52 protein-coding genes, 1 riboswitch and 1 other annotated feature (1 of these 54 running past the window's edge) are annotated in these 57,671 nt (G+C 46.7%); of the genes, 28 read left to right on the top strand and 24 right to left on the bottom strand.

Going from position 1 to position 57,671, the window contains the following annotated elements:
- On the top strand, positions 1–461 hold the 3' portion of the coding sequence (locus AXG56_RS18280; RefSeq protein ID WP_026578856.1) for a DUF1189 family protein. It extends 28 nt beyond the left edge of the window; only the last 461 of its 489 coding nucleotides appear in the window; its start codon lies beyond the left edge, outside the window; it ends in the stop codon at positions 459–461.
- 102 nt (positions 462–563) lie between these two features.
- The gene (locus tag AXG56_RS18275) at positions 564–1,388 is read left to right on the top strand and encodes an aldo/keto reductase (RefSeq protein ID WP_026578857.1); all 825 of its coding nucleotides are present in this window, start codon (positions 564–566) and stop codon (positions 1,386–1,388) included.
- A gap of 41 nt (positions 1,389–1,429) precedes the next feature.
- On the opposite strand, the gene AXG56_RS18270 is transcribed toward AXG56_RS18275, so the two are convergent.
- Complete coding sequence (locus tag AXG56_RS18270) at positions 1,430–2,011, bottom strand: CDP-alcohol phosphatidyltransferase family protein (protein ID WP_026578858.1); 582 nt, start codon at positions 2,009–2,011, stop codon at positions 1,430–1,432.
- Between the two features lie 175 nt (positions 2,012–2,186).
- On the opposite strand from AXG56_RS18270, the gene AXG56_RS18265 reads away from it, so the two are divergent.
- Positions 2,187–2,768: a cell wall hydrolase gene (locus AXG56_RS18265; RefSeq protein ID WP_008634908.1), complete on the top strand. Its 582-nt coding sequence runs from the start codon at positions 2,187–2,189 to the stop codon at positions 2,766–2,768.
- Positions 2,769–2,816: 48 nt separating this feature from the next.
- On the opposite strand, the gene AXG56_RS18260 is transcribed toward AXG56_RS18265, so the two are convergent.
- On the bottom strand, positions 2,817–4,229 hold the full coding sequence (locus tag AXG56_RS18260) for a sodium:alanine symporter family protein (protein WP_008634907.1): 1,413 nt from the start codon (positions 4,227–4,229) through the stop codon (positions 2,817–2,819).
- Positions 4,230–4,374: 145 nt separating this feature from the next.
- Here AXG56_RS18260 and AXG56_RS18255 point away from each other — a divergent pair, with 145 nt between their 5' ends.
- The 5 genes from AXG56_RS18255 to AXG56_RS18235 all read left to right on the top strand — a co-directional run bounded on the left by AXG56_RS18255 (position 4,375) and on the right by AXG56_RS18235 (position 8,939).
- Positions 4,375–4,971, top strand: coding sequence for a flavin reductase family protein (locus tag AXG56_RS18255; protein ID WP_026578859.1), 597 nt, complete (start codon positions 4,375–4,377; stop codon positions 4,969–4,971).
- Positions 4,972–5,145: 174 nt separating this feature from the next.
- A complete protein-coding gene (locus AXG56_RS18250; protein WP_026578860.1) occupies positions 5,146–5,523 on the top strand; it encodes a GntR family transcriptional regulator in 378 nt (125 codons plus the stop codon).
- On the top strand, positions 5,516–6,415 hold the full coding sequence (locus tag AXG56_RS18245; protein ID WP_026578861.1) for an ABC transporter ATP-binding protein: 900 nt from the start codon (positions 5,516–5,518) through the stop codon (positions 6,413–6,415). The genes AXG56_RS18250 and AXG56_RS18245 overlap by 8 nt, the downstream gene beginning before the upstream one ends.
- Positions 6,390–8,405: a DUF6449 domain-containing protein gene (locus AXG56_RS18240; protein ID WP_062515786.1), complete on the top strand. Its 2,016-nt coding sequence runs from the start codon at positions 6,390–6,392 to the stop codon at positions 8,403–8,405. The genes AXG56_RS18245 and AXG56_RS18240 overlap by 26 nt, the downstream gene beginning before the upstream one ends.
- A gap of 15 nt (positions 8,406–8,420) precedes the next feature.
- Positions 8,421–8,939 (top strand): RNA polymerase sigma factor, encoded by a 519-nt coding sequence (locus AXG56_RS18235; RefSeq protein WP_062515785.1) that lies wholly within the window; start codon positions 8,421–8,423, stop codon positions 8,937–8,939.
- 102 nt (positions 8,940–9,041) lie between these two features.
- On the opposite strand, the gene AXG56_RS18230 is transcribed toward AXG56_RS18235, so the two are convergent.
- The 4 genes from AXG56_RS18230 to AXG56_RS18215 form a co-directional block, all read right to left on the bottom strand.
- Positions 9,042–9,539 carry a PCYCGC motif-containing (lipo)protein gene (locus AXG56_RS18230; protein ID WP_062515799.1) on the bottom strand — a complete coding sequence of 166 codons (498 nt, stop codon included), beginning with the start codon at positions 9,537–9,539 and terminating at the stop codon, positions 9,042–9,044.
- 85 nt (positions 9,540–9,624) lie between these two features.
- The gene (locus tag AXG56_RS18225; protein ID WP_062515784.1) at positions 9,625–11,262 is read right to left on the bottom strand and encodes a thiamine pyrophosphate-binding protein; all 1,638 of its coding nucleotides are present in this window, start codon (positions 11,260–11,262) and stop codon (positions 9,625–9,627) included.
- 1 nt (position 11,263) lies between these two features.
- Entirely contained in the window at positions 11,264–14,083 is a 2,820-nt protein-coding gene (locus tag AXG56_RS18220; RefSeq protein ID WP_062515783.1) for an EAL domain-containing protein, read from the bottom strand.
- Between the two features lie 204 nt (positions 14,084–14,287).
- On the bottom strand, positions 14,288–15,238 hold the full coding sequence (locus AXG56_RS18215; protein WP_062515782.1) for an iron-hydroxamate ABC transporter substrate-binding protein: 951 nt from the start codon (positions 15,236–15,238) through the stop codon (positions 14,288–14,290).
- 157 nt (positions 15,239–15,395) lie between these two features.
- On the opposite strand from AXG56_RS18215, the gene AXG56_RS18210 reads away from it, so the two are divergent.
- From AXG56_RS18210 to AXG56_RS18200, 3 genes are read left to right on the top strand one after another with little or no spacing between them, the layout of a single operon-like run.
- Positions 15,396–16,436, top strand: a complete 1,041-nt coding sequence (locus AXG56_RS18210; protein WP_008634880.1) for an iron ABC transporter permease — start codon at positions 15,396–15,398, stop codon at positions 16,434–16,436.
- Complete coding sequence (locus AXG56_RS18205; protein ID WP_062515781.1) at positions 16,436–17,440, top strand: iron ABC transporter permease; 1,005 nt, start codon at positions 16,436–16,438, stop codon at positions 17,438–17,440. Before AXG56_RS18210 ends, AXG56_RS18205 begins: the two co-directional genes overlap by 1 nt.
- A gap of 19 nt (positions 17,441–17,459) precedes the next feature.
- Positions 17,460–18,440, top strand: coding sequence for an NAD(P)/FAD-dependent oxidoreductase (locus tag AXG56_RS18200; protein ID WP_062515780.1), 981 nt, complete (start codon positions 17,460–17,462; stop codon positions 18,438–18,440).
- A 40-nt stretch (positions 18,441–18,480) separates the two neighbouring features.
- Here the strand turns inward: AXG56_RS18200 and metH are convergent, their stop codons facing one another.
- The 9 genes from metH to AXG56_RS18155 form a co-directional block, all read right to left on the bottom strand.
- Positions 18,481–21,936 (bottom strand): methionine synthase, encoded by a 3,456-nt coding sequence (metH, locus tag AXG56_RS18195; protein ID WP_026578867.1) that lies wholly within the window; start codon positions 21,934–21,936, stop codon positions 18,481–18,483.
- The gene (locus AXG56_RS18190) at positions 21,917–23,776 is read right to left on the bottom strand and encodes a bifunctional homocysteine S-methyltransferase/methylenetetrahydrofolate reductase (protein WP_062515779.1); all 1,860 of its coding nucleotides are present in this window, start codon (positions 23,774–23,776) and stop codon (positions 21,917–21,919) included. Before AXG56_RS18190 ends, metH begins: the two co-directional genes overlap by 20 nt.
- Positions 23,763–24,959 (bottom strand): cystathionine beta-lyase, encoded by a 1,197-nt coding sequence (gene metC, locus AXG56_RS18185; RefSeq protein WP_062515778.1) that lies wholly within the window; start codon positions 24,957–24,959, stop codon positions 23,763–23,765. Before metC ends, AXG56_RS18190 begins: the two co-directional genes overlap by 14 nt.
- Entirely contained in the window at positions 24,956–26,074 is a 1,119-nt protein-coding gene (locus AXG56_RS18180; protein ID WP_026578868.1) for a methionine biosynthesis PLP-dependent protein, read from the bottom strand. Before AXG56_RS18180 ends, metC begins: the two co-directional genes overlap by 4 nt.
- 84 nt (positions 26,075–26,158) lie before the next feature.
- Positions 26,159–26,269: riboswitch (SAM riboswitch) on the bottom strand.
- Between the two features lie 85 nt (positions 26,270–26,354).
- Positions 26,355–26,801 (bottom strand): DUF4385 domain-containing protein, encoded by a 447-nt coding sequence (locus AXG56_RS18175; protein WP_062515777.1) that lies wholly within the window; start codon positions 26,799–26,801, stop codon positions 26,355–26,357.
- Entirely contained in the window at positions 26,791–27,762 is a 972-nt protein-coding gene (glsA, locus tag AXG56_RS18170) for a glutaminase A (protein ID WP_026578870.1), read from the bottom strand. The genes AXG56_RS18175 and glsA overlap by 11 nt, the downstream gene beginning before the upstream one ends.
- 87 nt (positions 27,763–27,849) lie before the next feature.
- Positions 27,850–28,875: a cytochrome d ubiquinol oxidase subunit II gene (locus tag AXG56_RS18165; RefSeq protein ID WP_008634859.1), complete on the bottom strand. Its 1,026-nt coding sequence runs from the start codon at positions 28,873–28,875 to the stop codon at positions 27,850–27,852.
- An 18-nt stretch (positions 28,876–28,893) separates the two neighbouring features.
- A complete protein-coding gene (locus tag AXG56_RS18160) occupies positions 28,894–30,228 on the bottom strand; it encodes a cytochrome ubiquinol oxidase subunit I (RefSeq protein WP_062515776.1) in 1,335 nt (444 codons plus the stop codon).
- Positions 30,229–30,296: 68 nt separating this feature from the next.
- Positions 30,297–31,070 (bottom strand): class I SAM-dependent methyltransferase, encoded by a 774-nt coding sequence (locus AXG56_RS18155; protein ID WP_062515775.1) that lies wholly within the window; start codon positions 31,068–31,070, stop codon positions 30,297–30,299.
- A 201-nt stretch (positions 31,071–31,271) separates the two neighbouring features.
- Positions 31,272–31,496: a binding site (T-box leader), on the top strand.
- Positions 31,497–31,603: 107 nt separating this feature from the next.
- Between AXG56_RS18155 and ileS the strand changes: the two genes are divergently transcribed.
- The 4 genes from ileS (at position 31,604) to AXG56_RS18135 (ending at position 37,446) form a co-directional block, all read left to right on the top strand.
- Positions 31,604–34,693 (top strand): isoleucine--tRNA ligase, encoded by a 3,090-nt coding sequence (gene ileS / locus AXG56_RS18150; protein WP_062515774.1) that lies wholly within the window; start codon positions 31,604–31,606, stop codon positions 34,691–34,693.
- Between the two features lie 107 nt (positions 34,694–34,800).
- Positions 34,801–35,214, top strand: a complete 414-nt coding sequence (locus AXG56_RS18145; protein WP_008637621.1) for an Rrf2 family transcriptional regulator — start codon at positions 34,801–34,803, stop codon at positions 35,212–35,214.
- Between the two features lie 123 nt (positions 35,215–35,337).
- Positions 35,338–36,045, top strand: coding sequence for a nitroreductase family protein (locus AXG56_RS18140; protein WP_008637623.1), 708 nt, complete (start codon positions 35,338–35,340; stop codon positions 36,043–36,045).
- Positions 36,046–36,207: 162 nt separating this feature from the next.
- Complete coding sequence (locus AXG56_RS18135; RefSeq protein WP_051349007.1) at positions 36,208–37,446, top strand: multidrug effflux MFS transporter; 1,239 nt, start codon at positions 36,208–36,210, stop codon at positions 37,444–37,446.
- Between the two features lie 44 nt (positions 37,447–37,490).
- On the opposite strand, the gene AXG56_RS18130 is transcribed toward AXG56_RS18135, so the two are convergent.
- The 4 genes from AXG56_RS18130 to nadB form a co-directional block, all read right to left on the bottom strand.
- Positions 37,491–37,880 carry an RDD family protein gene (locus AXG56_RS18130; RefSeq protein WP_008637633.1) on the bottom strand — a complete coding sequence of 130 codons (390 nt, stop codon included), beginning with the start codon at positions 37,878–37,880 and terminating at the stop codon, positions 37,491–37,493.
- Between the two features lie 138 nt (positions 37,881–38,018).
- Entirely contained in the window at positions 38,019–39,125 is a 1,107-nt protein-coding gene (nadA, locus tag AXG56_RS18125; protein WP_026578873.1) for a quinolinate synthase NadA, read from the bottom strand.
- Positions 39,122–39,970, bottom strand: a complete 849-nt coding sequence (gene nadC, locus AXG56_RS18120; RefSeq protein WP_062515773.1) for a carboxylating nicotinate-nucleotide diphosphorylase — start codon at positions 39,968–39,970, stop codon at positions 39,122–39,124. Before nadC ends, nadA begins: the two co-directional genes overlap by 4 nt.
- Entirely contained in the window at positions 39,909–41,510 is a 1,602-nt protein-coding gene (nadB, locus tag AXG56_RS18115; RefSeq protein ID WP_062515772.1) for an L-aspartate oxidase, read from the bottom strand. Before nadB ends, nadC begins: the two co-directional genes overlap by 62 nt.
- Before the next feature lie 103 nt (positions 41,511–41,613).
- Here nadB and AXG56_RS18110 point away from each other — a divergent pair, with 103 nt between their 5' ends.
- Entirely contained in the window at positions 41,614–42,726 is a 1,113-nt protein-coding gene (locus AXG56_RS18110; protein WP_062515771.1) for an IscS subfamily cysteine desulfurase, read from the top strand.
- A 35-nt stretch (positions 42,727–42,761) separates the two neighbouring features.
- Here AXG56_RS18110 and AXG56_RS18105 read toward each other — a convergent pair whose 3' ends face one another.
- Complete coding sequence (locus AXG56_RS18105) at positions 42,762–44,081, bottom strand: TrkH family potassium uptake protein (protein WP_062515770.1); 1,320 nt, start codon at positions 44,079–44,081, stop codon at positions 42,762–42,764.
- 189 nt (positions 44,082–44,270) lie between these two features.
- On the opposite strand from AXG56_RS18105, the gene AXG56_RS18100 reads away from it, so the two are divergent.
- The 3 genes from AXG56_RS18100 to AXG56_RS18090 all read left to right on the top strand — a co-directional run bounded on the left by AXG56_RS18100 (position 44,271) and on the right by AXG56_RS18090 (position 46,947).
- A complete protein-coding gene (locus AXG56_RS18100) occupies positions 44,271–45,089 on the top strand; it encodes an ABC transporter ATP-binding protein (protein ID WP_062515769.1) in 819 nt (272 codons plus the stop codon).
- Between the two features lie 55 nt (positions 45,090–45,144).
- Positions 45,145–45,627: a large conductance mechanosensitive channel protein MscL gene (mscL, locus tag AXG56_RS18095; RefSeq protein ID WP_062515768.1), complete on the top strand. Its 483-nt coding sequence runs from the start codon at positions 45,145–45,147 to the stop codon at positions 45,625–45,627.
- Positions 45,628–45,720: 93 nt separating this feature from the next.
- Positions 45,721–46,947, top strand: coding sequence for an MFS transporter (locus tag AXG56_RS18090; RefSeq protein WP_062515767.1), 1,227 nt, complete (start codon positions 45,721–45,723; stop codon positions 46,945–46,947).
- Between the two features lie 49 nt (positions 46,948–46,996).
- Here the strand turns inward: AXG56_RS18090 and AXG56_RS18085 are convergent, their stop codons facing one another.
- Both AXG56_RS18085 and AXG56_RS18080 read right to left on the bottom strand, forming a co-directional pair.
- On the bottom strand, positions 46,997–47,425 hold the full coding sequence (locus tag AXG56_RS18085) for a BrxA/BrxB family bacilliredoxin (RefSeq protein WP_026578878.1): 429 nt from the start codon (positions 47,423–47,425) through the stop codon (positions 46,997–46,999).
- 12 nt (positions 47,426–47,437) lie between these two features.
- Positions 47,438–48,580 (bottom strand): conserved virulence factor C family protein, encoded by a 1,143-nt coding sequence (locus AXG56_RS18080; protein WP_062515766.1) that lies wholly within the window; start codon positions 48,578–48,580, stop codon positions 47,438–47,440.
- A 172-nt stretch (positions 48,581–48,752) separates the two neighbouring features.
- Here AXG56_RS18080 and AXG56_RS18075 point away from each other — a divergent pair, with 172 nt between their 5' ends.
- From AXG56_RS18075 to AXG56_RS18065, 3 genes are read left to right on the top strand one after another with little or no spacing between them, the layout of a single operon-like run.
- On the top strand, positions 48,753–49,673 hold the full coding sequence (locus AXG56_RS18075; RefSeq protein ID WP_026578880.1) for an ABC transporter ATP-binding protein: 921 nt from the start codon (positions 48,753–48,755) through the stop codon (positions 49,671–49,673).
- Positions 49,666–50,628, top strand: a complete 963-nt coding sequence (locus AXG56_RS18070; protein WP_026578881.1) for an ABC transporter permease — start codon at positions 49,666–49,668, stop codon at positions 50,626–50,628. Before AXG56_RS18075 ends, AXG56_RS18070 begins: the two co-directional genes overlap by 8 nt.
- Positions 50,629–50,647: 19 nt before the next feature.
- The gene (locus AXG56_RS18065; protein ID WP_369815278.1) at positions 50,648–51,094 is read left to right on the top strand and encodes a DUF4064 domain-containing protein; all 447 of its coding nucleotides are present in this window, start codon (positions 50,648–50,650) and stop codon (positions 51,092–51,094) included.
- Positions 51,095–51,137: 43 nt separating this feature from the next.
- On the opposite strand, the gene AXG56_RS19705 is transcribed toward AXG56_RS18065, so the two are convergent.
- A complete protein-coding gene (locus AXG56_RS19705; RefSeq protein ID WP_201029328.1) occupies positions 51,138–51,311 on the bottom strand; it encodes a hypothetical protein in 174 nt (57 codons plus the stop codon).
- 112 nt (positions 51,312–51,423) lie between these two features.
- Here AXG56_RS19705 and AXG56_RS18060 point away from each other — a divergent pair, with 112 nt between their 5' ends.
- Complete coding sequence (locus AXG56_RS18060; RefSeq protein WP_062515764.1) at positions 51,424–52,302, top strand: formate/nitrite transporter family protein; 879 nt, start codon at positions 51,424–51,426, stop codon at positions 52,300–52,302.
- 99 nt (positions 52,303–52,401) lie between these two features.
- On the opposite strand, the gene AXG56_RS18055 is transcribed toward AXG56_RS18060, so the two are convergent.
- On the bottom strand, positions 52,402–52,872 hold the full coding sequence (locus AXG56_RS18055) for a DinB family protein (RefSeq protein ID WP_026578884.1): 471 nt from the start codon (positions 52,870–52,872) through the stop codon (positions 52,402–52,404).
- A 152-nt stretch (positions 52,873–53,024) separates the two neighbouring features.
- Here AXG56_RS18055 and AXG56_RS18050 point away from each other — a divergent pair, with 152 nt between their 5' ends.
- The 5 genes from AXG56_RS18050 (at position 53,025) to AXG56_RS18035 (ending at position 57,251) form a co-directional block, all read left to right on the top strand.
- The gene (locus AXG56_RS18050) at positions 53,025–53,789 is read left to right on the top strand and encodes a MerR family transcriptional regulator (RefSeq protein ID WP_062515763.1); all 765 of its coding nucleotides are present in this window, start codon (positions 53,025–53,027) and stop codon (positions 53,787–53,789) included.
- A gap of 240 nt (positions 53,790–54,029) precedes the next feature.
- The gene (locus AXG56_RS18045; protein ID WP_008636260.1) at positions 54,030–54,824 is read left to right on the top strand and encodes a 3D domain-containing protein; all 795 of its coding nucleotides are present in this window, start codon (positions 54,030–54,032) and stop codon (positions 54,822–54,824) included.
- Between the two features lie 245 nt (positions 54,825–55,069).
- On the top strand, positions 55,070–55,222 hold the full coding sequence (locus tag AXG56_RS19700) for a hypothetical protein (RefSeq protein WP_008636261.1): 153 nt from the start codon (positions 55,070–55,072) through the stop codon (positions 55,220–55,222).
- A gap of 188 nt (positions 55,223–55,410) precedes the next feature.
- Entirely contained in the window at positions 55,411–56,211 is an 801-nt protein-coding gene (locus AXG56_RS18040; protein ID WP_062515762.1) for an SDR family NAD(P)-dependent oxidoreductase, read from the top strand.
- A 17-nt stretch (positions 56,212–56,228) separates the two neighbouring features.
- Entirely contained in the window at positions 56,229–57,251 is a 1,023-nt protein-coding gene (locus AXG56_RS18035; RefSeq protein ID WP_062515761.1) for a ThiF family adenylyltransferase, read from the top strand.
- The last annotated feature ends 420 nt before the right edge of the window (positions 57,252–57,671 follow it).

Here is a 57,671-nt window from a genome sequence, read left to right as displayed (position 1 = left end):
GTCTGCGTTTACCGAAGAAAGAAGCCATGTTCCGCTTGAATAGAAAAGGGATCACCCACACGATCGGCTATTTATTTATTCTTCTGGCCCTGTTGTTCCTGCCGGATATGGTTGCAACAATCGTTCATATGGAAACGAATTTGACGGAGATTTCCCGTGGGCGGTATGTGGTTCAGTTTTTAGTCTTTTACCCATTGTTGATCATTTTTATCATATTGGTCGGCATTTCCCTGCTGGCTGCTGCGAGTATGCTGCTCAGGAGAGTGCTTTCGAGAAAACTCATTTATCAGCAGCTTTGGAAATTGTCCGCTTATGCTGTCACGCTGCCATTGATTCTAAGCGTTGTTCTGAAATATATGGAGGTGCCTGATCGTTACAGTGCCCTGTTATTTCTGATTATTTTCGGTTTCTTTATGTACAAAATGATTATCGTCTATCCGAAAGTACCTGCCAAGGCGTGATCCTGCAGGTGCTTTTTTGTTTGAGCAGATTCATCTATGGGTACGGAACTAGTGTGCTACAATATTCGTGAATGAAACCCTGATCAGAAAAGGAGAATGACAATGAAAACAGTTACGTTACATAACACCATTGAAATGCCGCAGCTTGGCTTTGGTGTTTGGCAAGTAGAAGAGAATGACGCAGTACCTGCTGTTACGAAAGCGATCGAAACGGGTTACCGTTCCATCGATACAGCTGCCATTTATGGGAACGAGAAGCAAGTCGGCGAAGCGATTCGTCAAAGCGGCGTTTCCCGTGACGAGCTGTTCATTACAACCAAGGTCTGGAATACGGACCAAGGATATGACAATACGATTCAAGCACTGGAAACAAGCCTGGATAAACTCGGTCTTGATTACGTGGATCTTTATTTGATTCACTGGCCGACTCCGGAATTTGATGAATATGTAGAGACGTATAAAGCACTGGAACAACTGCAAAAAGACGGCAAAGTGAAAGCAATCGGCGTGTGTAACTTCGAAATCGAACATCTGCAGCGTCTGTTGGATGAATGTGAAGTGAAGCCTGCCGTCAACCAAGTGGAATGCCATCCTTACCTGGCACAGAACGAATTGAAAGACTTCTGCCGTCAACACGGCATTCACCTGGAAGCATGGAGTCCATTGATGCAGGGCGGAGAAATCCTGAAAAATGATTCCGTACAGGCCATTGCTGAGAAACACAGCAAGACTCCGGCGCAGGTTATTATCCGCTGGCACTTGCAGAACGATACGATCGTTATTCCAAAGTCCATTACACCTTCCCGAATTGAAGAGAACTTTGATGTTTTCGATTTCGAGCTGACTGCGGAAGATATGGACGCAATTAATAAATTGGACCGTGGTGAGCGTAAAGGTCCGAAACCTTCTGAAATGAACGTTCGATAAATATAAAAAAAGGAGCCGGCATTTCGAAGCCGGCTCCTTTCTTATTTTAAAATCCTTTTTGCCTCCATGAAGCGTTGACCGCCTGTGAACAGTTCGACGCCGATGAATAAGAGCGTCGACCAAAGAAGGAAGTCAGGGAAGAGGAGCATGAGACTGAAAAGGATGAAACCTTCCGTCCGCTCCGCCAAGCCTGCTTGATAGTAGAATGATTTAATCCCGGATCTATCCGATACCGCTCCAACTACGAGAAAGATAGTCATGGAGATAATGATCGAAACACTTAACAACAGGAGCGGCCATAGGACTTCAGGGTGAACGTATGCGATAGCCAGTATCATCCCGATTTCCACAATCCGGTCGAAGGTTACGTCCATCACTGTGCCGAATGGCGAACTACTCGTACTTCGAGCCATTGTTCCGTCTACGGCATCCAGAAACCCGGACAGCCATAAGAGAAGGACGGCAATGACCGGCTGCCCGAGGACATAAAGGACACTTGTCCCTACGCCTGCCACGAGTGCCGCAATGGTCACTTCATTGGGGGTTCGGCCCATATGTATGAGCTGCTCAGCTGTCTTCTTAATGACTGGTTCTACATATTTCCTTGCGTGAGTATCTAACATGACAACACCTACTTTTATCTAATCCATATTCTTTACCCAAAAGCATCCGTCCCTAGACTTCGACTGGAGTGTTCAACGGTTCACAAGGCTGGTAATCTTGGAAAGAATTAATAATGAATTCATCTGACCTCTATGTTACCTTGTAATAGATCAAATTCAAGGAGGTAGAAGGATAGTGTTTAAGAAAGTTTTGATGTCTGGAATCGCCGCTGTCGGCGTTCTTGCTTTGTCATTCCCACAGCTGAGTTCTGCCGAAGTGAAGATGCATAACGTAAAGCAGGGCGATTCTATTTATAAGATTGCCCAAAATTATGGAATTTCAGCCGATCAGTTGGCGGCTATGAATGATAAAAAGGGAGACGAAATCCATCCTGGAGAGCAGTTGAAGCTTCCTGTGATGCTCAACGAAGGGGAAAAAGACTTATTGGCCCGTCTTGTTGAAGCAGAAGCAAAAGGGGAGAGCTATGCTGGTAAGGTAGCTGTAGCTACGGTTGTTCTGAACCGGATCGAGAGCGATATTTTTCCGGATACGCTGTATAACGTCATCTATGATGGGTACCAGTTCTCTCCGGTATTGAACGGGACTATTGAGCAGCCTGCTGGTGAAGAATCCAAGCGTGCGGTGGAAGAGGCGTTGGATTACCAAGGTTATGACCGCGAATCCATCTTTTTCTATAACCCCGATAAAGCACAAAGTGATTACTTGAGTAAGAAAGAAGTAACGACAGTAATCGGTAACCACGTGTTCATGAGATAACAGAGAAGCACCCTGTAAGGGGTGCTTCTTTGTTTATTAGAAATAGGATCAGCTGGCGTCTTCTTCGTGAAAGAGTTCCACTTCTCTTTTCTTTCGGCGTTTTTTATACACGCGGTCGATGTAATCGTCTGTTAATGCTGCCACTTCTTTATGAAGGAACAGCAGCGGGATGATGTTGGCGAGCAGGACAAATGCCAGAAGCAGATCCAGGAAGTTCCAGACGAACTGCAGTCCGCCGATTGCCCCGACAAAAACCGCGAGAATATACACGATCCGCATAAACTTCGCAGCTTTCAATCCGTATAGATATTCCGCTTGTTTCTCTCCATAGAAAACGAGAATACCTATCGTAGTAATAACGAAGAAAATGAGGAAGACGCTGATAAAGCTGCTTCCAAAGGCATCTCCGAATTCACTGCCGATGGCGACATTGATCATGTTGGATGCATCGCTTCCTTCCACTTCTCTCCATGCACCTGTTACGAGTACGGTTAAGCCCGAAATTGTACAAATAACGATTGTATCGACGAAGACACTGACCATGCCCCACATCGCTTGCTTGGATGGATGATCGGTTTTAGCAGCAGCGTGGGCGATTGGTGCTGTTCCAAGGCCTGCTTCGTTGGAATACAATCCACGGGCAATCCCCCATCTGAGTGCTGCGGCAATTCCGGCACCCGCGAATCCTCCGGTAGCGGAAATAGGAGTAAATGCATGGGTGAAAATCAGGCTGAATACATTAGGAATCTGCTCGATATTTGCAAAAATAACATATAAACAGATACCTACATACACCAGAACCATACCTGGAACCATTTTATCTGTAACTTTGGCAATACGTTTAATGCCGCCAAATACTACAAGGGCGATGGCTGCACACATGACAGCACCGGTGATATAAACCGGCCATCCAAAGGCACCCTCCGTTTGGGTAGCAATCGAATTCGATTGGACCATAGCACTTGGTATCAACTCAATCATCAGGAAGAAGGCGAAGGCGGTGGAGACCCATTTCCATCCTAGGGCTTTCTTTATGTAGTATTGCGGGCCGCCTACCCATTCGTTATTTTTATTTTTTTCGCGGTATTTCATTCCCATCAGGATTTCACTGTACTTCGTAGCCATTCCAATCAGAGCTACGACCCACATCCAGAACAGTGCGCCGGGTCCTCCGAGAGAAATCGCGACCGGTACCCCAACAATATTGGTTGCACCTGCCGTAGAGGCGAGTGCGGAAGTGAATGCCTGGAAGGGTGTAATCGTCCCTTTTTTCTTCGTCTTCTTGAAAATCTGTCCGATTGTTTGATGAAGAATATGTCCGAAAAAACGGAACTGAAAAAAGCGGATACGGATAGTGAGAAAAATGCCGCCGGCGATAAGGATGATCGCGAGCGGGTAAGTCCATAGGAAATCGGAAATGGCTGCGATTCCTGCCTTGATACTATTCCATGTCTCTAACAAGATTTTGTCTCCTCTCCATATCAATAGATACCCATATATTCCCTTATTTTAATTTGTTAAACAATAACAGGAATTCATAGGAGTGTGAAAATTTAGAATATAATTTATCATTGTATTATACAAGTCTTTTCAAGGAGGAAGAATTATGTTAATTAAAGAGGTAGACTTTAAGGACCATTATATGAACAAACTTATTAAAGGCGCAGTCGTACCAAGGCCGATTGCCTGGGTATCAACCGTCAATAGCAAAGGCGGACGTAACTTGGCGCCTTTCAGTTTCTTCACGGTAGCGTCTATGGATCCGGTGACTTTATGTTTTTCGGTTGGAGAAGGGAAAAGAGAAAAGGATACACTGACAAATATTAAGGAAACAGGTCAATTCATTATTAATATCGTTACGGAACGACTTGCTAATGCCATGCACGAAAGCAGCAAGAGTTATGATGCCGGAGTCGATGAATTCATTATGGCAGAAGTGGAAGCAGAAAATGGAGAAACGGTCCGCGTTCCCCGGGTCAAAGAGTCTCCGGTCCACATGGAATGTGAATTAGACCGTATTATAACGATAGGAGCCGGTCATTTAGTACTTGGGAAATTGGTTGGTTACCACGTGGAGGAGGAGGTGTACATGGAAGGGGATAAAGTGGACCCGGAGAAGCTCCGACCTGTAGGGAGAATGGGTGGGAATTACAACATGGTTCGGGATTTCTACTCTCTTCCTAATTCAGACCTTCCTTCCTAGTAGAAGATCGTGCGGTATTCCGCACGATCTTTTTTTATGGGCGTCTGCCCGGCCTTTCTTGCCATGGATAATACCTTTCACAAAAAAACACTTTGCAAATGACATATTCTGCTTTATACTACTGTATTATGAGTAGTAATACAGTTAATACACCTAAGAAATGGAGGTGGATAAATGTTTGAATTGGATGTTCGAAGCCGTAAACCGATCTATGAACAGTTGGTGGAGAAGCTGAAACAGCTGATTATCCGTGGAGTCCTGAAGGGAGATGAGAAGCTTCCTTCCGTACGGGAACTTGCTCAACAACTGACGATAAATCCTAATACCATTCAGAAGGCGTACAGGGAATTAGAATCCCAGGGCTACATTTATTCTTTAAAGGGAAAAGGAAGTTTCGTCCATCCGGAGCGGAACGTAAATAACGATGAGGAGTTGAGGAAGATGAAGGAAGCGTTGAAGAAGCTGTTTGCAGAAGCATTGTATCTCGGTATGACACCGAAAGAAATAGCCTCCCTTCTTCGTGAAGTAGAGGGTGGTGAACAGAATGATTAATGTGAAGGGTTTACATAAATCCTTTCAAAAGGAGAAGATCTTGAACGATGTTACTTTTCAAGTAGGCGAGGGATCGATTTACGGCCTTTTAGGGTCCAACGGAGCTGGAAAAACCTCCCTGATGAGGATCTTGGCCGGAATACTGAAGCAGAGTGACGGGCTTGTACAGATAGGTGGACAGCAGGTGTTTGAAAATGAGGACACACAGCAGAAAGTCTTGTTCTTATCAGACTCTTTGTATTTTCATCCTCAGTATACGACTCGTCAGATGGCTAATTACTACCGGTCCATGTATAAGGCATGGAGTGAAGAGCGATATGAAGCATTGAAAGAGGTATTCCCTTTGGATGAGCACAAGAAAATAAGCCGGTTTTCCAAAGGAATGCAGCGACAGGTTGCGTTTTGGCTGGCGATGTCCTCGAACCCCGATGTGCTTATTCTCGATGAGCCGTTCGATGGTCTGGATGCAGTGATGAGGCAGAGAGCACGAAGTTTGATCATTCAGGACGTTGCCGAGCGGCAGATGACCGTGCTTATCTCTTCTCATAATTTAAGAGAAGTGGAAGATATCTGTGATCACGTCGGTATTCTGCATAAGGGGGAACTTTTACTGGAAAGAGACTTAGATGATTTGAAAGAAGATGTCCATAAAATCCAGGTAGCCTTCCGCGATCAAGAAACCTCCGTTACATCTATCGGACTGGATCTCCTTTATCACGAAAAGCGCGGCAGTGTGAATCTATTGATCGTCCGCGGTAAAGAAGAAGAGGTCGAGCGTTCGATAAGAGCGCAGCATGCGCTCATCTATGACCGGCTGCCTTTAACGCTGGAAGAAATCTTCATCTACGAAATGGGAGGTGCAGGATATGCCTTTGAAAACATCCTCGTTTAACCGGGAAATTATTAAGCAGGATTACCGGAACGTCGGCTGGATTGCTATTGTCTATTTCTTCGGTCTTTTCTTTTTCGGACCGATGCAGGTGTGGATGAGTATGAGTCAGAAGGAGCCGGACTTCTATAACGGCACAGGAATGTTCGAAGGAGCCTTTCTGTATGAAGCCCAGGTCGTCTTCGTTTATCTTCTTCCGGTTTTGATGGCCATATTTCTATTTCGCTATATACAAGTGAGAGGAGCGGCAGACTTTGCGCACAGCTTCCCGGTAAAACGTCCCGCATTGTTTATGCATCACATCCTTTCCGGTGCCTCCTTACTGCTTGCACCGCTTCTGTTGAATTACATTCTTCTGCTTGTGACAGCTCTTGCAGCGGATGTAAGTGCGTATTACACATTGGGGAATCTGGGTTACTGGCTTCTGTTAATGGTTGTCATAACGCTGTTGTTTTTCAGCGTTACGGTATTCATCGGAATGCTTACAGGATTGTCTGCTGTCCAGGGAGTGTTGAGTTACATATTCCTTTTACTTCCGGCAGGTCTTTATGCTCTCATCTCGTACCTGTTGTCATCAACTGTAAAAGGTTTCTCACAAAACGTCATTCTTAATGAATCGCTGGATAAGTTCTCACCGCTTTTGGACATCGTTGTCTTTGAGAGAAGCTATTATGTTTCTGGTGAAGGAGAAGTCGCAGGGGAACTGCCGGTTGCCAATATGAGCTTGCTTATATACGGAGCAGCGGCTGTCTTTTTCTATTTTGCCGCCCTGTATTTGTACAAAAAGCGACCGCTGGAAGCTGCTTCCAATGCCTTGGCGTCTCCGATCCTGCACCCTGTTTTTAAGTTTGGCACAATGTTTTGTTCCGCATTGTTTGGAGGGATGTACTTTGGCCTCACGCAGAATTCTCATTCCTGGATGATTGCAGGGTTCGTTATCGGAGGAACGATCGGATACTTATTGATCGTCATGTTAATTGAAAAGACCTGGAGAATTTTTATCTGGAAGCATGCGAAAGGCTGGGCAGGCTATGCGTTGATCACCGCGGTGATGATTGCTGTCATTCCATTCCTTTGGAAGGGATATGAATCCTATATTCCAAGTGCCGGGGAAGTGGAGAAAGTGTACTTCGGAAACGGCTACTACCAATATGAAGAATCCCAGCGGGAAGGAAGCAATTACTCGTTTGTCCGTTCGAAGGAAGCCATTGAGCAGGTGAGGGCTGTCCATGAATCGTTAATAGCAGAAAGCGAACCTCTTGAAAAATCCGGGGAAGACTTCTTTATCGGTTATCAACTGGACAATGGCAAAGAAGTGCTCCGCCAGTACTACGTGGACAGAAAAGAGATTACGGAAGGCTTGAAGGAATTGTATGAAACAGAAGAATATAAAAATATGCATTATCCAATTCTTCAAGCAGATATATCAAATATTGGGAAGGTGGATCTATATCCTGTAACGAATGGCAGTGAGATGCCGAGGTTGTACGATCCGGAAAAAATCAGTGGTTTCGTTGAAGCATTGCGGAAGGACTTGGAAGGACTTACTTATGAAGAAATGGTTGATCCGAAAGGGTTTGGAACCAATATTGACTTTACGGTGTCCGGAATGGAGAATCGAGGCTTCTTGTCTACCAGTGTCTATCCTTCCTACGAACATACAATGGAATGGCTGAAGGAAGAAGATCTTTATGAAGAGGTAATGGTTGATTCATCCATGGTGGATAAAGTGGAAGTGTATCCGCTTGGAAATGATAAATATGACACGTACGATTTCGAAGGCTATGCAATGGCGCTTCAAGGAGAAGGATATACTCCGATGACCCTGAACAGTGCGGATCAAATAGAAGCTGTCATGAATGCAGACGAAAACTGGAGAGAGAACGGGTACCTTTTCGTCTATTATCTCAAAGGGGAAGATTCGGAAAACAAGGTGTACTTAAGTATGGAGGAAGCGGAAGCTCCTGATTTTGTTAAGGAACACTTTGAATAAGGGAGAGACATGAGGATGGATTTCCGTGACATGTATGAACATTTTTACCAAAGGGTTTATTATACAGCTTTGAAAGTGACCAGGGATGCTTGTGCGGCGGAGGATATCCTTCAGGAGACTTTCATGAAAGCACATGAGAAATGGGAAGAAATCAGGGATCAAGGCAAGGCAGGTGCCTGGTTGGCTACGATTGCCCATCGGAAGGCTATTGATTACCTCCGGAAAGAGAAACGTACACAGGTGGTTCCGTTGGAAGAAGCATTGACACAGCCTTCCAAAGAATCCCCATTCTCGGAAGTGGAACATACCTGCGTCCTTCATCAAATGGAAGAGGGGATAAGGAAACGTGTCAGCTTGTTATCTCCGAAGCTCCGCGATGTTTTTCAGCTCCATGTAACCCGGCAAATGTCAGAAGGGGAGATTGCGCAAGAGTTGAATATTTCCCTCTCCGCTGCTAAGTCCCGATTACACAGAGCCAGAAAAGCTGTTAAAGGAAAGATGACAGAGGAATGGAATTTTGGGGAAATTGCCTGACTAGTACGGTTATAATATTGACGGGCGCTCTTTCTCGACAGCCTGAAAAATCCGAACGCACGGATGCGTTCGGATTTTTTTCTTTGAAAAGTGTGGACAGCACTAGATATCCGGCGTCGGCGTTGGCTCTGCGTAGCCTTGGTTGTAGGTTTCGTCAATGATCGAGCGAATTTCCTTTACAGACTTTCCTTCTTCGGAAGCGACGATAGCTTGGGCGGCTATCTCCAGGCAAACACCGCATTTCGTTCCGTGGTTGTCCCATTCTATCGAACCGTTTTCCTCTTGGGCGTGGACGAAGCAGTCGTAGTTGCTCGTATGTCCGACGCTCTCGCCACATCCGCAGTAGCAAGGCATGGATTCCAATAATCCTCGATACGCCGGTACGGCTGCATAGATCGTTTGAATGTTGTCGGGCTGTTCTGTTAAAAAATTCGGAAGCTTGGAGGCAGAACTTGTTGTTTCACGGATATCGCCGTTGACGTGCATCGCTTTTTCTTCATGGGTGTGTTGTTCCGTCTCTGATTCTTCCTCTAATGTAGAGCAGCCGGAAAGAGACAGTCCGACAGCAAAGCTGACAGTAAGCAGTTTCAGTGATTTCAATAGGAGGCACCCTTTTCTGAGGTAGGATAGTTCCATCATAAGAAGGGTCACTTCTAAAAAGCAATCGCAATCTTATAAAACGGCATTATTTCCCGAAAGAAGACAAAAATTTCACCCTGTCACCCATTGGCGGAATGTTGTCATCCACTAAGGAAATCTCAAGAAGAGAGGGACCGTCTGCAGGGAGAATTTTCGCTATGGTTTCTGTATCTATATCTTCCAACGTCTCTATTCGAACACTTGGAATACCCATAGAGGCAGCCATCTCCGCGATAGCGACAGGCTTTTGGCCGAAGCGTTCGTGCGCCCGCTTATACTGAAGAGCGTGGCCGTGGTGGACCATCCCCAGCCGGGCGTTATTCATGACGATGAATAATACGGGAATGTCGTATTCCTTAGCCGTCAAAATTTCCATTCCGTGCATGAAGAAGCAGCCATCCCCCGTAATGCTCACCGTAGGCCTGTCTGGATCGGCAAGCTTGGCGCCTATGGCACTGCCTATTCCGCTTCCCATAGCACCGAAGTGGACGTTGATATCGAAAGAGTCGGCAGACCGAACCGGCATATGGTGAATAACATAGGACATAAATTCGCCAATGTCGATCGTGAATCTTGTAGAGGCGGGTAGTAGTTCCTGGAGGGCGTGTAATACATTCTGAGTATTGTACTCATCTCTGTCGTTCCTATGTTTCTCCCGAACAGGAACAGCAACCTCTGCAGGATTATAATCTCCTGATTTCAAAGCGGTCGTCAGGGAAGAAATCGTTACATCCAGGTCTCCGTGTAAAGGAAGGTCCACATTGTATCTGCGGTTAAAGACCGTCGCATCGTAATCGACCTGAATCGTGTACTTGCTTCTCGTCAAATGTGGGTTCCAATTGTTTGTAGCGGTTTCTCCCAAACTGCTGCCTAATATAAGAATCGTTTCTACTTCAGAATCGTGGACGAGTGTGCTTGCCTGCTCATGACCGGCGAATCCGAAGACACCCTGATGGAGCGGATGGTCGTCAGGAATATACCCTTTTGCCTGAGGCGTTGTGATGAACGGCCAATGGAGAAGTTCGGCTAATTCTAGAGCATCTTTAACCGCGCCTCTTATCCCCTGCCCGAGCAAAATCATTCCTTTCTTTGTATCCGCGAGTTTATCAGCAGCCTCAGCAATCAACTCATCGCGGGGAAGAAGTTTTGTACGCTGCGGGAACGAAGGGATGGAAGGTGGAGCAATACTTTCCAACTGCACATCGATAGGCATGGAGATGTGGACTGGCCCGGGGACTCCGGTCATGGCGATCTCCACAGCTTTATGAATTTCAGGGAGCAGTTCTTCCGCACGGTCTACTCGCTGGCTGTACTTCGTCACGGATTGATAGATCGGATCAGCATGTAATTCCTGTGACGCATTTAAACCTACTGTATCAACGGGGACGGCACCAGTCAGAAACAATACGGGCAGGTGCTCCCTCATGGCATTGGCAGCACCTGTTACTAAGTTGGTTGCCCCCGGACCGCTGCTTGCTATACATACGCCTAAAGAGCCGGAGTATTTAGCGTAGGCGGCAGCCATATAGGAAGCAGCCCCCTCGTGCTTCGTCACTACTGGAGTTATGGAAGGTGTATCATACAGCTCGTCAAAGAAGGCGTTGACCGAACCGGCGGGTATACCAAACACGTGCGTCACATTACCGTTTACGAGATAATCCATAACGGCTTTCACAGCTTTCATATCAATCCACCTCATTTCTTAATAATTGAAGGAAATTTTCCTCAAATCTGTCTGCCGGAAGGGGGCGGCTGTAGTAATAGCCCTGAACCCAATTACAACCGTGTTCCCTCAGGAATCGTGCCTGCGCTTCATTTTCCACACCCTCTGCAATTGCGTTCAAATGAAGACTGTTTGCTAATGTAATAATGGTCTTAGTAATAGCAGCATTGTTCGGGTTTGTAGTGACGTCATCGATGAAAGATTTATCAATTTTCAGAGTGTGAACAGGGAAATCTTTTAAATAGCCGAGCGAAGAGTATCCGGTCCCGAAATCGTCAATCGATATTTGCACACCGAGATTTTTCAATTCGGCTATGGTTTTAAGCGTTTGTTCCGTGTTGTGAATAATCAAGTTTTCGGTAAGCTCCAGCTCCAGGTTATGAGGAGGAAGGCCGGTATCTTTTAATACCATCTCCACAAAAGGGACAAGGGCCTTTTGGTTAATCTGCTGTGGAGATAAGTTGGCAGAGATGACCAATGACTGTTGACCGTAGTCGTACCAGTTCTTCATTTGTTTACACGTTTGCTCAATAACCCATTCTCCCAGAATAGTTACGAGCCCTGTTTCCTCTGCTAACGGAATGAACTGACTGGGAGACAGTAGTCCCAGCTTTGGATGATCCCAGCGTATGAGCGCTTCAGCTCCAATCAACTGGTCTGTGCGGAGATCGAATTTTGGCTGGTAGTGAAGTTCGAATTCATCGCCTCTTTGGAGTGCTTTAAAGAGGTCATTCTCTAATTGAATCTGCTCGATGGCTTTGGTGTCACTGCCAGCGCTGAATAACTGAAATTGATTTCCGGACAGCCCTTTTGCTTTGTACATAGCGGCATCGGCATGTTTGATCAGCGTTTCCGCGTTTTCCCCATTATCCGGGTAAATACTGATACCAATGCTCGTTTTCATAGCTACTTCCTGTTCTTGTATAAGGAAGGGTTCGTCGAAAGAGCGGAGAATTTTCTGGGCACAGATCACTGCATCTTCCGTTCCTTCAATGACAGGAAGCAGGATGGTGAATTCATCCCCGCCCTGCCTGGATACGGTGGCTTCTTTCGGGATGGCCCGCTGGAGACGTTTCGCTACTTCTTTAAGCACGGAATCTCCGAAGCTGTGTCCGAATGTGTCGTTGATCTTCTTAAAACGGTCCAAATCGAGAAATAAAATAGCCATAGGGCGGCTGTTGGATTGTGCGTAGCTCAATGCCTGATAGAGGCGGTCTTGAAAAAGCACGCGGTTCGGAACATTTGTGACGCTGTCATAGTAAGCGTGGTATTTAATTTTCTCTTCCATTTGCTTACGTGACGTGACATCTTTAAAAGTGACGACATATCCGACCGTTTTCTGACCTTCTTTCTGTGGATTAATAACGTACTCAACAGGAAAAATCGTTCCGTTTACCGTAAAGAAGAAGTGATCCTGTGTAAGCTGGTCCCGCTTCTCTTCATACATTTCAATAAACTCCGCCGGGGGTTCCATTCCTGAAGCTTCCCAGGCAAATATGTGAGAATAGGGGAGGTCAATCATTTCTTTTTCCCCCTTATACCCGAGGAGACTTGTCGCAGAAGGGTTGGCAAAGGTGATTCTCCCATCCAAGTTCAAACCGAATATTCCTTCTCCGGCAGAATTCAGGATTAAATCTTTCTCCCTGCTGAGCTGTCTGAGTTCCGTGATTGCTTCTTCCAGTTCTGCGTTCTTGCTGGAAAGCTCCGAGGTCCGTTCATGGATGATCATTTCCTGCTTTTCTATATAAATCAAGTTGAAAAGGACGGGGGCTGTAGCATCAACAATGGACTCGGCCAATTGGCGTACAGAAGCAGAATAAACACCACGCTCTTCGGTCAAGTCGACGACAGCGATCGCTCCAAGCACCTCTCCGAGAGAGACAAGTGGGATCATATAGAGACCACGTATCCCGAACTGCCTGCAAATCTCATGATGGACACGTTCATCCTTGTCCACATCCGGAATGAAAATGGATTTCTTCGTTTGAATAACTTCCTGGAATACGGCATCTTCCCTGTGGTTGAACGCCACCCTCGTGTGCGTGTTCTTCCAATCTTCCTCAGTCCACTCACTGTCTTTACTCAGACTTGCCGGCTGCAGGTTGTGTTCCGCTGCCGGATCGATGAAATGGGCGCCGATATTCGGGTTATTCAAAATCCCCCCCAAGTAATGGAAACACTTATCCAGTGCTTCTTGAAGTGAGGAGCAGTGGGATAATTCTCTGGTCACGTTCAACAGCATTTGCTTATCAGCAATCAGCCTTTCCTTCCTGGAGAGGCTGTTCGCATTACGAATGGCTACAGCAGCCATATTAATGTAGGCTTGAACCGTTTCGATCTCCGATTCTGTCAAATTCATTGGTGTCCCATAATCGAAAAGAAAGACAAGACCGTAGAGTTCTTCTGCGTAGGAGATCGGTGCTACGAGGAGGGAGTTGATCTTAAAAGCTTTCACTGCACGTTGATCTGGACGTTCATCTTTAGATGTATCAGGTATATAGATCGCTCTTCCAGTTTCAATAACTTCTTTAGCAAGGTTATCCTGCTCCGGATCGACGATATGCATGTCGAGAGTCATACCGTTGATCAGCGCCGGTTTTCCGACATACCCTTGATACGTACCGTCTTCTCTTGGTAAATAAATGCCGACGGAGTCACATCGCATGATTTCTTCTGAGATGGCTGTGACGACATGTTCTAATACTTCGCGCAGATCCAGCTTCGTGTTGATCAACTTCGTAATTTGTGCCAGGCGGGAATATCTAGTTTGTTCTTCAGCCATTTCGTAACCCCCTTCATGTGTTCATCATGTGATAGTGTTCGACTATAATAGAGAACTTCCTGCACAATATTAGAATCTTTTACAAAATAACCTCAGAAAAGACAAAAGGTGGTTCATTGTGCCTAATGTTTCCGGGTTAAGAATATACCTTACAGGATGAAAAAGAAAAAAGGTGGAGCTTCTAACAGCTCCACCTTTTACTGGTTATTTACTTAGTGTATTCACTACTTTATCAATAGTCATTTCGTGAGCGATAACACCGTCAATCGTCCAATGACTTGGTTCATTCATAAGGTAAACTTGGTCGCTCTTTGCAGCAGGGGTGTTCTGCCAGACGGAACTGTTCTCTAGGATTTCCAGCCCTGGTTCTCCTTCTGCTCCGATTAAGAAAACATGGTCAGCGTCCATTTGTCCGAGTTTCTCCAGGGAAATCGGATTCCATTGCTCTTCTCCTTCTGGTAAATTCTTTATGAATTCAGGCTGAGTGATACCCATGTCTTCGTACATAATTTCCGCCGCATACCGGGTATTATCGAAGACATAGAATTGCTCACCTGTCGTCCAAACAAAAGCAACGGATTCGTCGCCGATGCTGTTTTTAAGTGAAGATTTGGCATCTTCTACTTTTTGATCGAAGTCATTAAGTACCTTCTCCGCTTCCTCTTTCTTATCAAAAATTTCTCCGATTGCTGTTAACTGGGCACGCCAGTCCGCATTCGTTTCTTCCTCCATCACATAGGTAGGAGCAATATTGTTGTAGTCGTCATAGCTCCCGTTCTGGAGTGCGGATGGGGAACTGAAGATGATGAGGTCCGGATTCTGCTCAATAGTCTGTTCAATCGGAAGATCCCAACCGATTTTAGGTATGTCTTTTAATTCAGGCTGTAAGTAGTCGAGTACGGAATCTCCAATAGACCATTGAGCCACAGGCTGTTCACCAAGAGCTACTAAGGAATCTTCCAAATATGGTGCCAGGATACGTTCCGGGTTTTCAGGAATCGTCGTTTCCCCCATCGCATGAGTCATGGTACGTTCTTTTGCTTCCTGTTCCGAATCCTTCTCTGCATTCTCTGTGTCACTATTACAAGCGGTTACAATAATCAGTACAAATAACAGACTGATCATGACAAGCCATTTATTTCGTCTCACGTTCATTCGTCCTCCTAAAAAAGTATTCATGCGATAATGATAATCATTTTCAAATAAAGTGTCAATGTGGTGATGCTTGAATCCTCAACTATTTGCCTATATACTTGGTTTGATGATAATGATTCTCAATAATAGAGTTTACATAGAGAGAAGGTAGAATGCCGTGGAGGAGAAGGGGCGAAAAAGAAAAGAATTAGAAGGGTTGCGCACTCATTATGGGAGCGCTGCGATCTGTATCGCCGTCGGACTATTATTATTAGTATTTTCGGCTTTCGCATCTGTCATTTCAGGTGTGACAGATATCGGATGGAAGACGGTATGGGCGGCGGTCACCGACTTCGATCCTACCCTTACCAGCCATCAGGTGATAAGAGAGCTGCGACTGCCGAGAACGACAGCGGCAGCCTTAGTCGGAGCATTTCTTGCCGTTTCCGGGGCAGTGATGCAGGGGTTGACGAGAAATCCGCTTGCATCCCCGTCTATCATGGGGGTTTCTCATGGAGCGGCGTTTGCGCTTATTCTTGCTCTTGTATTTTTCCCTGGTATCACTAATTTGGGACTGACCGCTGCTTCCTTTATCGGTGCCGGTTTAGGTGTTGTTCTCGTGTTCCTTGTAGGATCTCTGTCCAAGGGAGGTTTGACACCGGTTAAACTTGCCTTAGCCGGCGTTGCCGTCGGTGGGATGCTCAGCTCGTTATCCTCTGCGCTGTCTCTGCATTTCCAAGTGGCAAAACAGATGAGCTTCTGGTACGGAGGCGGTTTGGCTGCAACGAATTGGACGTCCGTTCAAATTCTTGCAGTCGCAGGGGCATTCGGCTTAATTCTGGCACTTCTCCTCTCCCGCGCCGTGACAATTCTCAGTCTTGGAGAAGAGGTATCTAAAGGTCTCGGACAAAATGTATGGGTCGCTAAGACGCTCGGTGTCATCGTTGTGTTTGTCCTCACAGGAGCTGCTGTCTCTGTGGCTGGAACGGTCGGCTTTATAGGTCTTATCATTCCTCATATCACTCGATATTTTGTCGGTTCGGACTACCGTCTGATCATCCCTGTATCCGCTGTCTTCGGAGCTCTGCTGCTCGTGGTGTCAGACATAGGGGCAAGGCTTGTTAATGCTCCGTTTGAGACTCCGGTCGGGGCCATTACTGCCTGCATCGGAGTTCCTTTCTTTCTCTACCTTGCCCGCGGTGAAGGGAGAGGAATGTAATGAAAAAAAAGCGATATGTAATCATCATGGCCGTGTTGGTCATCGGTCTTTTGGCCGCGATGGCCGTCAGTTTGAATACAGGTGTAGTGACGATTGCTCCTCTTGATGTACTAGAGACACTGCTTGGCAACGGTACCGATCGCCAGCAGCTGGTTCTCTTTGACTTCCGTCTGCCGGGAATGGTGCTTGCACTTGTAATAGGTGCAGGTCTCGGTATTTCCGGTGCTGTCCTGCAAGGGGTCACTAGGAATGATCTTGCTGATCCAGGCGTGTTGGGAATCAACACCGGAGCGGGTTTTGCTGTCATTCTCTACATTTATTTCTTCCAGAAATCAATGACGTCCGTCGGTGGACTCGGAATCTATATCCTGCCGGTGTTCGCACTACTCGGAGCATTCGTGGCTGCTGGACTCGTTTATATGCTTGCTTGGAAGAAAGGGGTAAACCCCGTCCGTTTGCTGCTTGTCGGAATCGGTGTTAATGCGGGATTTAGTGCAGCACTTGTCATTTTCCAGGTGAAGATGAACCCGCAGGACTTCAATCAAGCCCTCGTCTGGCTTGCAGGGGATATATGGATGGGGAACTGGGAAATGGTCCTCGCTGTTGCTCCTGTCCTTGTCGTGGTTGCAGCATACGCCGTTTATAAGTCTACGACGCTGAATGTCCTGAGCCTCGGCGATCAAATGTCGATCGGACTTGGTGCAATGGTGGAAAGAGAGAGACGTAAATTGCTGTTCGCTGCAGTAGGGCTTGCTGGTCTGAGCGTAGCCGCGGGCGGAGGGATTGCTTTTCTTGGCCTCGTAGCGCCGCACATAGCAAGAAGGATCGTCGGTCCAAGGCATGAATACATGCTGCCGGCTGCGGGTCTGATCGGTGCTTTGCTTCTGGTCCTTGCAGATACAATTGGAAAGAATATCATCGCACCCGCAGAAATTCCTGTCGGGATTGTCGTATCCATTGTCAGTACCCCTTATTTCATTTATTTACTTATGAAAACAGAGTAACGGAGAAGGAGTGACCATCATGGCAGAAATGTTTGACGTGACGATCGTAGGAGGAGGAACGACTGGTTTGTATGCTGCATTCTACAGCGGGATGCGGGGTTTAAAGACAAAAGTGATGGAATACCAGCCGGATGTTGGAGGTAAGGTTTCCTTCTTTTATCCAGAGAAAAAGATATATGATGTCGGCGGTTTTCCGGGAGTGACCGGGGAGAATCTCGTAGCCAACGTTCAGGCACAGGCAGAAAGTGTGAAACCGAAAATAGTGACAGGAGTAAAAGTGACGAGTATCGATGCGCTCTCCGATGGTACTTACGTTTTGAAGGAAGAAGGGGGAGGGGAGCATTATTCCCGAACCATTCTTATTGCTGCAGGAATGGGAACATTTGAAATGCAGCCGCTTCAAGTACCTGGAGCAGAGAAATATGCGGATACTTGTATTCATTACACGATTCAACACTTAGTGCGATATGCCGGAAAGAGCGTAGCGGTCGTTTCCGAAAACCGAGTGGGGGTTGATTGGGCACTTGCTCTGGAAAATTGTGCAGAAGAGGTACATTTGATAAATGCCGGTGATAAGTTCAAAGCTGTTTACGAAGGGGATGTTGAGAAACTAGAGGCATCGAGTATACATGTTCACTACCATCAGTCACTGGAACGTCTTCATGGAGAAGATAAGCTTTCTCACATTACTTTACGTGATGGGGAGAAGATCAAGGTCGATCATCTACTCGTATATGAAGGGTTGCAAATTGACAAGAGTTTATATGAACAGTGGGGGATCACAACCGAGAAAGGAAGGATTCCTGTGGGAACGGATATGTGTACAAATAGGGAGGGAATATATGTCGCCGGTGATGCAGCTATTTATCCTAACAAAACAATGCTGATTGCATCGGGATTCAATGAAGCAATGGCTGCTGTCAACAGTGCTGCCATATATTTGGATCCGAAGGCTAAATCACAGGTTTACAGTACGGTTATATACAAACATACCCAATGAAAAATCCCGCAGCAAAGAAAGCTGCGGGATTTAATTATTTTTAATGGACGTTGAAATAACGCGCTTCCGGATGGGCGAAAACCATTGCCGTAACCGAAGCTTCCGGCTCCATCATGCATTCTTCGGTCAACTCGATTCCGATTTCCTCCGGTTGAATCAGCTTGAATAATTTACGCTGATCCTCCAGTTCCGGACAAGCAGGATAGCCGAAAGAGAAGCGCTGCCCTTGGTATTTAGCCGAGAAGCGTTCCTGCATGGTGAAGTCTGTAGGATCGGGAAATCCCCACTTATCACGCATCAGTTGGTGCACCTGTTCGGCGAGTCCTTCCGCCGTTTCCAGGGCGAGTGCCTGCACGGCATGACTCTCCAAGTATTTCCCTTCATCTTTCAATGCGGCTGCCCGCTTACGAATGCCTTTACCTGCTGTTACAGCGAAAAAGCCGACATAGTCCATTTCCCCGCTCGATACTGGTCTTAAATAGTCAGCCAGACACAGGTATGGTGCTTTCTCCTGGCGGGGGAAGGAGAAGCGTTCAATGATACGTCCTGGATTCTCCGGGTCGTAAATCAGGACATCGTCCCCGTCCGATTGCGCTGGGAAGAATTTATACATGGCGGCGGGCTGGACCCAGGCTTCCGCTTTCGCTTTTGAAAGCAGGCCGTCGACCACGCTCTTTAAGTGGAGGGCTTTCTCATTTTTCTCTTCGATTAGTTTCGAGAACCTTCCTTTTAATCCAAGGTGGTGGCCGATCAGCATCTGCATATTTATATAAGGCTCAATATGTGCTACTGGATGATTCCTTATGATGTGCTTGTTGAAATCATGCGGGTGATAGATTGGAACCGATGAGGAAACCGTCGACTTAGGTTTTGTTGCTACCGCTGTTGCCGTGTTTCCCTGCGCCTGTGCCTCGGCTGCTTTGGATAGGGCAGCGGCCTGTTTCTGCGCATGATCGTCAAGAAACGGAAGTCGTTTTTTCTCATCACTCAACTGGTTGGAAATGGACAATCCGTCCATGGCGTCTTTGGCATACAAGACGGGCCCTTCATACTCCGGTGATATCTTCGTATGGGTGAATTTCCGTGAAAGTGCAGCCCCGCCAACAAGTATAGGAAGAGAAATGTTCTGCTGCTTCAAGTCCTGAGCCGTTAACACCATCTGCTGAGCCGACTTGACCAACAATCCGGATAAACCGATGATCGTCGGCTGTTCCCGCTTGATCTGCTCAATCAGTTCGACTGGAGTGACTTTAATACCCAGGTCGACTACTTCAAACCCATTGTTGCTCAATATGATCTCTACCAAGTTCTTGCCGATGTCGTGCACGTCTCCTTTTACGGTGGCGAGCAGCACTTTTCCTTTCTTGTTGGAGGAGTCCCCCTTCTCCATATGAGGCTCGAGGAAAGCGACAGATGCCTTCATGACTTCTGCACTCTGCAGCACTTCCGCGACGATCAGTTGGTTATCATTAAAGAGGCGGCCTACTTCCGCCATTCCTTCCATCAAAGGCCCGTTAATTACATCCAGAGGCGTTGGATATTCAGCGAGTGCCAATTCCAGGTCTGGAATTAATCCCTCTTTCGTTCCTTCTACGACATAGTGCGCGAGTCGTTCTGCTAATGTCATCGTCGATGTCGGTACTTTATTTTCTTTTTTCTTCCCGCGGTAGAAGGCTGTGAATGCGGCGAGAGTCTGCTCGTTCGTCTGATAGAGAAGCTCATCTGCAAGCTTGATTTCCGCCTCATTGATGGAAGCGAACCTTTCCAGCTTTTCGGTATTCACGATCGCGTAATCCAGTCCTGCTTTTGTACAGTGGTATAAATAAACCGCGTTTAGGACTTCTCTTCCGACAGGAGGCAGACCGAAGGAGACATTACTTACGCCAAGGACGGTCTGACAAAGGGGTAGTTGTTCTTTGATCAGTCGTATGCCTTCTATGGTTGCCTCGGCAGAACCGATGTATTGTTCATCTCCTGTACCGACAGGGAAGACGAGCGGGTCGAAAATGATATCACGCGGATCGATGGCATACTCTTTTACGAGGATGTCGTGCGAACGCTTAGCGATTTCCAGCTTTCTCTCCGCTGTAACAGCCATTCCGACTTCATCGATCGTTCCGACGACGAGAGCTGCACCGTACTGTTTGACAAGTGGGAGTACTTCTTTAAAGCGTTCTTCTCCGTCCTCCAGGTTGATTGAATTAATGATGACTTTCCCTTGGGAATATTTCAGTGCTTTTTCAATAACTTTAACATCGGTGGAGTCGATGACGAGTGGTACCTTTACTTTATTGACGACTTCCTTCATGAAGGCTTCCATATCTGTCACTTCATCGCGGTCCGGATCTGCGAGACAGATGTCGATGACCTGGGCACCTTTCTTAACCTGGGCACGGGCGATCTCGGACGCTTCTTCGAATTTTCCTTCTGCAATCAAACGTTTGAACTTACGGGAGCCGATAACGTTCGTCCGTTCTCCGACCAAGATGGGACGGTCGGCAGGGTCGTCATAAATCATCGGCTCTATTCCAGAGACGGCGTGCGGATGGGAATCCTTTCGTTCTCTCGGTTGATACGGTCGTACGGCATCGGCAATGGCCCGGATATGGTCCGGGGTTGTTCCGCAGCATCCGCCGACAAGGTTCAGCCAGCCTTTTTCGGCGAAACCAGCGACCTTTTGGGCGAGTGATTCAGGCGTTTCGTGATAATTCCCTTCTTCATCGGGAAGCCCTGCATTCGGATAACAGCTTACCGCAGACGTAGCAAGATCAGACAGAGACCGCAGATGATCACGCATGAATTCCGGACCGGTCGCACAATTGAGTCCGACGACGACAGGGTTCATATGCTCAAGGGAGAGATAAAATGCCTCGATGCTCTGCCCGGCAAGGGTGGTTCCCATCGGTTCAATCGTTCCGGAAATCAGAAGAGGAAGCTTCGTATTCGTAGCTTCACTTGCTTTCGTTATACCGACGAATGCGGCTTTGACGTTGAGCATATCCTGAGACGTTTCTAAAAGCAGGAGGTCGACGCCGCCTTTGATAAGTCCTCGCGCCTGCTCCTCATATCCTTTGGCAAGCGCATCGAAAGTAGTGCCTCCCGTGACGGAGAGTGTCTTCGTCGTGGGTCCCATTGCGCCTGCAACAAATCGGGGACTGGTTTCCGATGAGAAGCGGTCGACAGCTTTCCTCGCAATTTTTGCGGCGGCGATATTTATTTCTTCAGCCAGATGCCCCAGATCATACTCATCAAGAACGAGGTCAGTCGCTCCGAAAGTGTTCGTCTCGATGATATCGGCACCAGCCTCCAAGTATTGGGTGTGAATCTTCTCCAACAGATCAGGGTACGTCAAATTCAAGTATTCATTGCAGCCCTCGTAGGCCTCTCCGCCAAAGTCTTCTGCGGATAAATCAGCATCTTGAATCATTGTGCCCATGGCTCCATCAAGAATCAGGATGCGTTTCTCCAGCTGTCGTTCAAACCAAGTGGATGCCATCAGTAACCTTCCTTTCCCGTTGTGCGGTCTTTTCTTTAATGTAATTCGTTAATTCTACAGTCATTTCGTAGCGCAGAAATGGAGTAATTAAATAAATGCCGTTAAACAAATCCATAGCGGTGTCTATTAATGATTTTGCAATGCTGATGCCTTCGGCCTGAGCTTGTGTTTTGTCAGTTCCTGCTTGTTCCATTCTCGCAAGAATTTCAGGAGAAAGCTGAATTCCAGGCACTTCATTATGGAGGAATTCTGCATTCCGTGCGCTTGTTAACGGCATGATACCGATGTAGATGGGAGCTTCAATATGTTTCGTTGCTTCGTAAACCTCTACGATCTGCTCATGATTGAATACAGGCTGGCTGATGAAGTAGTCTGCACCGTATTTCATTTTCTTTTCCATTCTTCCGACTGCCCTGTTCAAGTTCCGTACGTTCGGGTTGAAGGCTGCAGCGACAGAGAAGGAAGTACGTTCTCCAAGAGACTTACCAGAAAAGGAGATCCCTTTGTTGAGCTGCTTGATGTAATGGATTAAGTCGAAGGACGATAAATCATAGACCGATGTTGCACCAGGGAAATCGCCGATTTTCGTTGGATCGCCTGTCACAGCAAGCAACTGCTGAATGCCGAGCGTATGCAGACCCATTAAGTGGGACTGGAGGCCGATCAGGTTCCGGTCCCGGCAGGCGATATGGACGAGCGGATCAACGTCGTACTTGGTTTTGATAATCGATGCCATCGTGTCATTGCTGATCCTCGGTGATGCAAGGGAATTGTCGGCAAGCGTAATGGAGTCAACACCCGCATCCTGAAGCGCTTTTGCTCCTTCAAGGAACTTATCCGTGTTCAGTTTCTTAGGAGGATCGAGCTCGACAATGATGGACCTTCCTCTTTTGGCGCGTTCATGTAAATGCTCCAAGTTCTTTTCCGGTGAGGACAAGGATACACCGTGCCCTTGTTTAACAGGAACTTCCTTCTTTCGAATCGGCTCTTTCCCTTTTACTGCAGCTGCAATCGCCTCGATATGTTCAGGGGTTGTTCCGCAGCACCCTCCGATCAAACGGGCTCCTTGTTGGTAGAGGGACTTTGCGCTTTTCTCAAAGTAATTCGGATCGGTCGCATAGACCAATCTTCCATCCTGGAAAGCAGGGAGACTAGCGTTCGGGTAGGCGGACAGGACGGCCTTATCGGGAAGGGGAACGTCTTCCAAAGATTGAATCATGTGATAAGGACCGAGGCGGCAGTTCACCCCGATAATGTCAGCTCCCTGCTGTTCTAATTGCTGGAGGGCGTTGGATAAGGAGGTGCCTTCTTGGAGAACGCCGGCTTCATGCATGGACACCTGCGCAATAATAGGAAGATCGGTTTCTTTTCGTGCAATCTCCAGCACTGCCTTCAACTCTTCCAAGTCGTAATACGTCTCCAGGAGAAGGCCGTCCACTTCTTCAAACAATAAACAATAAAGCTGTTCGCGGAAGCTGCGTTTGATTTCTTCCAGGCTGACGCTCTGCTTCTGGACACCGCGTATGCCGCCGATCGTTCCGACCACATAGGTTCCTTCATGAGCCGCTTGTTTTGCAAGTCGTACGGCAGCAGTGTTAATCTCTTTTACTTGTTCCTGCAGCCCGTAGCGTGTCAGTTTAATATAGTTTGCTCCATAGGTATTTGTCTGAATAACATCTGCACCGGCATTCACATAGGCGCGGTGAACGTTTAGAACTTCTTCAGAATGGGAGAGGTTCAGTTCTTCGAAGCAGCGATCAATACCATAGGAGTAGAGGAGGGTGCCCATAGCACCATCACCGATCAATGTTTTGTTCTGTAATGCTTCACGTAAGTTCATGGCTCGGCCTCCCATTCGTAGTAAATGCATATGGTTGAATCTGTTTGAGTGCTTGATAGAAATCAGCCAGCAGCTCTTCCGGGTTTTCTAATCCGACGGATAGGCGGAGCAGTCCATCGGTGATGCCGCGCTTTTCCCGTTCTGCTTTCGGCATGGCAGCATGAGACATGCGTGCAGGATAGGAGAGAATTGATTCTACTGCTCCGAGGCTCACCGCAAAGACAGGGATTTGTACCGCTTTGGTGAATTGTCGGACCGCATCTTCATCTCTTAATCGAAAAGAAAGTACCGCTCCCGCACCATCCGCTTGGTAGGAGTGGGTGGAACTGCCCGGATGACAGGAGAACCCTGGATAGTACACTTCTTCAATCAACGGATGCTTCTGCAGCTGCTCTGCAATTAGTTCCGCCGAGCGGGAAGACTGGGTGAGTCGTGTGTGCAGCGTCTTAAGGCCGCGAAGCACGAGCCAACAATCGTGTGCGCCCAAGATCGATCCGAATGAATTCTGCAAAAATCCCAAACGTTCAGCAATTTCAGGGCAGCCGGTAACAGCGAGACCAGCTACGACGTCACTGTGGCCTGCAATAAATTTTGTAGCGCTGTGAAGGACAAGATCGGCACCTAATTCTAACGGCCGCTGGAGGGCCGGTGTCATGAAGGTGTTGTCTACAAACGTCCAACATTCATTGGCTTTTGCGAGCTTCGTTACCGCCTGTATATCAGTGATCTTTAAGGTGGGATTGGATGGTGTCTCAATATAAAGAACCTTCGTGTTCGGTTGGATGGCTCGTGCCACTGCATCCAAGTCTGTCATATCGACAAATGTGTGATCGATCCCAAATCGATCGAGCACGTTGGTGACCATGCGGAACGTACCCCCGTACACATCTTCTGTAATGACGATGTGATCCCCTTGCGATAAAAGCATGAAAGAGGTGGAAATAGCGGCCATGCCGGATGCGAAGGCGAAGCCGTGGGTGCCGCTCTCCAGCCCGGCGATCGTGTCTTCCAAGGCTTTTCGTGTCGGATTGCCGGAACGACTGTAATCATAGTCGCCCGGTTGATCGAAATCCTGCTGGTGGAACGTGGATGCTTGGTTAATTGGAACACTGACGGCACCTGTCTGCGGATCAAATTTATAATCGCTGTGCAGTAGACGGGTTTGAATGGAATGGTCGGTCATTGTACAATCTCCTCCTTCAGTAAGCTGCTCAAGGTCTGTTCCAAATCTTCCAGTAAATCATCGATGTGCTCAATTCCTACAGAGAACCGAAGCAGACGGTTGCATACTCCGTATCCCGTGCGGATTTCTTCCGGTATATCCGCATGCGTTTGTGTAGCCGGATACGTAATAAAGCTTTCAACCCCCCCGAGACTTTCTGCAAAACATATCAAGTTCAGGCTGCGCAGAAACGGGTCGATCCACTGCTCATGCTGCAGACGGAAAGAAATCATTCCGCCTCGCCCCGGATAGAAGACGTCTGTTACCGCAGGGTGCTCTTTTAAATAATCCACAACGGCTTTCGCGTTTGTTTCATGCTGCCTCATTCGCAGCGGAAGGGTCTTCATTCCGCGCATAAGCAGCCACGAATCAAGTGGGGAAAGGACGGCGCCGGATGTATTCTGATGGAACTCCAGCGTTTCGTTGACCTGTTTTCCTTTACTGACAAGAATACCTGCAAGTACGTCGTTGTGACCCGCAAGATATTTGGTTGCGCTGTGGATGACGACATCCGCCCCTTCTTCCAGCGGTTTTTGCAGGACGGGAGTATAGAGCGTGTTATCGACAAGCAAGAGCAGGTCGTGTGCTTTTGCCAGTTTAGATACCTCTCGGATATCTGTTGTATGCATTAGTGGATTTGTCGGTGTTTCAATGTAAATGGCTTTGGTCTGATCGTTGATGTAAGCAGTCAAATTATCCAGCTCTTTGCTGTCACAGTAGTGGAAATTCAGGCCGTAGCGTTCTTTCATATGCTCGAAGAGTCGGTATGTCCCGCCGTATAGATCTTCTGAAACGATAATTTCGTCCCCTTGCTTAAATAGAGAAAGGGCCGTTTGGATGGCAGCCATTCCGGAACTGAAGGCGAACCCGGCTTCGCCGCCTTCGATATCAGCAATGGACTTCTCCAGAGCCTGCCTGGTCGGGTTTCCTGTCCGGGTATAATCGAAGCCTGTGGATTCCCCTAAGCCGGGATGACGGTATGCGGTAGAGAAATAAACAGGGGGATTTATCGCGCCTGTGGGCTCTTCTTTCTGGTTTCCAGTTTGGACGAATTTAGTATCAGTGTGCGGACACATGTGAACATTCCTCATTTCTAGTAATCTTGTATATAAATAAAAAAAGCCTTCTTAGATAAGAAGACTTTGACGTTTCCGCTCTTCTTCTTATCTTCCAAGTTGAATAGACAACTTGCTGGAGTTAGCACCTTTCTGGTTAGACCAGGGGTTGCTGAGGCTTCACAGGGCCAGTCCCTCTGCCTCTCTTGATAAGAGATTCAATTGTATAAATGTAAATGTTGTTGACTACTTTACACTACTCAGAAACTTTTGACAATATACCTTGTAGAAATTTTTACTTTTATCCGTATTTTTCTTGGTGTCTCTTTTTTTGCTTCAGATACTCTTCATCTTCACGCACCAGCTTCCATTTTTCTTCAAAGATGCGTGCCGATTCCGCTTTTTCTTCATCGATCTGCCGTTCGTTCACCTTACCGTCATCGCCGTACTTTTTTCCGCCTTTATAATTGGCGTATCGTCTGGAGCGTGTGTATCCCATCTGGAGGAATTTACGGGCCATATCCATACCTACAATATCTTCTGCTTTCTTATATTCAAGGAATTGCTCATAAATCTTCTCGGAAGATTCCTTAGCAATTTCCGGTGTTTTGAATCGCCAATTCGGCAGGATCTCACTCTTGTAAGGCTCGACAAGGAGGACCCCCTGCTCTCCTTTACCGACCCGGTACTTTCCCGGGTTTTCTTTGAAATTGATATGGTCGAAATCAAGGTCGTAGTCAAACGCCATTATGTTCCTCCTCTGCATCTGTATTTTCCACCCCGAACATATTTAAGCCGAGATCTTTGGACAGTTTTTTGATTAAGGCTCCGCCGGCTGTGCTGTTCCCCTTCTTATCAATGGCAGGCCCGACGACACCGATTCCCATCCGGCCGGGGACGGAACCGATGATGCTGCCGGATACACCGCTTTTGCAGGGGAACCCTGCTTCTACTGCATAGTGGCCGGATGAATTGTACATGCCGGAGGTCATCATGATCGCCTTCACAGTCCGAAGATGGTGGGGTGGGATCAGCCGCTCTCCGCTTGCGGGGTCTTCGCCGCCTTTTGCCAGAAAGAGTCCTACCTTCGCGAAGTCTGTACAGCACATCATGACTGCATTCATTCGGAAGTAAAGGTCGAGTGCTTCTTCTACATCTGTCACGAGTGTCCCGTTGCTTTGCATAAAGTATGCGAGAGATCGGTTTCTTGCTCCGTTGCCTATTTCTGCTTCGTAGACTTCTTCACTCATCTCCAGCTGATCATTACTTGTGATGCGGCGAAGGAAAGTAAGGTATCGGTCGAAGCGGGTTTCCGTATTCTGCCCCTTAATGAGAGAGGCGACCGCAATAGCTCCTGCGTTGATCATTGGATTAAACGGTTTGTGGGTCACATGTGATTCCAGTTGACTGATCGAGTTGAAAAAATCACCCATCGGTTCCATTCCTACGGTTTGGAAGACGCGGTCTTTCCCGAAATCCTGGAGGGCAAGCATGAGGCCGATGATTTTGGAAGTGCTCTGCATAGGAATGTGCTGATTGTCTCCACCGGCGGAATAGGACTCCCCGTGTGTTGTGAGGATGGAAACACTTAAGTGATCTTTGATTGTTTCATCGAAATGAGGAATGGTCATATTGACATTTCCATGGGAAGCGTACGGTTTGCTGTCTTCGATTGCTTCCTCTAAGTATTGATTGGTCAACTTCTTCATAGTTTCACCTCTCTTTGTCTCTATGTACCCCGTACGGTCCTAAGGATAACGATATAAAAAAGAACGGCAGCTTAAGCTGCCGCTCTTCTATTCCTGTTTCAAGTAACGGCGGTCTTTCAGGAACAAGCGCCAGAACAGGATGAAAGCAGGAATCAGAATTCCGAATCCAATACCGTAGACGACAAGCATCTGATAGAAGATGTCCGGATTTGTGAATCCTTCTTCTATAGTCAAATCAGGATAAATCAGATAGGGGAGGTGCGCATTGCCATAGGCATAGATAGCGATGCCGTATTGAATGATGATCGCAAGGACGGCAAGTCGTGATAGTCCACGCTGTCCATTCTTCCGGCGGATGAACAAAAATGTATAGCCGATCAGGAAGAAAAGAACAGATAATCCGAACGTAAACCAGTTCGCCTGGATATTGTCAACGATCCATGCCGCCTCTTCCGGGAAGGTACCGATGGTCAACATGGCCACGGCAATACTGACCGGTCCAAGCCAAATGGCATGCTTCCGGAACGTGTGATACGCCTTCCAATCGTCTGCCTCTTTTGCATAATCCATCAAGAAGACGGCCGAGATGAATAATTCGGTCGTCAACCCGAAAGCGATATGCATATATAAAGTAGGGTGGGACAGAAGCTCTCCATAATGGAGGCGGGGGTAATCATTATCGAAGTCGATGAATCCTCCTAATGTGATAGGGAGGATACTGACGAGCAGCGCAGGAATGATCAAACCTGTGAATCCCGATGTGATACGAAGTGTATTCTTAAATCGATCGGTATGGTGCTGAAAAACCATGAACGTCGTTCGGATGGTCAAGAGCAAAATACCCAGAGCGACCGGGACGAGCAGAATACTTCCTAAGAGCGTCGTTGCAAATGGGAAGAAGGTTACAACGGAGACAACAAAAATGACGAGAAAAACGTTGGTTACTTCCCATGTCGGTGATAAGAACCGGTTGGCAATCTGAGAGGCGCCGGTTTGCCTGCTCTTACTGTAAATCATTCCCCAGAAACCGGCCCCGAAGTCGAGGGAACCCAGCATAGCGTAGACAAATAGTAAACTCCATAAGATAGTAACCGCCAATGTAGATGCTTCCATTACTCATCCCTCTCCTTTCTAAGTGGTTTCTGAAGGTTCCAGATCTTTGGTCACTGGATGCTTCTTGAAATAATAACGAAGGACGAAGCCGGTGACGAACAACAGGGTGATATAGAGCGTAATGAATAAATAGAACAGAAATCCGACACTGCTGGATTTTGTCGCCGCATCCCCGGTCCGGAGTACATCGGTAATGGTCCAAGGTTGTCTTCCTATACAGCTGAAGCACCAACCGCTCTCAATTGCAATCATTGCAAGGGGACCGCTTACGACGAACAAAGCGAGAAGCCAGCTCGGGAACTCCCGCTTGAGAACATGCTTCCAGAAAAGGGCGATCATCGCTACAAATATCAAGACGCTGCCGATTCCCACCATGACATTAAAAAGGATGTGGACGTATAAAGGGGGCCACAATTCTTCCGGCCATTCGTTCAATCCCATGACTTCCGTGTCAAATCGGTCTCCTGCAAGAAAACTTAGACCGCTGGGTATTTCAATGGCATATTTGACCCGCTCTTCAGCTGCCGATGTATATCCACCGATCGAAAGCGGTGCATAGCGGGTCGTTTCAAACAAACCTTCTGCTGCTGCAAGCTTGCGTGGATTATTTTCATATAATACTTGGGCTGTTTCGTGTCCGTTAATCGCTGTGGCGAGAGAAGTAAGAGCACCGAAGTAGATGGCGATCATCAGCGCTTTCTTATGGTATTTTCGTTCTTTTAATGAAATGTTTTTCCTCATGAGACGCAAAGCGGCAATGGAAGCTACTAAGAAAGCTACGGTCATATAAGCGGATAGGGTCGTGTGAATCGCGGTCACTCCGAAACTCGGATTGAAGAAGGCCGCCCATGTGTCCACATCCGTCACTTCGCCGTCCGGTGTAATACGGAAGCCGGCTGGAGTGTTCATCCACGCATGCACGTCTGTGATGAGAATCGCTGAAGCGGTCGCTCCAAGAGCTACGAATATAATACTGGTAAGTCTTAAGGAAGGCGGGAGTCTGTCCGCTGCATACAAATAGATCGACATGAATACTGCTTCAATAAGAAACGCAAAGATTTCCATTTGGAACGGCAAGGCAATTACCTGCCCGACAATCTCCATGAAATCAGGGAACAGCAAAGAAATCATGACACCGACAATTGTCCCGGAGGCGATGGAAACAGCGAGAAGAATCGCGAATCCTTTTGTCCACCTGCGTGCCATCAATGCGTAGTCAGAATCTTTCTTTATAAAGTAAAGCACTTCTGCGATGATGATCATGACTGGCAGCCCGACCCCGATCGTCGCATAGATGATGTGAAACCCAAGCGACGTTCCGAACAAGGCTCTGGCCATTACAACGACATCCATTCCAATCCCACCTCACTAGTCATCAATACTCCGCTTATTTTTCCTAGGAGGAGGAAGTTTATACACTGTCAGGAACTTTTTGCTCCGACAACCATCCATTCGTCAATGGAGAAAGAATCGACATGACCTTCCGATGTTTGGATGGAGAAGTACTGCTTAGTAGAGGCGGGGGCCGTCATCATATAAGCTTCTACCTGATTCTGAATGGAACGATCCGAACATGTCCGTTCCACCCAGTCACGGAAAGGAAGGGTTTTTTGTTTAAGGCTTTCTTTCTTAATGAGGAAGCCCTCATGAAGGAGCCATTGCTTCCACTCGGATATTTTCCAGGCCCGGACGTGGCTGTCATCTCTCCATTGTTCAAACGTATTATAGAAACGGTCAAGCTCTTCCTTATCCGGAGCCGTGTTATCGATCATCAGAAACGTACCGCCCGGCTTCAATACCCGATAACACTCTTTAATATAAGACAGCGGTTCAGGGAAGTGGTGGGCGGCAATCCTGCATGTGACGGCATCAAAGCTTTCATCGAGGAAAGGGAGCTGTTCGGCATCTGCGACGATATACTCAATATTTTCCAGGTGCTGCAAGTGAGAAGCTGTGTTCTCGAGCATCGCCTTCGTAAGGTCGGTGGCATAGACGGTCTGGACGTATGGAGACAAGGTCCTTGCTACATGGCCGCCTCCGGTTGCAATATCTAGCACTTTCCACGAACGAAGGGGAGAGAGTTGATGAATTAACTCCTGTAAGTCACCAGCATTATTATGGGTCTTGCTTTGTACATACGATTCTCTACTACGCGTGAAGTTTCTTTTTACCCGGTCTTTTCTGTCCTCTGTCATCTTCATTCCTTCTTTCTTTATTCATTGGATTACATTTATTGTATAAGAATAAAACAGAGGCTGGTAATACCGTTTTATTATGGAGGGGAATAAGAAATGCTTATTCTGCCGCAGGTATAGGATCGGGAAAAGTGGGCGATGATGGGAGGAACAACCTTTTGACATCCGAAAGATTCCCATGTACTATATGGAGAAGATACGTATAATTCGTTGACGAGAAGAGTAGGCGTGATATGCTGCCTTTAGAGAGTCGCTGGCTGGTGGGAAGCGATGGCAGGTTCAGCTGAAGATCATCTCCGAGAAGTACTGCTGAAATGTTCAGAGTAAGCAGGACCGGCAGACGACCGTTACCCGTTGTGATTACCGAGTGCCGCAAGAATACTTGCGGAATATGGGTGGTACCGCGGATTCCAATCCGTCCCTGTTTTTCTAGTAGAAGCAGGGGCGGATTTTTTAATGCTTTCTTATATTGGTCATACGCTTCTGGTTAGGGATTGTCATGTTAAATAAAAAAAGGGTAAGAGGTGGAAGGAATGCGTAGTGTTAATACGAAAGAAGCGGCTCTCGACCGTGAGAATCGCGTCAAAGATTATTGGAACAGGGAAGATGTCTTCCGTCGCTCTATGAGTGAACGGGAAGGAAACGAGACGTTTGTCTTTTATGAAGGACCTCCGACAGCGAATGGTCTTCCGCACGCCGGACACGTCCTCGGCCGTGTCATCAAAGACTTCATCGGCCGTTATAAAACGATGCAGGGCTATCAGGTCCTTCGTAAAGGCGGGTGGGATACCCACGGTCTCCCGGTAGAACTCGAAGTCGAGAAACAACTGGGTATTTCCGGAAAGCAGCAGATCGAAGAATACGGGGTAGAGAAATTCATTGAAGAGTGTAAGAAGAGTGTCTTCAACTATGAAAAGCAATGGCGTGAATTCACAGAATCAATTGGATACTGGCTTGATATGGATGATCCATATGTTACCTTGCAAAACCGTTATATCGAGAGCGTATGGAACATCCTGAGTGATCTTCATAAACGGGACCTTTTGACGAAGGGTCACCGTGTAACGCCGTACTGCCCTAGCTGCCAGACGACATTGAGCTCTCATGAAGTAGCACAAGGATATGAAGACGTCAAAGACCTTTCGGCCACGGCGAAATTCAAAGTCAAAGGGTCCGAGAATGAGTTCTTCCTTGGTTGGACGACGACTCCGTGGACGCTTCCTGCCAACGTGACGCTTGCCGTCCATCCGGATTTGGACTATATCAAAGCGGAACAAAACGGGGAAGTATATATCGTTGCCGAAGCATTAGCTGAGAAAAACCTTGGGGAAGAATATAACGTTCTTTCCAAACATAAAGGAAGCGAATTCGCTGGGACGGAATATCATGCACCATTTCCGTTTGTGAAGCCGGAACGAGGACACTTCGTAGTGGAAGCGGGCTTCGTTAACGCGGAAAGCGGTACGGGTGTCGTTCACATCGCTCCTGCCTACGGAGAAGATGACTACAACTTAGTGAAAGAACACAACTTGTCCTTCTTCAACGTTGTTGATGGTCAAGGACGTTATACGGAGGATGTACCTCCATTTGAAGGTCGTTTCGTTAAAGACTGCGATGTTGATATCGTCAAATACCTGGCCAATGAAGGTCTTCTTTTCCATAAAGAGAAATATGAGCACAGCTATCCGCACTGCTGGCGCTGCGACTCTCCGTTGCTTTACTATGCAATCGAGAGCTGGTTTATTAAAACGACAGAAATGAAGGATAAATTCCTGGAGAATAACCAGCAGGTCGAATGGCATCCAGAGCATATCAAGGATGGTCGTTTCGGTAACTTCCTTGAGAATATGGTGGATTGGAACATCGGCCGTAACCGTTTCTGGGGAACACCGCTTCCAATCTGGATCTGTGATTCCTGCGATCACCAATATGCTCCGAACAGCCAGGCAGATCTTCAAGAAAAAGCAATTGGTGATATCGGGGATGTAGAGCTTCACAAACCGTACGTGGACCGCGTTCAATTGACATGTGAGAAGTGTAACGGGACGATGAACCGTGTGCCGGAAGTCATTGATGTTTGGTTTGACAGTGGCTCTATGCCGTTTGCGCAACAGCACTATCCGTTCGAGAACAAAGATCAATTTGAGAAGCAGTTCCCTGCTGATGTCATCTGTGAGGGAATTGACCAGACACGCGGCTGGTTCTACAGTCTGCTCGCTGTATCCACTCTGTTCACAGGTAAAGCGCCGTACAAACGCGTCCTCTCCACTGGTCACATCCTGGATGAGGAAGGCCGTAAGATGTCGAAAAGTAAAGGGAACGCCCTTCACCCGATGGATATTGTCAATAAGTTCGGAGCGGATGCTTTCCGTTGGGCGCTGCTTGCTGATAGTGCACCTTGGAACAACAAGCGCTTCTCGGAACGTGTCGTCATTGAGGCGAAATCGAAAGTTATCGATACACTTGTCAATACACACGCATTCTACACGTTGTATGCGAACATCGACGGCTACGAATATAACGAAAAGGAAACAGGAGAGAAAACCCTTCTTGACCGCTGGGTGCTTTCCCGCCTGAACAGTGTGACGGTTGTCGTCAATGAAGCTTTGGATGCTTATGACTTTACAAAAGCAGCGAAAGCGCTGGAGAAGTACATTGATGAGGTCAGTAACTGGTATATCCGTCGTTCCCGTGATCGCTTCTGGGAAGAGGGAATGACAGAGTCCAAAAAGGCCGCTTACCATACGCTTCACGAAGTATTGGTACAGCTAAGCCAATTGATGGCACCATATACACCATTCCTGGCTGATGATATTTATCATAACTTGACGGGTGGAAGCGTCCACCTCGCTTTCTTCCCGAAAGTGGATGAATCCGTTATGAATACACAGCTGGAAGAGGACATGGATGCTGTATTGCAGGTAGTTGAGCTTGCACGTGGAGTCCGTAACACAGAAGCTATTAAGACGAAGCAGCCTTTGTCTGAGCTAGCGGTCATTCCGGTTAATCCAGAGAAAGGAAAAGCTTTGGAAGAATACAGCTCCATCATCCGTGATGAAATCAATGTGAAGGATGTGGTAGTGAAGCAATCTTCTGAAGATCTGGTCCGTTATGACGTGAAGCTGAACTTCCGTGCTGCCGGTCCGGTGCTTGGAAAGAATGTCGGTCTTGTCAAAGGCTTCCTCGAGAAAATGTCCGAGGAGGAAGCAGCTCAAGTAGTACGGGAAGAGAAAGTCCTCGTTCCTACGGCGGATGGCGATGTGGAAGTGACGATGGATCTACTGAACGTAGAACGTGTCGCAGACGCAGGGCTGTCTATGGGGTCGAACCAAGACTTCCATGTGGTTCTTGATACAACGATCACGGATGAACTTCGTCTGGAAGGTCTTGCTCGTGAAGTCATCCGTGCCATTCAGGATGAGCGGAAAAAGCAGGATCTCCCGATTGACCTTCGTGTCAATATCGCGTTGAGCGGGGATGCGGATGTTCAACAAGCCATCAAACAGAACGAATCGTTAATTCGTGAGAACGTACTTGTCAATGAATTGAACATGAAAGAACAAGAAGGTATGAAAGAGTACACCGTAGGAGAGAACCAGCTTAAACTCTCTATTCAGCAATAAAGAAAAAGCCCGGGGCCGTCCCCGGGCTTTTTCCAATTATACCGGCGGTTTTTTTGACTTTTGTGCATAGCTGTTTCAAAATAAGGGGTAGGTAAAGAGGTGAGACAATGGCGGAGAAAGTATCAAGTATTAAGTGGTTCGGGATGGCTTTGAAAGCACTGATTGTCCTTGCAAGTAACGAAGGGTTGTGCCCAAGCGGTAAGCTTGCTGAGAAGCTGGAATCCAAGTCCGTTTTTCTTAGAAAAATATTGACCCATTTAGTAAAAGCCGAATTGATTCAGGCGAAAGAGGGACGAGATGGTGGTTATTCCCTAGTGAAGCGTCCAGAAGAGATTAAACTATCGGAAATCTATGAAGCGGTGAAGGCGGAAACGATTCCGAAAGATCTATTTGAAACGGACAGCAAAGATTGCTTCGTTCCGGAAACGCAGCTGACATTATCTGAACTAAGGGATGATATGGAAGACTGGATTCTGAATGGTTTGAGCGATCGAACGCTGGCGGACTATATAAAGCGGTAAAAAACGAGGCGGATAAGCCCTCGTTTTTTTTATACTTTAACAAGCAACTGTAATTGACAAAAGAACAGTTAAAAGATTATACTGTTCTTGTATTAAATACAGTTAATGAAGGAGATATATACAATGTCTGAAAAAACAATGAGTAAAGAAGATTACCTAAATAAAGCAAAGGATATGGGTCCGTCCAATGCAGCGCCGAAAGAACTGCCGGATACGGACTTCCTGACGGTGGCAAAAGAGCGCCGTTCCGTCCGCCACTATGATGCGGATTACAAAATAGACCGTGAAGAAATAAAGGAAATTTTGGAGACTGCTTCTCTTGCTCCTTCATCCAGTAACCTGCAGCCATGGCGCTTTCTGATTATTGAAGACCAGAAGGAGAAGGAACGTCTGCTTCCTATCGCTAATAATCAGCAGCAAATTGTAGACGCTTCTGTCGTAATCGCTGTGTTGAGCGATCGTAACGCCTATGAGAATGCTGGTCGTATCTATAATCAAATTGCAGAAAAAGGAAACATGCCGGAAGATGTGAAAGAGATGTACGTAAACAGCATCTATGACACGTACGGAAACTTTCCGCAGGAGCGCTTGACGAAGATTGCCAATATCGATGGCGGAATTATTTCCAACCAGCTTATGCTGGCTGCGAAAGCCAAAGGTTATGATACCGTTCCGATGGGAGGATACGATGTAGATCAATTCATGGAAGCTTTCCATGTGCCGGAAAACTTTGAATCTATCATGTTGATTTCTCTTGGTAAAGGAACAAAAGCAGGATTTGAGAAAACACGCCTGCCGATGGAAGACATTATGGAATGGAACCGTTATTAATCCTTGAGTAAAAAAGAAAACCGGATGCCCTCATGTGAATAGGGGGGCATCCGGTTTTTGTATATGCCGGCAAATAAGGAGAGGGAAAGCAGGATATGCTTGACTCTCCAGTGGATGGAGACATTATGATGGAAAACATTATGTGAAAGAAGGTGTTGTACCATGGCACATGCAGAAGTGCGTGACCATCCTATTTTCTCTCGGTCTTATTTGTACGTATATATTGTTATTCTAGGTTCTTTGAGTGCATTCGGACCACTAACGATCGATATGTACCTGCCGGCCCTGCCGACACTTGCTGATGATCTCGGCACGAGCGCGTCCATTGCTCAGCTGAGCCTGACTGCCTGTTTGATCGGTCTTGCTCTCGGTCAGTTGTTTGTCGGACCATTCTCTGATGCTAAGGGGCGGAAAGGCCCTCTCGTTTCGGCTCTGGTGATCTATACCAGTTCATCGCTGCTGTGTATGTTCGCTGGATCTGTCTGGGTGTTTATCGCCCTGCGTTTTGTCCAAGGTCTCTCCGGTGCAGCAGGTATGGTTATTTCCCGCGCCAGCGTGCGTGATTTGTTCTCCGGTCCGGAATTGACGAAGTTCTTTTCCCTGCTAATGCTTGTCAACGGTCTTGCGCCGATACTGGCTCCTGTTGCAGGGGGACAGTTACTCACAGTCATGTCCTGGCGAGGAGTCTTTGGCGTTCTGGCGGTTCTCGGTGCACTCATGTTTCTGGCGGTTCTCTTTGGACTTAAGGAAACACTGCCGGATACCAATAAAAAATCAGGTGGATGGAAAGAGGCGGTCTCAACATTCGGACTCCTGTTGAGAGATCGTATATTTACCGGCTATATGCTTACGCAAGGGTTCGTAATGGGATCGATGTTTGCTTATATTTCAGGATCCACGTTCGTCCTTCAGGATATATACGGTCTCTCCCCGCAAATGTTCAGTCTGGTATTTGCGATTAATGGATTTGGTCTGATCATCGCCACACAAGTCACAGGTCGACTTGCCGGTAAGATAAAGGAGAGCAGTCTGCTGCGATATGGTCTGGTGCAGGCGGTAGCCGGTGGGTTAGCATTGTTCCTTGCAATCTTTCTGTCCTTGTCCGTAATTTTTTTGTGTGTTGCTTTGTTCCTGGCTGTTTCAAGCGTAGGTATTATCAATACGACGGTCTTTTCCCTTGCTATGGAAACACAGGGGGAGCAGGCTGGCAGTGCATCCGCTCTGCTGGGGCTGCTGCCTTTCTTGATTGGAGCCGTAGTTTCCCCGCTTGTTGGGCTTGGGGACGGAACATCAGGCATGCCCATGGCTCTGGTAATCATCATTTGTGAACTGATTGCCGCTGCTGCTTTCCTGATTTTCGTTCTTCCGGCTGAGAGTAGTAAAGAGAGAACATTGGAATAAAGAAAACAACAATCCCCTGAACAACTGTTCAGGGGATTGTTTACTTATTTCCTGCGTACAACAGTGCCGGCATAACGATCATGAGGGAAAATGGCGCCGCCATCCGCTTCAAAGGATTCTTTGGATTTAATATAATCTATGGTGCTGATGGTATCTCTATAGCCGATCCTTTTTGCAATTACAGCCGATGTTAGTGGAAGCCCGTCTGCATGTTCGAGTTTGAGTCCTGTCTTCTTGTAGCCGATCGTTTGGCCGGAGCGGCGTAGTTGGATGTACTCCAGCCCCCACATCATGAGGGTGGGAGTGACGATGGTATGGAATGCTTCGTTTTTTACCTTTTTACGTAGGAAATATTCCGCAGTGAGTGCTGCAGCAGTCGATATGGCAGTATCAATGAGGAATGCCTGCAGTCTTTTTTTTGTTAACGTCTCCATCAGGGGGGCACCTCTTCCATTTATTCGTTCTACGTTCGATTATAAACGAATGTCGAACGAAATGCCTCTATTATATAAGGCGTTCGTATCTACAGGAAGCGATGATTAGATGGGAGAGCGATTCAAACGATCCTTTTTTTATACTCGCTCCAGCATTCTGGAAAGGGCCTTCTTCGCATCATTGGCGATATACTTGTCAACGGTAATCCTGTTTATTTCCTGTCCTGCATCAAGTGCCTCAAGTGACCAGAGGAGGTGAGGGAGATCGATTCGGTTCATGGTAAGGCAGGGACACATATTCGGATTCAAAGAGATGATGTGTTTATCCGGATGGTCCTTGATAATTCGCTTGACGAGATTCATCTCGGTACCAATGGCAAAGGCGCTTCCGGGAGGGGCTTGTTCAATCGTTTGGATAATGAAGTTCGTGGACCCGGAAGAATCTGAACGGGCGACGACTTCCCTTGTACACTCCGGATGAACGATGATGTGCATCTCCGGGTGATCCTTTCGAACTTGTGCAATATTAGAGGGGGTGAAATTTTCGTGGACGGAACAATGCCCCCGCCATAAGATTACTTGTATATTACTCCAATCACCGTCAAAAAGCAGTGTTTCTTTCATTGGATCCCAAACAGCCATGTTCTCTAAAGGTACTCCTAAATCATAAGCAGTATTTCGCCCAAGGTGCTGGTCGGGTAGAAACAGGATGCGCTGCTTTTGTGTAAACGCCCATTTCACCATTCCAGCCGCGTTCGATGAAGTTACCGTAGCTCCTCCATGCCGCCCGACGAATGCTTTGATCGCTGCTGTGGAATTCACATAGGTCAGTGGTAGAATCGAGTCCCCGAACACATCGTTCAGTTTCTCCCATGCTTTCTCCGTCTGCGCCTTTGTCGCCATGTCTGCCATTGAGCATCCAGCCCGCATATCTGGAAGATAGACGCGTTGATGTTCCCCTGTCAAAATGTCTGCTGTTTCTGCCATGAAGTGAACACCTAAAAAAATGATCGACTCTGCTTCTTTTTGCAATGCGGACTGTTGAGCCAGAACGAGTGAGTCCCCCTTCGTGTCGGCGAATTGAATTACTTCGTCCTTTTGGTAATGGTGGCCGGGGAGGAACACTCTCGCCCCAAGTTTCTGTTTGACCGCAATCGCCCGATCTTCCAGCTCTCTCCTTGTCATTTCTTTATACATGGATGGAATAGAAGGTGTCTCAACAGCTAATTGATCGAATAAATTCATCGTTTCACTTCCTTTCCTGTGCAGGCATTTGCACTGATATCGACGGCCTGATACGAGTGGGTGAGCAGGCCGAGTGACAGGTAGTCCACGCCTGTGTTTCGGTATGTGTGAAGAGTATCCATTGTAATACCGCCGGATGCTTCTGTGATGATGTCCGGCGGTACCAAGCCGGCTAACGCGGCCACTTGTTCCGGTGTGCGGTTATCGAACATAATACAATCGACTCCTGCTTCTACCGCTTCCCGTACTTGTTCGGCGGATTCCGTCTCGACTTCAATTTTCACCATATGTCCGACTCGGTCTTTCAACTGCTTCACGGCAGTCTTGATGGAACCGAAGTAGGCGATGTGGTTGTCTTTAAGCATGACGGCATCATATAAACCAAAGCGATGGTTGTATCCACCGCCTGTCCGAACGGCATATTTTTCAAACATTCGAAGACCCGGTGTTGTTTTTCGAGTATCACAAATCCGCGTGTGGTCACTATTCAGTTTCTGGACGGCCTGCTGTGTCGTTGTAGCAATTCCGCTCATTCTTTGGATCAGGTTTAAAATTACGCGCTCTCCTTGAAGGAGAGCGGACGGAGGGCCTTGTATAGAGGCAATATCCAGGCCTGGATAAAGTGCTTCTCCCTCAGCTGCCAATATCTCTACAGTAATAGAAGGATCGAGTACCCGGAATCCCTCGGTGATGACAGGTCCTCCGCAAAAACAGCCTGTCTGCTTACTTCGTATAATCATTTTTCCGTATGTTTCTTGGTCGAATAAAGATTCGCACCAATCATTATCCCCGACGTCTTCCCGCAGGAACGTTTCCAGGCAGTGTTTCAGTTTCAATCGGTTCATCGTCTATTTTCCACTCCTTCTTCCATACTTGAATAATTTGTTTCGAGCTCCAAGCGTCCTTCGTGTCCGGATAGTCGGTGCGTATATGGGCGCCGCGGCTTTCTTCTCTTTCCCATGCAGATTTGGTAATCAGCCATGCGGTCTGCATGAGAAAGCACAGTTCGGTCTGCCTGACAGACAGGGTGGAAAGGTCACAGAAGACAAGGTCTTCCACCTCGTAGGATGAAAACCAATCCAACTGTTTCTGCAGGGATTTTTTGCTGCGGATGATGCCGACGTTGGCCATCATGTGCGTTTGGATCGTTCTCTGCTCCGGCATGCTCATCGGTTGTTTCTTTTTTTTCCGTTTAACAGGGGGACGGGGATGCACGTGGGGAAGACTGTTCAGGTGCTCCGCCAGTCTTTTTCCGTAAACCAGGCATTCTAATAACGAGTTGCTTGCTAGACGGTTTGCTCCGTGCAGACCGTTACTGGCAGCTTCACCGACAGCATAGAATCCGGCCAAAGACGTTCTTCCAACCGTATCTGTCTGAATCCCCCCCATTTGGAAGTGACAGCCTGGAGCTACGGGAAGAAGCCCTTCTTTGATAGACAGGCCATGCTCCCTGCATCGTTTCGTAATGGCTGGAAATTTATTAGGGAAATCGGAAACACCACGAATATCTAAATAGGCGCTGCGGCCGGCGTTTCGCACCTCGTGGATCCGCTGTGCAACAATATGACGAGGTGCGAGCTCCATTAATGGGTGGACACCATCCATCAGGTTATTTCCAAATTCGTCAACCAGTACGGCTCCTTCTCCTCGGACTGCCTCCGTTATCAAGCCTTTGGATTCTCCGTTTATGTAAAGCATGGTCGGGTGAAATTGAACGAATTCCATATCTGACAGTTGTGCACCAGCATGATAGGCGAGAGCTGATCCATCTCCTGTAATGGTAGAGGCATTCGAAGTATTCGGATAAACCTGGCCGCACCCACCTGTGGCCATTACGATATGGGCAGCGAGGAAAGTATGGACATTTCTATTCTGATCTTTACTTCGGACCCCGCAGCAACGTCCGTATGAATCTTTTATTAGTTCGAACACATGCTGATGCTCATAAACAGAAATGTTGGGAGGAAGGGTTTCGGCGAGGAACTGCATCAAGTACCTTCCTGTCTGATCCCCGCCGCTGTGCAGAATTCTGTTGTAAGAATGAGCTCCTTCCCTGCCGAGGGAGAAGTTCCCATCCTCTTTTAAATCGAACGGGCACCCCTCTGCTGATAGTTTCTTCATTACTCCGGGAGCCTGTTGGGTTAAATGGTGTACCGCTTGGGCGTCACTGATGGAACATCCGGCCTTCATCGTATCCTCGAAATGATAGAAAGGACGATCTTCGCTATCCAACGCCGCAGCAATTCCTCCCTGAGCCAGACGAGAGTTTCCGTGCTGTAAATGGGACTTTGTGATAATTATCACATGTTTATCCCTGTGAAGATGTCTCGCAAGCTGGAGGGCGGAGGCGCCGCTGCCAATAATAATTACGTCTGCTATACTCATTTCAGCACCTACTGTCTTTACACTTGTATTGACATTAATATTTACATAAGATGTATAGAAAGACAAGTGAAATTTTATTTATCGTTTATGAGGGGGAATGAGTGTGCACTACTTTGATTACGCGGCTGCTTGCCCAATTGAAGAGGAAGCATTGAGTGTTTATATCCATGCTTCTAAAAAATTTTTTGGAAATACCGGAAGTCTTCATGATATTGGAACAGATGCGAAACGCTTATTGGAACACTGCCGTGAACGGATCGCTCACATGGTGGGTGTAGAGAAAGCAGGTATTTACTTCACGAGCGGGGGAACAGAGAGCAATGAAATAGCGTTGAGATCGCTGCAGGCACTCCGCCCCAACAGGAGTGTGATAATAGCGGGAGGCGAGCATGCTTCCATTCAGTATCTCGTAGATCAATGGGAGGAGGAAGGCGTTTCGGTTACGAGAATCCCGTTTACAGAAGACGGTGTATTGAATATGGCGGTCTTGAAAGCAACCATGAATGACGAGACAGGGCTTGTTATCATGCAGCACGTAAACGGAGACATCGGTACGACACAGCCGGTGGAAGAAGTGAACCAACTTTGTGATACATATGGTGCTCTTATGCACTGTGATTGTGTACAATCCTTCGGGAAAAAAGATTTACGTGCTGTATCAAAGGTGGTAGACAGCCTTTCTTTATCTGCCCATAAGATAGGTGGTCCAACAGGGATCGGTGCTGTCTACATAAAGCCTTCCTTGAACGTCCCGCCTAAAACACCTTCTCCTGCACACGAATCCGGCATGAGACCAGGGACGGTTCCTTTACCAGGAGTGGCAGCATTTACAGAAGCAGCCGGTAAAAGTGTAGACAATCTTATTGAAAATCAACGGAAGATCAGCGAGAGAAAGCGCTGGTTCCTTGAGAGGATGCAGGAATGCCGGGAGTCATTCCGTGTCGTCGGCAATGGGAATGCCGTGGTGGGAATCTGTTTGAAAGGAGTGGAAGGTCAGTGGGCGATGCTGGAGGCGAATAGACTCGGCTACGCCTTTTCAACCGGCAGCGCCTGTCAAGCAGGTAAGACGCCTTATGCCCTAACTGCTATGGGAATGTCGAAAGAAGAAGCGAAGACATTCATTCGAATCTCTTTCCATCCTAGCCACACAAGGCAGGAAGTTGAGGGGCTTGCAACAGTTTTAAAGAAAACCATACATGCACACAACCTTGTGTGAAAAAACACCCTGCCATTGGCAGGGTGTTTGATTGATTAACCGGTCAATACTTCTTCTTTTGGGTACTTGATCGGATCCGGCCGTGGTTTTGTAAAGGCAAATGCAAAGGTAAGCGGCCCCAGCTTACCAAAAAGCATCAACGACACAAGGATCATTTTTCCGGCAATGGTCAAGTCTCCTGTAATTCCAGTGGAAAGACCGACTGTGCCGAATGCTGAAATGGCTTCAAACAAAATGGAAAGGAAGGAAGCGTCCTCCGTCATGTTTAAAAAGAAGGTACTGGTAAAGACAAGAAACACACTGCCTACCGTCAATGCAAGAGCCCGCATGACAAGTCTTGGGCGCAGACTTCTGCGGAAGAGAGTCAAATCTTCCTTGTCGCGGAAGAAAGCAAGGGTAGCAACGATGATAATCACAGCTGTAGTAAGTTTAATACCTCCGGCGGTAGAGGCGCTCCCCCCACCGATAAACATCAGCATGAGCATGAAGAAAAGCGAATCGTCTTCCATCGCTCCAATATCAATGGTGTTAAATCCGGCTGTTCTCGGCGTTACCGCCTGAAAGTAGGAGGCCATCAGCTTTCCTGGCGTAGACATATTTCCTATTGTTTCCGGGTTGTTAAATTCCAAAACGAAAATCATGAGAATGCTGAAGACATTGATGGCAATCGTTCCGACAAGCATCGTCTTCGTATGGAGGGAAAGTCGATGAAAATCTTTGGTTTTCCACAAGTCAAAGACGACCGTGAAACCTACCCCTCCGATAATGAATAAAAAGGAAATGACTATATTGACGACTGGATCGGTAACATATCCGGACAGGCTGTCCGACCAAACGGAAAATCCAGCATTATTGAAGGCTGAAATTGCATGGAACGTGCTGACATAAATTCCTCTGGACAGCCCGAATTCAGGCACCCATCGAAAGGACAACAGGACGATGGCGACCAGTTCCATACTGATGGAGAAAATCAACAGCTTCTTAACAAGGAGGATGATTCCACCGACTGCCGTCTGGTTTAGAGACTGCTGAATAATCATTCGCTCTTTCAAGCCTATTTTCTTACCGAGAGCCATGAAAATAAGTACAGCGAATGTCATGATTCCTAATCCACCTAATTGAATAAGCGCAAGAATGACCCACTGACCGACTAATGTGAATGCTGTCCCGGTATCGACAACGGCAAGACCTGTTACTGTCATAGCAGAGGTTGCTGTAAACAAAGCATCCCCTAATGTAATACCCTCCGTAGTAGAGAAGGGAAGCATTAATAGAAATGTTCCTAATGTAATAAAGAATAAAAAGACCAGGATTAGAATTTGAGGAGGATTCAATTCCGTTCTCTTCTTCTCCATTTACCGTACACCTTCTTCCATTCAAGTTAGTGCTCTTATTATAAGCGAATAAGTGGAAACGTAAAGATGTTTTTTATAAATGCCTGAAAGAGGGGCTGCTTGCGAAAAAAAGGAAGGAATTATATAATATTGATAATGATTTTCATTGTCGGAGATAGTTTCACGTTCACACTTAGGGAGGATTCCAGCATGGCAAAGCTAATGACAGAGCAGGTAGGTATCGCTTATGGAGACCATCATGTCGTCCGGGATTTAGATTTGGATATACCTGAAAATCAAATTACGACGATCATCGGACCGAATGGATGCGGGAAGTCTACAATTCTGAAGGCTTTGGCAAGAATCCACTCCGTTCAGGAAGGAAGCATTTATCTGGACGGGAAAGCCATAAAAAAAGAGTCGACGAAAGAAATAGCCAAGAAGATGGGTGTTCTTCCGCAAACACCGAAAGCTCCAAGCGGTCTGACTGTTTCAGAGCTGGTTTCTTATGGGCGGTATCCACACCAAAAAGGGTTTGGGAAGCTGTCTGATCACGATAGAGAAGTGATCCAATGGGCGCTTGAAATCACCGGAGTAGAAGAATTCTCTAACCGTTCCATCGATGCCTTATCCGGCGGACAGCGGCAACGGGTGTGGATTGCGATGGCACTGGCGCAGGAAACAGAACTGCTCATTCTTGATGAGCCGACAACGTACTTGGATCTTGCCCACCAGTTGGAAGTTTTAAAGCTTTTGGAGCAGCTGAATCGAGAAGAAGGACGCACGATCGTCATGGTCATTCACGATTTGAATCATGCGGCACGGTTTGCTGATTATATCGTGGCCCTTCGCGGAGGGAAAGTGATTCGAGAAGGCACTCCTGAAGACGTGATTCGGAAAGACGTGCTGAAGGAAGTATTCCAAATCGACGCGGAAGTAGTCCAGGATCCCCGGACGAACCGTCCCATCTGCTTGACCTATGACTTGCTTGGTTCGGTACCGGAAGTCTGTCAAAAGGCTGTTTTGTAGATCGATTCATAGCTTGTCTCCTCCTTACATACATTGGTGAGGAAGGAGGGCGTGTATGGGTCTCTTAAGGGAGTTTAAACAGTTTGCAATGCGTGGAAGTGCGGTGGATATAGGCGTAGGGATGGTGCTGGGAGCAGCATTCAGTGGCTTTATTGATTCCTTCGTCAAGGACCTTCTCATGCCTCCCATCGGTCTCCTGTATCATAAGATGGACATAGAGAATATGTTCATAAGTCTGAATGGTACAGCGTATTCTTCCAGATCAGCAGCGGAAGCAGCCGGAGCGCCCACGATAAATTACGGCCTTTTCCTTACGGCTTCTGTGCGATTTCTGATCGTTCTCTTTGCCGTTTTTCTTGTGGTGTGGCAATTAAACAGATGGAAGAAGCCGCATCAGGACCCGATGCTCTCTATGACTAAGAAGGATTGCCCGTACTGCTGTTTGTCTATTCCCAGTCAGGCTGTCATCTGCCCTAACTGTTCTTCTTCCCTGTCTAAATATACAAAAGAGCCGCCGTCTAAATGGCGGATGAAGTAAAAGACGCCCGCCCGGGCGTCTTTTTTTATTTTTCAAGCAAGATATTCGCTTGGTTGGACACCATAATTATAAGAATGTAAATGAGGTGTAGGTATGGAAAACAAAGTGAGTCGTTGGTGTCTTATAAGTATGGCGTCCATCCCTTTGGTGATGACGCTTGGCAATTCCATGCTGATACCCGTTCTTCCCATCTTTGAGGAGAAGGTGGGGATCAGCCCGTTCCAGTCCAGTATCATCATTACGAGTTATTCCGTAGCGGCTATTTTCCTGATACCGGTCGCCGGGTACCTTTCCGATCGATTTGGAAGGAAGATCATCATTCTTCCCAGTCTGTTTCTTGCGCTGGTCGGTGGAATCATTGCGGGATTCGCCTCTTGGAAAGGGAGTGATCCTTTCTTTTGGATCATTATCGGGCGCATCCTGCAGGGGATCGGAGCAGCAGGAGCAACGCCGATTATTTTGCCGCTTGTGGGTGATTTGTATAAAGACGATGACACGAAGACGAGTGCCTGTCTCGGAATCATTGAGACATCCAACACGTTCGGAAAAGTACTAAGTCCGATTCTCGGATCCTTGTTCGCAGTATTCTTATGGTTCTTACCGTTTTTTTCAATCTCTTTTTTCAGCTTGATTTCCATCATTCTTGTGTTCTTCTTCATCAAAGTTCCGAAAGATGAGAAGGCGGAACCGCAGCCGTTAAAGCAATTCATTCACAAGACGAAGGAGATCTTCGGGAAAGAGGGGAAATGGTTGTATCCGACCTTTCTGCTCGGAGCCTATGCTATGCTCGTTCTTTTCGCGGTACTTTTCTTCATGTCGGATATGTTGGAGAAGGTCCATGATATTAAAGGAGTGAAGAAGGGGTTCATCCTTGCCATCCCTCTATTCACTTTATGTGTGGCTTCTTTCATAACAGGTAAGAAAATAAAAGGGGACACGAAAGTGATGAAGTGGGTGCTCTCCATATCCTTAAGCATGATCGCAGCCAGTGTATGCTTTGTAGGCTTTGTCAGTGACAGGTTGGTTCTGCTGCTCGTAGTCACCAGTGTGCTTGGTATTGCAATCGGGTCAATGCTGCCGACGCTCGATGCGCTTATTACGGAGGGAATCGAGAAAGAAGAAAGAGGCACGATTACCTCCTTCTATAGTTCCTCCCGCTTTATCGGGGTTGCTGCCGGCCCGCCTTTAATGTCTTTATTAATGAAGAATTATTTGAATGTCAGTTACATTGTCAGTGGAGCAATCGGCGTGGTTCTGCTTTTGCTGGTCCTGTTTCTGGTGAAAGGAAAAAGCGAGGAAGAGGGGTCGCAGCCTGCTTAGCGCATATAAAAAAGAGCGGAGCACAAAAGGCTTCCGCTCTTTCTTGTATTTAGCAAAACTTGTTATATGCCCCGGTCAGGTTGGCTGTGATTTCTTCTACTTCGTAATCTTCAATTTCCTCCCGCGGGATAAAGTGAAGGACTTGTCCATCTTTCAGTAATGCCATGGAAGGGGAGGAAGGTTCATATCCTTCCAAGTATTCTCTCATTCGGGCGGTCGCCTCCCTATCCTGTCCGGCAAAGACGGTTACAAGGTTCTCAGGCCGCTTCTCGTTATGGAGTGATTCTCGGGCCGAAGGACGGGCCAGTCCTGCTGCACATCCGCAGACAGAATTGATGACGACAAGCGTAGTTCCTTTTGTCTCACTAATAAAAGTATCCACTTCTTCTGGTGTCGTCAGTTCCTGAAAGCCGGCATTAGTTAATTCATCTCTCATCGGTTGGGAAATTTCTTTCATATAGGCTTCATATGGGTTCATCACTTTTGCCTCCTATTGTTCTTTTTGTTTCGTTGCCTGTGTCATTTGGTGCCAGACGGATCCTTTGGCTTCTTCTCCACCTTCGATTCGTTCGATGGCCATGTTAATCTGCATTTTTACTTCGAACTCAGGGTCATCAGCCGCTTGCTTCAAAGCCGGAAGGGCAGATTCATCTCCAAGCTCATAAAGGAACATAGCTGCCCGCCAGCGGACCAGGCGGTTGGCATCGGACAAAGATTCGATCATCGGAGGCATCGCTTCTTTGAAGCCAAGATCTGACAGGCAGTCGCCGGCAGTACGGCGGACTGTTACGGAAGTATCCTGCAGAGCCTTATAGAGGTAGGGGAGTGTTTCCACTTCTTCGATCATGCCTAAGTAGGCGGTCGCCAAACGACGGATGGATGCCTTATCGTCATCCAGCGCTTTGTCGAGAACTTCATAATCGTCTGCTGTCGGTTCCATACGGTCGAGGGCTGCATAGCGAACCTTCCAATCGGCATCGTCCAGTGTTTCGAGTGTGATTTTCGACTCGGAAGGATGCTTTTCGACGGGATTCGTTTCTTGATCAAACGCTTGTTTAACAAGGTCTTCCAGTCGTTTCTCGTCGTAGCTTGCAGATAATTCTTCTTTTACCTGCTCTCCGATTTCTTCTGTACTCCCGTATCTCGGATTCTGTTCGATCCATTTCCTCTCCATGATCATATTCGGAGAGGCTGGTGCTGCTTTCATCGCTGCATTCATGAAACGTTCCGGCAGACCGACACGGATTTCCTCTTCGCCTTCCTCCAGTTTCACCTGCATCGGAATGCCCCGGAACTGTTGAATGTAAACTCTGACTTCCCCGAACGGATCATCATTCCCGGCGCCTTTTGTTTCTTCCGGCTGCTCCGGAACGACAGAACCGAATACGTGCCTCACTTTCGGGAGGATATCTTCCCAAGCTGTACGGCCGTTTCGTTCGAGTGCAAGAAAATCGGTCACGTGATAGATCCCTTTGACTCCTTCAATCTCAAATAAATGCTGGATAAAATCGGGAGCATCTGTTAAATCGTCTCCCTTTTTATAGTTGTGAGCCTTACCATCCGGCAGTTTCTCATTTACATTGATTTTCATTGAATTTGGACTGGGCGTCGGTTCGATCGATACGATTTTCACTTTATCATTCCCCCTAAACGCTCATTTCTTTATCTAGTTTAACAAAGATAGACGACAGCTTCTATGCAGGAGCTCCCGAGAAGGAGTTTTTTGTAAAAAAATTCTTAAATAGTGAAACTTTTGTTGTCTGATGTCGTAGATTAGGTGTGTCGAAGAAAAAGGAGGGGTTTTCTTGACGGAACCCGTAATGCAGTTAAAGAATTTGAAGAAAACGATAGGGAAGAAGCCGATTATTAAAGGACTGGACTTTGATATTTACGGTGGGGAAGTATTTGGTTTCCTTGGTCCTAACGGTGCAGGGAAAACGACCACCATCCGAATGATGGTCGGTTTGATCGGGATGACGGAAGGAGACGTCATCATTAAAGGGCACAGCGTCCGTAACGATTTCAAAGATGCGATCCGTCACGTCGGTGGTATCGTGGAGAATCCGGAAATGTATCCGTTTATGAGCGGTTGGAAGAACCTGCTTCACTATTCAAGAATGATTCCGGGTGTTACGAAGGAACGGATCGAAGAAGTGGTCCGCCTCGTCGGATTGGAAGGTCGGATGAAGGATAAGGTAGGCAAATATTCTCTAGGGATGCGACAACGCTTAGGAATTGCACAAGCTCTCTTACATAATCCTTCTGTCCTGATCCTCGATGAACCGACGAATGGATTGGACCCTTCGGGCATTCGGGAGATTCGTGCTTATATCCGTCGTCTAGCCGAAGAGGAAGGTGTAGCGGTAATCGTATCGAGTCACATCCTTTCTGAAATGGAAATGATGTGTGATCGAATCGGCATCATAAAGAATGGAGAGCTCATTTCCATTCAGACCGTTAATGAAGCTTTGCAGCAGACGGATAAGAAGGAAGTATCGATCGAGGCGGAGCCGTTGGAGGAAGCAAAGGCGGCTTTGGATGAACTGACCGATACGAAGACGGTACTCGCTAAAGAACAGCTTACCCTTACGATTGAGAAAGAGGACATCCCGCGCGTTATTGCCGGTCTTGTAGCGAAGAATATCAACATCTACAGTGTGAACGTGAATCGTTCGACGCTTGAGGATAAATTCCTTGATTTGATTGGAGAGGGAAAGATTGAATAATTTTATACAGTTAGTTAAAAATGAACAAATGAAGTTATATGCCCAGAAAGCGACATGGATCATGCTTATCGTTTTAGGTGTGCTTGTCATAGCGTTCGGCGCGCTGCTTAAAGTGGACGAGTCATTCACAGGTGGAGATGCGCCGACAGGAGACAACTGGAAAGAAGAACTTCAGGAGCAGAACGCGCAGTTGACAGGGGAGACAGAGAGCGGCCAGGCTCCGGAAATCAAGTATCCTAATTATTATGATGTAGAAGAGAACCAGTACCGCATTGATAATGATATTAAACCGGTGGAATACAATGTCTGGTCCTTCGTTCAGGAGAATCGCGGTCTTGTTTCTGTAGTAAGCTTATTGACGATTATTGTAGCGGCAGGAATCACAGCCAACGAATTCCGATGGGGAACGATCAAGCTGCTGTTGATCCGTCCGATTTCCAGAGCAAAGATACTGTTGTCTAAATATGTATCGGTATTGATTTTCGCTCTTACTGCACTCGTAGTTTTATACGTTCTTTCCTTCTTGTTAGGTACGGTATTGTTCGGCTTCGGAGATCCTTCACAGGCGTATGTCTTCAGCCAAGGTGGAGAAATGCAGTCTGCGGAAATATTCTCCCATACACTTAAGCAGTACTTATTAAGTTCTGTTAACCTGCTTATTATGGCAACGTTTGCCTTTATGATATCTGCTGTCTTCCGTAACAGTGCGCTGGCCATTGGTGTAGCAATCTTCTTGATGATGGCTGGAAATATGATCATTGTTTTCCTTGCAGACAAAGATTGGGCGAAGTATATTCTGTTTGCCAACACGGATTTGACGGTATATTTAGAGGGCACACCTATGTTGGAAGGTTTGACAGCAGGCTTTTCCGTTGCTGTACTGGCCGTATATTACATCATATTCATCGTGCTCGCTTGGACATTCTTTACGAAGAGGGATGTTGCTGGAGCCTGATGATCAGGAGGAATGAATGGTGAAGCGAACGGTTGAAATCGTATTGACGGTCATTGGTATGGTTCTTTTCGGAATCCCTCTGTTTGTCAGTACTGTGATCATGGGTGGAATAGATGATCCCGGAGTAAGAGAAGGCGTGGAGAATTTCATAAATTCCTCCGAATTCCAAGCACAGCCTGGGGCCGAGGATTTTACGTCGGGGCAGCTGTTGACGATGTTCGAGTCGCTTGGTCAATTTGTCCTGATTGCTTCCATCGTCGGTCTGGCAGTCGGAATCCTTGCTCTGATCTTCCTTATCGGTAACAAGAAGCCGAAAGCGGCAGGGATCATGCTGATCGTTTCCGCAATAGTTCTGACATTAGCGACGTTGTTCCTTGGAATTTTCGGAGGCGCTGCTTATCTGGTAGCTGGAATCGTAGCTCTTGTCAGAAAGTCGAGGAAGCCTTTGGATGGTACAGTGACCTGAATAGAAACACCGCATGCAACAGCATGCGGTGTTTTTTTATGAACTAGTCCAAGGTGCGGTTTGTTTCGTCTACATCGGCGGCTTGTTTGTCGTACACGGTGCTGTTCTGTGGCTGCATCCCGCTTCCCCCGCAAATCTTGCACGTGTACCGCCATTCTTCATCATCCATAAGCAGACCTTCCCCGTTACAAGCGAGACAAAGTAGATCCCTTGCCATGAGCTTCCCCCTTTACCTTTTCTTATTAACCTGTTTCAAAGCAGGAATGTTATACAGAAAGGTTACAGAAAAAGTCAGATGGGGAATAGTTATGTCATTGGAGGGATGATAAATGGCAGATAATGACGAAAAAAACCGTAATCAATCGGAAGATATAGAAGAGAAGAAAAAGGACGAGCCGAGCAGGCAGTTCTATATCCCTTCGCAAATCGTTGACGGATTTGGTGAAAAAGGTAGGGATCACCTAAGTAAGCCTTTCCGGGCTCAATTCCTGTTAGCATTGACGGCAGGATCATTCATGACCTTCGGGGCTGTCTTTTCCATATTGCTTTCCGAAGGGGTGGAAACGAAAGGGCTGTTCCACCTGCTTGCTGGTCTCGGGTTTGCAGCCGGGTATTCGATGGTGTTTATATCCGGAGCCGTTTTGTTTACGGAAATCAACGTCCTTCTACCGTCTTATTTATTTAATAAGTCAGGGTTAATGAAAGGGAATATATATAAGTTCTGGGCATCCACCTACATTGGTAACCTGATCGGGGCTTTTTTGGTAGCCGTGCTGATCGAGTTGTCCGGATCCTTTTCTTCTACCTTCTATCCGGAATTGACTATGTACCTGGAGAATAAAATGAAGTTCATGGATCATGGTGTCCTGGGGTGGTTTCAGGTTCTCATTTCCGGGATCCTGGCGAACTGGCTGATCGGGATGGCCGCATTTCTTACGACTGCTGCAAGGGATATAACAGGGAAGATTCTTGGAACTATGCTCCCTGTCGTCTTGTTCGTAGCCGGTAACTTCCAGCACAGCGCCGCGAATATGGGGTATTTCAGTATGGGTTTCCTCGTATCTGATAAATACACGTGGTACGAATATATTTTCTTCAATTTGGTACCCGCGAGTATCGGTAATTTAATTGGAGGAGCCATTTTAGTTTCTTTACTTTTCTCTTATGCGTACAAAGAGGACATTCAGACGGATCTTGGCAGAAAATAAGATGTGGTTCGAAACCACGGCAAAGAAACCGGCCTTCAGACCTTTCATAGGAAAGGAGAAGTCGGTTTCTTTCGCTTTTAATTCGCACTTTCCGTCTGCTTATTCGAATAACATGATTTCCGGATCCTTCTTATACGTGTGGACGAGCATCGCATGAAGCTGCCCTCTGTGATGGTACATATGAGCGATAATTTGCAGGAGCCATTCAAAACGGGTGTGGGATACTCCCCACCATGAAGTTGTTTCCGTGTATAGATGCTCCTCCGTATAATGCTCAAATTGAAATTTCAATTGGGAAAAATGTTCAAACAGCTTTTCCAGAATGGCCTCTTTTTTCTTAAGGGATATTGACTCATAGAACTGTTCCATCTCATCTTTGGACCGCTCTTCAATAATTGCTCCGTCTGCTGCCGGAATGACAGCGATATGTTCAAGAAGTTCTCCAATGGAATATTTCCCTTCCGTCGGACGAAGCTTGAGGTCATCCTCCGAGAGTTGGCCTACCATTTCTGATATGGAAGCGATCACGATCTCTAATTGGTGGAAAGCACTCTGGCAGTACATATTCATAGGAACACAACCTTATAAAGAATGTCATAGCTAATAATTCTTCAGTTGCCCGTCAAAACCCTCTACGGATCATAAAACTACAATTAATGACAAGAAAAGCTATTGACCTTGACGTGACGTCATATCATAAGCTTAAGAAGAGGTGATCACCTATGATGAAAATAAAAGAGGTAGCGGATCTGGCCGGATGCAGTGTGCGCACGCTGCATCATTACGATCACATCGGCTTGCTTTCTCCAAGGACCATCGCTTCTAATGGATATCGACTTTATGGGGAGAGTGAAATAGCGAGGCTTCAACAAATTCTTTTCTTCCGTGAAATGGATCTTTCTTTAGTAAAGATTCAACAGATACTAGACGACCCCGAATTTGATGAGCGAAAGGCACTTGCTCATCACCGGTACATGTTAGTGGAGAAACGACACCGTTTGGATCGGATGATTGAATCTGTCGACCGCACGCTTGCCTCAATTCAAGGAGGAACGGTTATGGAGAATAAAGATCGTTTAGAGCCCTTTGACAGTCGTTCAATTGAGGAGCATCAAAAGAAATATGAGCAGGAAGTAAACAATCGCTGGGGAAACACAGCTGCGTACAAGGAATCAGCAAGGAAGACAAAATCTTATTCCGAAGAAGACTGGAAAAGGATGAAACAGGATATGGATGCCATCGACCATCACTTGGTTTCTATCATGGATAAAGGACCGGAAGATGCGGAGGTTCAAAAGTGGATCGGTAAGAAGCGGCAGCATATCACAGACTATTTCTATGAATGTACCTTGGAGATCTTCCGCGGTCTTGCCGACATGTATGTAAACGATGAGCGGTTCCGCTCCAATCTTGAGAAATGGAGAGAGGGGTACCCCGCATTTCTAAACGATGCTATCGTGCACTATTGTAATGTACAAAGAGGTTAAGGAAAGAGGTAAGTTCAGAAAAATAGGCTTCTGCGGATGCAGAGGTCTATTTTTATGCAGAAATGTAAGGATTTATACTATATGACAAGGAAGTAAAGTCGTTGTAATGTTTGCAATGATATTGTTGCTGTCCTGTTATTGGCTTTTCCGATACACATGTTAGAGTAGTACTTGTGATTTTAAACAGTGCCTAAACAAATCGTTTAGCAAGACTGTTTACCCAAGGAGGAAATAACAATTATGAAAAAAACAGTAGTATCTTTGGCGGCGGTCGCTTCGATTTCGGCAGTAACAGCAACTTCAGTAAGTGCAGAAGAGGTAACAGTAAATAAAGGAGACACGCTTTGGTCCATTTCCCAAGCGAATGGAGTCTCTGTTGAAGATATAAAAGCAGCAAACGGACTAACTTCTAACTTGATCTTCCCCGATCAGAACCTTTCTGTCGACGGACAAAGTAAATCTGCGGATGTCCACACAGTAAAACCAGGAGACACGCTTTTCAGCATTGGACAAGCTAATAATGTAAGTGTGAGTGATCTGAAAGCATGGAATGGTTTGGATTCTGCATTGATTTTCCCTGGAGATGAACTCAAGCTTCATAGTAATGGCGAAGCTGACGCAGCTCCTGAAGCTTCCCAACCTGTAGAGAAGGAACAACCGGAACAGGCTCCTGAACCTGCTGAAGCAGAGAAGCAGGAAGCGAAAGCAGAACCAACATCCAGTGAGCCTGCTCAAGAAGAAGCAGCGAAAACATTGACGATGGAAGCTACAGCGTACACTGCTTTCTGTGAAGGCTGCTCTGGTACAACAGCTACAGGTGTAGACTTGCGTGCTAATCCTGATCAGAAGGTTGTAGCCGTCGACCCTGATGTCATCCCATTAGGTTCTGAAGTCTATGTAGAAGGTTATGGTAAAGCAATCGCTGCCGATACTGGTGGTGCAATCCAAGGTAACCGTATTGATGTCTTCGTACCTGAACAATCAGATGCACTTGATTTCGGACGAAAAACAGTAGAAGTTAAAGTTTTGAATTAATCATATAGATGCAGAGACGATACGTTTTACGTGTCGTCTTTTTTTTATGTTTGATCATAAATACAGGCGGGAATATTTTGTGAAATACGCGAAAAGACCGTGATATATGTCGAAAAATGAGCTTATAGATGGTTCATTTATAAAAAAACATAAAAATAATAAAAATCTCTTGCTTTTACGATGTTTTACTAATATTATCAGGGGGAATCGAATTATAATCCCATAAAGAAAAGGAGGACACCACTATGACTCTGCTCTATTCAAAAGCTCGTGAGCTTTTCGACCAGGACTACAAAAACAGCCCGGAAGGTCAAACGCAGGAAAAGTCAAAAGGTCTGAAACGTACACGTAGTGGAAAGGTTCTATTGTCTTTCCGGAAGCAGAACAAACGGAAATAACATTAGAAGTGGTGTAGGTAGCTATGAGAAGAAACAAGAAAAGAATAAACATGGCAGACTTTCTTAAAAAAGTTGTCCCGTGGATCAGCGCTTCAACGACGGAATCCGTTCGTTAAGCGCTGATTTTTTATTACATAGGTTTAGTGCTGTCGTACAGAGGATATCGTGACGCTAAGGAGGAGATAGGGATGAACATTTTTTCTGAACAGGCGTTAGAAGGAACACATACTATTGTTACAGGTGCTACAGGCGGAATCGGCTTCGAAGCGGCGAAAGAAATTGTCCGTGCTGGAGGTCATGTGACGATTACTGGACGAAATGGTGGGAAACTGGACGAACGGAAAGAGTCTCTTGCCTCCATACGGGAAGATGCGGAAGTCTACGTCGTTCAGGCAGATTTGAATAAAGAAGAGGACAGAAGGCAGATTGTTCGCGAAGCAGCGAGCGCTATGGGGCCGATAAATGGTCTTGTCAATTCTGCTGGTGTTATCGGCGGTGGAGCATTGGAAGAGTTGAATGAAGATGAGTTGCGTAAAGTAATGGAACTCAACTACTTTGCGACGGTCCTCTTTACTCAGTTAGTTTATAATGAAATGAAGACAACTGGAAAAGGATCGATCGTTAACCTTTCCTCCTTATCCGGTTTGCGCGGCACACACAGTAATACGGCATATAGTGCATCAAAATTCGCAATCACGGGCTTCACCCAATCGTTTGCTTATGAAGCGATTGAACATGGAATTCGAGTGAACGCCGTCTGCCCCGGCTATGTGGATACATCTATGGGACAGGCATCCATACGTGCAAAAGGTGAGAGGGAAGGGAAGAGTTACGAGGAGCAGCGCCGTATTGCAGAGGAAGGGATTCCTTCTGGAAGGTTGAGTACGGCAGAGGAAGTGGCGCGGTCCATTGTTTATCTATTGACAGATGCTTCGCTTAATATAGTAGGAGAATCCATGAAGATTTCCGGTGGAAGTGTAATGAGGTAGATGGAGGGGGCTTTTTTTTGAGTGATGGAAGATATTCACGACAGGAACGGTTTCGACCGATTGGGCAAAAGGGACAAAGTAAGCTGGCGGGGAGTCATGTACTCATTATTGGAGCGGGTGCTCTGGGTACGAGCAGCTCGGAACAGCTGGTGCGGGCCGGAGTGGGGAAGCTGACAATTGTCGACAGGGATTATGTAGAACTAAGTAATCTGCAAAGGCAGCAATTATATACGGAAGCGGATGCTGCGGCACACCTTCCGAAAGCGGAAGCGGCTAAACGGAGGTTGTCCAGTATTAATTCAACGGTTTCTATAGAAGGTGTGATTGCCGATGTTCAGCGGGAAGAATTGCTCCGTTTGGCAGATGGTGTTGATTTAATGATGGACGGTACCGATAACTTTGAAACAAGAATGCTGATGAATGACGTGGCCCAGAAGTATAATATCCCCTATATATATGGTGGGTGTGTCGGAGGCAACGGTCTTGTGTTTTCCATTCTTCCAGAGAAAACCCCTTGCTTAGGTTGTTTGTTGGAACGTGTACCTCTGGGCGGAGCGACTTGTGATACTGTCGGTGTGATCAGTCCGGCCGTGCAGATGGTTACAGCATTACAAGTAGCGGAAGCGTTAAAGATACTGACCGGGGACTTCGCCCGCGTTAATCCAGCTTTGATGACCTTCGACTTATGGAATAATGACAGGACCTCCATTAAAGTCTCGAACGCCAGAAGGAAAGATTGTCCCTCGTGTGGTGATTCTCCCGTCTATCCATATTTAGAAGAAGACAATGCTACTAAATTTGCTGTTCTATGTGGTCGGGATACCGTGCAGATACGCCCTTCCGGAACGATGAAGCGTGACTTTGCAGAGTTGAAGCGTCGATTACCTTCAGAGAAAGTGAAAGAGAATCCATTTTTACTATCATACGACCATGGCAAGCATCATCGTATGGTTTTCTTTAGAGATGGAAGGGTGCTCATCCATGGAACGAAGGATGTCATAGATGCTAAGAAGCTCTATTATGAAATAGTTGGAGGTTGATCGGTTTCTTTTTATCTTTCCAGGGGAAAGATAAATGTAACGACAGTCTACAAGGAGAGAAACTATATGAAGCGATTAATAAGACGCATCTTCAAATATGGACCGATCATCTATCCGATCATAAGGAAAATTATGCGCAAAAGAAGAAGCAGGTATCGTTGAGTACACCTTTATCCGGGTGTGCTTTTTTGTTTATATAATATAGAAGCTTTTTGTTGAACTAGCATACTATGAAAAAAATATCGAAAAAGGTATTGCAATAGATTTATAGCCATGATATATTATTACTTGTCGCGTTAAGAGAGCGGCGCACCGCACAGAACTTAACGAAACAAAATATAAAAAGTTGTTGACGGAAACGAAACAACATGTTATATTAGTTAAGTCGCTGTTAAGCGGCAAACAACATTTTGATCTTTG

Origin of the sequence: Halobacillus sp. KGW1, from assembly GCF_001592845.1 — a bacterium.
In the GTDB taxonomy this organism is placed as follows: Bacteria; Bacillota; Bacilli; order Bacillales; family Halobacillaceae; genus Halobacillus.
This window is presented reverse-complemented; position numbering and strand designations above follow the sequence as displayed.

Excerpts from the sequence above, each read along its gene's own strand:
- AXG56_RS18130 (WP_008637633.1), bottom strand. The coding sequence starts at position 37,880 with ATGGAGACGTTAACAAAAAAAAGACTGCAGGCATTCCTCATTGATACT.
- AXG56_RS18220 (WP_062515783.1), bottom strand. The coding sequence starts at position 14,083 with ATGGCTGAAGAACAAACTAGATATTCCCGCCTGGCACAAATTACGAAG.
- mscL (WP_062515768.1), top strand. The coding sequence starts at position 45,145 with ATGGGTCTCTTAAGGGAGTTTAAACAGTTTGCAATGCGTGGAAGTGCG.
- AXG56_RS18245 (WP_026578861.1), top strand. The coding sequence starts at position 5,516 with ATGATTAATGTGAAGGGTTTACATAAATCCTTTCAAAAGGAGAAGATC.
- AXG56_RS18225 (WP_062515784.1), bottom strand. The coding sequence starts at position 11,262 with ATGAAAGCTGTGAAAGCCGTTATGGATTATCTCGTAAACGGTAATGTG.
- AXG56_RS18045 (WP_008636260.1), top strand. The coding sequence starts at position 54,030 with ATGAAAAAAACAGTAGTATCTTTGGCGGCGGTCGCTTCGATTTCGGCA.
- AXG56_RS19705 (WP_201029328.1), bottom strand. The coding sequence starts at position 51,311 with ATGGCAAGGGATCTACTTTGTCTCGCTTGTAACGGGGAAGGTCTGCTT.
- AXG56_RS18255 (WP_026578859.1), top strand. The coding sequence starts at position 4,375 with ATGTTAATTAAAGAGGTAGACTTTAAGGACCATTATATGAACAAACTT.
- nadA (WP_026578873.1), bottom strand. The coding sequence starts at position 39,125 with ATGAATTTATTCGATCAATTAGCTGTTGAGACACCTTCTATTCCATCC.
- AXG56_RS18165 (WP_008634859.1), bottom strand. The coding sequence starts at position 28,875 with ATGGAAGCATCTACATTGGCGGTTACTATCTTATGGAGTTTACTATTT.
- AXG56_RS18200 (WP_062515780.1), top strand. The coding sequence starts at position 17,460 with ATGGCAGAAATGTTTGACGTGACGATCGTAGGAGGAGGAACGACTGGT.
- glsA (WP_026578870.1), bottom strand. The coding sequence starts at position 27,762 with ATGAAGAAGTTGACCAATCAATACTTAGAGGAAGCAATCGAAGACAGC.
- nadC (WP_062515773.1), bottom strand. The coding sequence starts at position 39,970 with ATGAACCGATTGAAACTGAAACACTGCCTGGAAACGTTCCTGCGGGAA.
- AXG56_RS18205 (WP_062515781.1), top strand. The coding sequence starts at position 16,436 with ATGAAAAAAAAGCGATATGTAATCATCATGGCCGTGTTGGTCATCGGT.
- AXG56_RS18060 (WP_062515764.1), top strand. The coding sequence starts at position 51,424 with ATGGCAGATAATGACGAAAAAAACCGTAATCAATCGGAAGATATAGAA.
- AXG56_RS18180 (WP_026578868.1), bottom strand. The coding sequence starts at position 26,074 with ATGTGTCCGCACACTGATACTAAATTCGTCCAAACTGGAAACCAGAAA.
- AXG56_RS18135 (WP_051349007.1), top strand. The coding sequence starts at position 36,208 with ATGGCACATGCAGAAGTGCGTGACCATCCTATTTTCTCTCGGTCTTAT.
- AXG56_RS18085 (WP_026578878.1), bottom strand. The coding sequence starts at position 47,425 with ATGAACCCATATGAAGCCTATATGAAAGAAATTTCCCAACCGATGAGA.
- nadB (WP_062515772.1), bottom strand. The coding sequence starts at position 41,510 with ATGAGTATAGCAGACGTAATTATTATTGGCAGCGGCGCCTCCGCCCTC.
- AXG56_RS18055 (WP_026578884.1), bottom strand. The coding sequence starts at position 52,872 with ATGAATATGTACTGCCAGAGTGCTTTCCACCAATTAGAGATCGTGATC.
- ileS (WP_062515774.1), top strand. The coding sequence starts at position 31,604 with ATGCGTAGTGTTAATACGAAAGAAGCGGCTCTCGACCGTGAGAATCGC.
- AXG56_RS18100 (WP_062515769.1), top strand. The coding sequence starts at position 44,271 with ATGGCAAAGCTAATGACAGAGCAGGTAGGTATCGCTTATGGAGACCAT.
- metH (WP_026578867.1), bottom strand. The coding sequence starts at position 21,936 with ATGGCATCCACTTGGTTTGAACGACAGCTGGAGAAACGCATCCTGATT.
- AXG56_RS18175 (WP_062515777.1), bottom strand. The coding sequence starts at position 26,801 with ATGGCGTTTGACTACGACCTTGATTTCGACCATATCAATTTCAAAGAA.
- AXG56_RS18105 (WP_062515770.1), bottom strand. The coding sequence starts at position 44,081 with ATGGAGAAGAAGAGAACGGAATTGAATCCTCCTCAAATTCTAATCCTG.
- AXG56_RS18250 (WP_026578860.1), top strand. The coding sequence starts at position 5,146 with ATGTTTGAATTGGATGTTCGAAGCCGTAAACCGATCTATGAACAGTTG.
- AXG56_RS18270 (WP_026578858.1), bottom strand. The coding sequence starts at position 2,011 with ATGTTAGATACTCACGCAAGGAAATATGTAGAACCAGTCATTAAGAAG.
- metC (WP_062515778.1), bottom strand. The coding sequence starts at position 24,959 with ATGACCGACCATTCCATTCAAACCCGTCTACTGCACAGCGATTATAAA.
- AXG56_RS18240 (WP_062515786.1), top strand. The coding sequence starts at position 6,390 with ATGCCTTTGAAAACATCCTCGTTTAACCGGGAAATTATTAAGCAGGAT.
- AXG56_RS19700 (WP_008636261.1), top strand. The coding sequence starts at position 55,070 with ATGACTCTGCTCTATTCAAAAGCTCGTGAGCTTTTCGACCAGGACTAC.
- AXG56_RS18155 (WP_062515775.1), bottom strand. The coding sequence starts at position 31,070 with ATGACAGAGGACAGAAAAGACCGGGTAAAAAGAAACTTCACGCGTAGT.
- AXG56_RS18160 (WP_062515776.1), bottom strand. The coding sequence starts at position 30,228 with ATGGATGTCGTTGTAATGGCCAGAGCCTTGTTCGGAACGTCGCTTGGG.
- AXG56_RS18140 (WP_008637623.1), top strand. The coding sequence starts at position 35,338 with ATGTCTGAAAAAACAATGAGTAAAGAAGATTACCTAAATAAAGCAAAG.
- AXG56_RS18190 (WP_062515779.1), bottom strand. The coding sequence starts at position 23,776 with ATGAACTTACGTGAAGCATTACAGAACAAAACATTGATCGGTGATGGT.
- AXG56_RS18090 (WP_062515767.1), top strand. The coding sequence starts at position 45,721 with ATGGAAAACAAAGTGAGTCGTTGGTGTCTTATAAGTATGGCGTCCATC.
- AXG56_RS18215 (WP_062515782.1), bottom strand. The coding sequence starts at position 15,238 with ATGAACGTGAGACGAAATAAATGGCTTGTCATGATCAGTCTGTTATTT.
- AXG56_RS18040 (WP_062515762.1), top strand. The coding sequence starts at position 55,411 with ATGAACATTTTTTCTGAACAGGCGTTAGAAGGAACACATACTATTGTT.
- AXG56_RS18050 (WP_062515763.1), top strand. The coding sequence starts at position 53,025 with ATGATGAAAATAAAAGAGGTAGCGGATCTGGCCGGATGCAGTGTGCGC.
- AXG56_RS18235 (WP_062515785.1), top strand. The coding sequence starts at position 8,421 with ATGGATTTCCGTGACATGTATGAACATTTTTACCAAAGGGTTTATTAT.
- AXG56_RS18275 (WP_026578857.1), top strand. The coding sequence starts at position 564 with ATGAAAACAGTTACGTTACATAACACCATTGAAATGCCGCAGCTTGGC.
- AXG56_RS18145 (WP_008637621.1), top strand. The coding sequence starts at position 34,801 with ATGGCGGAGAAAGTATCAAGTATTAAGTGGTTCGGGATGGCTTTGAAA.